The sequence below is a fragment of the Rhodococcus sp. NPDC019647 genome (assembly GCF_044389235.1).
Taxonomy (GTDB): Bacteria; Actinomycetota; Actinomycetes; order Mycobacteriales; family Mycobacteriaceae; genus Rhodococcus_F; species Rhodococcus_F oxybenzonivorans.
In genome coordinates this window covers 115343-172514 of record NZ_JBIRXS010000004.1, presented here as the reverse complement: position 1 = coordinate 172514, position 57172 = coordinate 115343, and the positions used below count along the sequence as shown (strand labels likewise).

General features: G+C 65.8%; 55 protein-coding genes and 1 pseudogene (2 of these 56 cut by a window edge). 28 read left to right on the top strand and 28 right to left on the bottom strand.

Features of this window, described 5'->3' with window-relative positions:
* The 5 genes from dnaB to rpsF all read right to left on the bottom strand — a co-directional run.
* Positions 1-392, bottom strand: the 5' end (the start) of a protein-coding gene (gene dnaB, locus ACH49N_RS10840) for a replicative DNA helicase (RefSeq protein WP_358272504.1). Its footprint begins 1813 nt before the window's first position; the window shows 392 of its 2205 coding nt (coding positions 1-392); it begins with the start codon at positions 390-392; its stop codon lies off the left edge, out of view.
* Positions 393-947: 555 nt separating this feature from the next.
* Positions 948-1403 (bottom strand): 50S ribosomal protein L9, encoded by a 456-nt coding sequence (gene rplI / locus ACH49N_RS10835; RefSeq protein ID WP_109334605.1) that lies wholly within the window; start codon positions 1401-1403, stop codon positions 948-950.
* 17 nt (positions 1404-1420) lie between these two features.
* Positions 1421-1663, bottom strand: coding sequence for a 30S ribosomal protein S18 (gene rpsR, locus ACH49N_RS10830; protein ID WP_109334606.1), 243 nt, complete (start codon positions 1661-1663; stop codon positions 1421-1423).
* 38 nt (positions 1664-1701) lie between these two features.
* On the bottom strand, positions 1702-2223 hold the full coding sequence (locus ACH49N_RS10825; protein ID WP_109334607.1) for a single-stranded DNA-binding protein: 522 nt from the start codon (positions 2221-2223) through the stop codon (positions 1702-1704).
* 65 nt (positions 2224-2288) lie between these two features.
* Entirely contained in the window at positions 2289-2576 is a 288-nt protein-coding gene (rpsF, locus tag ACH49N_RS10820; RefSeq protein WP_005249677.1) for a 30S ribosomal protein S6, read from the bottom strand.
* A gap of 181 nt (positions 2577-2757) precedes the next feature.
* On the opposite strand from rpsF, the gene ACH49N_RS10815 reads away from it, so the two are divergent.
* Genes ACH49N_RS10815 through ACH49N_RS10800 form a run of 4 tightly spaced genes read left to right on the top strand, consistent with a single transcriptional unit; the run spans position 2758 to position 5299 of the window.
* On the top strand, positions 2758-2979 hold the full coding sequence (locus ACH49N_RS10815) for a DUF2945 domain-containing protein (RefSeq protein WP_109334608.1): 222 nt from the start codon (positions 2758-2760) through the stop codon (positions 2977-2979).
* A gap of 2 nt (positions 2980-2981) precedes the next feature.
* Positions 2982-3311 carry a DUF3140 domain-containing protein gene (locus tag ACH49N_RS10810; RefSeq protein ID WP_317768018.1) on the top strand — a complete coding sequence of 110 codons (330 nt, stop codon included), beginning with the start codon at positions 2982-2984 and terminating at the stop codon, positions 3309-3311.
* Positions 3312-3359: 48 nt separating this feature from the next.
* A complete protein-coding gene (locus tag ACH49N_RS10805; RefSeq protein ID WP_358272507.1) occupies positions 3360-4718 on the top strand; it encodes a hypothetical protein in 1359 nt (452 codons plus the stop codon).
* On the top strand, positions 4715-5299 hold the full coding sequence (locus ACH49N_RS10800) for a GNAT family protein (RefSeq protein WP_358272508.1): 585 nt from the start codon (positions 4715-4717) through the stop codon (positions 5297-5299). The genes ACH49N_RS10805 and ACH49N_RS10800 overlap by 4 nt, the downstream gene beginning before the upstream one ends.
* A gap of 11 nt (positions 5300-5310) precedes the next feature.
* On the opposite strand, the gene ACH49N_RS10795 is transcribed toward ACH49N_RS10800, so the two are convergent.
* Positions 5311-6255, bottom strand: coding sequence for an alpha/beta hydrolase (locus ACH49N_RS10795; protein WP_358272509.1), 945 nt, complete (start codon positions 6253-6255; stop codon positions 5311-5313).
* A 48-nt stretch (positions 6256-6303) separates the two neighbouring features.
* Positions 6304-7944, bottom strand: a complete 1641-nt coding sequence (locus ACH49N_RS10790; protein ID WP_358272510.1) for an NAD(P)/FAD-dependent oxidoreductase — start codon at positions 7942-7944, stop codon at positions 6304-6306.
* A 223-nt stretch (positions 7945-8167) separates the two neighbouring features.
* On the opposite strand from ACH49N_RS10790, the gene ACH49N_RS10785 reads away from it, so the two are divergent.
* Together ACH49N_RS10785 and ACH49N_RS10780 are read left to right on the top strand one after the other, a co-directional pair.
* Positions 8168-10462, top strand: coding sequence for a LuxR C-terminal-related transcriptional regulator (locus ACH49N_RS10785; RefSeq protein ID WP_358272511.1), 2295 nt, complete (start codon positions 8168-8170; stop codon positions 10460-10462).
* A gap of 111 nt (positions 10463-10573) precedes the next feature.
* Entirely contained in the window at positions 10574-10861 is a 288-nt protein-coding gene (locus ACH49N_RS10780) for a CD225/dispanin family protein (RefSeq protein WP_358272512.1), read from the top strand.
* Here the strand turns inward: ACH49N_RS10780 and ACH49N_RS10775 are convergent.
* From ACH49N_RS10775 to ACH49N_RS10765, 3 genes are all read right to left on the bottom strand, one after another.
* Positions 10858-12474, bottom strand: a complete 1617-nt coding sequence (locus tag ACH49N_RS10775; RefSeq protein WP_358272513.1) for a glycosyltransferase 87 family protein — start codon at positions 12472-12474, stop codon at positions 10858-10860. The genes ACH49N_RS10780 and ACH49N_RS10775 overlap by 4 nt on opposite strands.
* A 22-nt stretch (positions 12475-12496) precedes the next feature.
* Entirely contained in the window at positions 12497-14917 is a 2421-nt protein-coding gene (locus tag ACH49N_RS10770) for a transglycosylase domain-containing protein (RefSeq protein ID WP_397504502.1), read from the bottom strand.
* A 224-nt stretch (positions 14918-15141) separates the two neighbouring features.
* Positions 15142-15573, bottom strand: a complete 432-nt coding sequence (locus ACH49N_RS10765) for a DUF5318 domain-containing protein (RefSeq protein ID WP_109334618.1) — start codon at positions 15571-15573, stop codon at positions 15142-15144.
* Positions 15574-15661: 88 nt separating this feature from the next.
* Between ACH49N_RS10765 and ACH49N_RS10760 the strand changes: the two genes are divergently transcribed.
* From ACH49N_RS10760 to ACH49N_RS10735, 6 genes are all read left to right on the top strand, one after another.
* On the top strand, positions 15662-16522 hold the full coding sequence (locus ACH49N_RS10760; RefSeq protein ID WP_358272516.1) for a DUF1707 domain-containing protein: 861 nt from the start codon (positions 15662-15664) through the stop codon (positions 16520-16522).
* Between the two features lie 24 nt (positions 16523-16546).
* Positions 16547-17371 carry a DUF1707 domain-containing protein gene (locus tag ACH49N_RS10755; protein ID WP_358272518.1) on the top strand — a complete coding sequence of 275 codons (825 nt, stop codon included), beginning with the start codon at positions 16547-16549 and terminating at the stop codon, positions 17369-17371.
* A 6-nt stretch (positions 17372-17377) separates the two neighbouring features.
* Positions 17378-18166: a DUF1707 domain-containing protein gene (locus tag ACH49N_RS10750; protein ID WP_358272520.1), complete on the top strand. Its 789-nt coding sequence runs from the start codon at positions 17378-17380 to the stop codon at positions 18164-18166.
* A 185-nt stretch (positions 18167-18351) separates the two neighbouring features.
* Positions 18352-18909 (top strand): PadR family transcriptional regulator, encoded by a 558-nt coding sequence (locus ACH49N_RS10745; protein WP_109334622.1) that lies wholly within the window; start codon positions 18352-18354, stop codon positions 18907-18909.
* Positions 18902-19984, top strand: coding sequence for an inositol-3-phosphate synthase (locus ACH49N_RS10740; protein WP_159922837.1), 1083 nt, complete (start codon positions 18902-18904; stop codon positions 19982-19984). The genes ACH49N_RS10745 and ACH49N_RS10740 overlap by 8 nt, the downstream gene beginning before the upstream one ends.
* 129 nt (positions 19985-20113) lie before the next feature.
* Positions 20114-21364, top strand: a complete 1251-nt coding sequence (locus ACH49N_RS10735; protein ID WP_358272522.1) for a T3SS (YopN, CesT) and YbjN peptide-binding chaperone 1 — start codon at positions 20114-20116, stop codon at positions 21362-21364.
* Positions 21365-21378: 14 nt separating this feature from the next.
* Here ACH49N_RS10735 and ACH49N_RS10730 read toward each other — a convergent pair whose 3' ends face one another.
* The 6 genes from ACH49N_RS10730 to ACH49N_RS10705 form a co-directional block, all read right to left on the bottom strand.
* Positions 21379-23592, bottom strand: coding sequence for a transglycosylase domain-containing protein (locus ACH49N_RS10730; protein WP_358272524.1), 2214 nt, complete (start codon positions 23590-23592; stop codon positions 21379-21381).
* Positions 23593-23724: 132 nt separating this feature from the next.
* Positions 23725-23916: a hypothetical protein gene (locus ACH49N_RS10725; RefSeq protein ID WP_109334625.1), complete on the bottom strand. Its 192-nt coding sequence runs from the start codon at positions 23914-23916 to the stop codon at positions 23725-23727.
* A 32-nt stretch (positions 23917-23948) separates the two neighbouring features.
* Complete coding sequence (locus ACH49N_RS10720) at positions 23949-24842, bottom strand: carbohydrate ABC transporter permease (RefSeq protein ID WP_358272526.1); 894 nt, start codon at positions 24840-24842, stop codon at positions 23949-23951.
* Positions 24839-25888 carry a sugar ABC transporter permease gene (locus ACH49N_RS10715; RefSeq protein WP_358272528.1) on the bottom strand — a complete coding sequence of 350 codons (1050 nt, stop codon included), beginning with the start codon at positions 25886-25888 and terminating at the stop codon, positions 24839-24841. The genes ACH49N_RS10720 and ACH49N_RS10715 overlap by 4 nt, the downstream gene beginning before the upstream one ends.
* A gap of 31 nt (positions 25889-25919) precedes the next feature.
* On the bottom strand, positions 25920-27194 hold the full coding sequence (locus ACH49N_RS10710) for an ABC transporter substrate-binding protein (RefSeq protein ID WP_159922825.1): 1275 nt from the start codon (positions 27192-27194) through the stop codon (positions 25920-25922).
* 180 nt (positions 27195-27374) lie between these two features.
* On the bottom strand, positions 27375-28448 hold the full coding sequence (locus ACH49N_RS10705; protein ID WP_358272530.1) for a sn-glycerol-3-phosphate ABC transporter ATP-binding protein UgpC: 1074 nt from the start codon (positions 28446-28448) through the stop codon (positions 27375-27377).
* A gap of 145 nt (positions 28449-28593) precedes the next feature.
* On the opposite strand from ACH49N_RS10705, the gene ACH49N_RS10700 reads away from it, so the two are divergent.
* Together ACH49N_RS10700 and ACH49N_RS10695 are read left to right on the top strand one after the other, a co-directional pair.
* Positions 28594-29412, top strand: coding sequence for a DUF2786 domain-containing protein (locus ACH49N_RS10700; RefSeq protein WP_358272532.1), 819 nt, complete (start codon positions 28594-28596; stop codon positions 29410-29412).
* Entirely contained in the window at positions 29409-29933 is a 525-nt protein-coding gene (locus ACH49N_RS10695; RefSeq protein WP_358272534.1) for a TIGR04338 family metallohydrolase, read from the top strand. Before ACH49N_RS10700 ends, ACH49N_RS10695 begins: the two co-directional genes overlap by 4 nt.
* A gap of 43 nt (positions 29934-29976) precedes the next feature.
* Here the strand turns inward: ACH49N_RS10695 and surE are convergent, their stop codons facing one another.
* Both surE and ACH49N_RS10685 read right to left on the bottom strand, forming a co-directional pair.
* The gene (gene surE / locus ACH49N_RS10690; RefSeq protein ID WP_358272536.1) at positions 29977-30744 is read right to left on the bottom strand and encodes a 5'/3'-nucleotidase SurE; all 768 of its coding nucleotides are present in this window, start codon (positions 30742-30744) and stop codon (positions 29977-29979) included.
* On the bottom strand, positions 30741-31688 hold the full coding sequence (locus ACH49N_RS10685) for a 1-phosphofructokinase family hexose kinase (RefSeq protein ID WP_236603168.1): 948 nt from the start codon (positions 31686-31688) through the stop codon (positions 30741-30743). Before ACH49N_RS10685 ends, surE begins: the two co-directional genes overlap by 4 nt.
* Before the next feature lie 178 nt (positions 31689-31866).
* Here ACH49N_RS10685 and ACH49N_RS10680 point away from each other — a divergent pair, with 178 nt between their 5' ends.
* Positions 31867-32661, top strand: coding sequence for an LLM class F420-dependent oxidoreductase (locus tag ACH49N_RS10680; protein ID WP_159922815.1), 795 nt, complete (start codon positions 31867-31869; stop codon positions 32659-32661).
* A 68-nt stretch (positions 32662-32729) separates the two neighbouring features.
* On the opposite strand, the gene ACH49N_RS10675 is transcribed toward ACH49N_RS10680, so the two are convergent.
* A complete protein-coding gene (locus tag ACH49N_RS10675) occupies positions 32730-33944 on the bottom strand; it encodes an acetyl-CoA C-acetyltransferase (protein ID WP_358272538.1) in 1215 nt (404 codons plus the stop codon).
* Between the two features lie 252 nt (positions 33945-34196).
* On the opposite strand from ACH49N_RS10675, the gene ACH49N_RS10670 reads away from it, so the two are divergent.
* Positions 34197-36011: an ABC transporter substrate-binding protein/permease gene (locus ACH49N_RS10670; RefSeq protein WP_317767994.1), complete on the top strand. Its 1815-nt coding sequence runs from the start codon at positions 34197-34199 to the stop codon at positions 36009-36011.
* Positions 36012-36015: 4 nt separating this feature from the next.
* On the top strand, positions 36016-36741 hold the full coding sequence (locus ACH49N_RS10665) for an amino acid ABC transporter ATP-binding protein (protein WP_109334636.1): 726 nt from the start codon (positions 36016-36018) through the stop codon (positions 36739-36741).
* Between the two features lie 70 nt (positions 36742-36811).
* On the opposite strand, the gene ACH49N_RS10660 is transcribed toward ACH49N_RS10665, so the two are convergent.
* Entirely contained in the window at positions 36812-37495 is a 684-nt protein-coding gene (locus ACH49N_RS10660; protein ID WP_358272540.1) for a FadR/GntR family transcriptional regulator, read from the bottom strand.
* Positions 37496-37571: 76 nt separating this feature from the next.
* On the opposite strand from ACH49N_RS10660, the gene ACH49N_RS10655 reads away from it, so the two are divergent.
* The 3 genes from ACH49N_RS10655 to ACH49N_RS10645 are packed head-to-tail and all read left to right on the top strand — an operon-like array spanning position 37572 to position 40413.
* Positions 37572-38324 (top strand): (Fe-S)-binding protein, encoded by a 753-nt coding sequence (locus tag ACH49N_RS10655; RefSeq protein ID WP_358272542.1) that lies wholly within the window; start codon positions 37572-37574, stop codon positions 38322-38324.
* Entirely contained in the window at positions 38321-39799 is a 1479-nt protein-coding gene (locus ACH49N_RS10650; RefSeq protein WP_358272544.1) for a LutB/LldF family L-lactate oxidation iron-sulfur protein, read from the top strand. The genes ACH49N_RS10655 and ACH49N_RS10650 overlap by 4 nt, the downstream gene beginning before the upstream one ends.
* On the top strand, positions 39799-40413 hold the full coding sequence (locus ACH49N_RS10645) for a lactate utilization protein C (protein WP_358272546.1): 615 nt from the start codon (positions 39799-39801) through the stop codon (positions 40411-40413). The genes ACH49N_RS10650 and ACH49N_RS10645 overlap by 1 nt, the downstream gene beginning before the upstream one ends.
* A gap of 41 nt (positions 40414-40454) precedes the next feature.
* Here ACH49N_RS10645 and ACH49N_RS10640 read toward each other — a convergent pair whose 3' ends face one another.
* Both ACH49N_RS10640 and ACH49N_RS10635 read right to left on the bottom strand, forming a co-directional pair.
* Positions 40455-41222, bottom strand: coding sequence for an alpha/beta hydrolase (locus tag ACH49N_RS10640; protein ID WP_397504539.1), 768 nt, complete (start codon positions 41220-41222; stop codon positions 40455-40457).
* A 50-nt stretch (positions 41223-41272) separates the two neighbouring features.
* Positions 41273-42289 carry a PHP domain-containing protein gene (locus ACH49N_RS10635; RefSeq protein ID WP_358272548.1) on the bottom strand — a complete coding sequence of 339 codons (1017 nt, stop codon included), beginning with the start codon at positions 42287-42289 and terminating at the stop codon, positions 41273-41275.
* A 154-nt stretch (positions 42290-42443) separates the two neighbouring features.
* On the opposite strand from ACH49N_RS10635, the gene ACH49N_RS10630 reads away from it, so the two are divergent.
* A complete protein-coding gene (locus ACH49N_RS10630; protein WP_358272549.1) occupies positions 42444-44513 on the top strand; it encodes a PhoX family phosphatase in 2070 nt (689 codons plus the stop codon).
* Positions 44514-44572: 59 nt separating this feature from the next.
* Here ACH49N_RS10630 and ACH49N_RS10625 read toward each other — a convergent pair whose 3' ends face one another.
* The 3 genes from ACH49N_RS10625 to ACH49N_RS10615 form a co-directional block, all read right to left on the bottom strand.
* Entirely contained in the window at positions 44573-45319 is a 747-nt protein-coding gene (locus ACH49N_RS10625) for a glycoside hydrolase family 25 protein (RefSeq protein ID WP_358272551.1), read from the bottom strand.
* 73 nt (positions 45320-45392) lie between these two features.
* Positions 45393-46730 carry an amylo-alpha-1,6-glucosidase gene (locus tag ACH49N_RS10620; RefSeq protein ID WP_250777069.1) on the bottom strand — a complete coding sequence of 446 codons (1338 nt, stop codon included), beginning with the start codon at positions 46728-46730 and terminating at the stop codon, positions 45393-45395.
* Between the two features lie 44 nt (positions 46731-46774).
* Positions 46775-48205, bottom strand: a complete 1431-nt coding sequence (locus tag ACH49N_RS10615) for an amino acid permease (RefSeq protein ID WP_358272552.1) — start codon at positions 48203-48205, stop codon at positions 46775-46777.
* 174 nt (positions 48206-48379) lie between these two features.
* Between ACH49N_RS10615 and ACH49N_RS10610 the strand changes: the two genes are divergently transcribed.
* The 7 genes and pseudogenes from ACH49N_RS10610 to ACH49N_RS10580 all read left to right on the top strand — a co-directional run.
* Positions 48380-48586 (top strand): heavy-metal-associated domain-containing protein, encoded by a 207-nt coding sequence (locus ACH49N_RS10610; protein WP_208959951.1) that lies wholly within the window; start codon positions 48380-48382, stop codon positions 48584-48586.
* Positions 48587-48619: 33 nt separating this feature from the next.
* Entirely contained in the window at positions 48620-49540 is a 921-nt protein-coding gene (locus ACH49N_RS10605; RefSeq protein ID WP_358272554.1) for a hypothetical protein, read from the top strand.
* Positions 49540-51801, top strand: a complete 2262-nt coding sequence (locus ACH49N_RS10600; RefSeq protein ID WP_358272556.1) for a heavy metal translocating P-type ATPase — start codon at positions 49540-49542, stop codon at positions 51799-51801. Before ACH49N_RS10605 ends, ACH49N_RS10600 begins: the two co-directional genes overlap by 1 nt.
* Positions 51802-51803: 2 nt before the next feature.
* Entirely contained in the window at positions 51804-52121 is a 318-nt protein-coding gene (locus tag ACH49N_RS10595) for a metal-sensitive transcriptional regulator (protein ID WP_358272557.1), read from the top strand.
* A gap of 35 nt (positions 52122-52156) precedes the next feature.
* Positions 52157-54220: a heavy metal translocating P-type ATPase gene (locus ACH49N_RS10590; protein WP_358272559.1), complete on the top strand. Its 2064-nt coding sequence runs from the start codon at positions 52157-52159 to the stop codon at positions 54218-54220.
* Between the two features lie 190 nt (positions 54221-54410).
* A complete protein-coding gene (locus ACH49N_RS10585; protein ID WP_397504537.1) occupies positions 54411-55022 on the top strand; it encodes an NAD(P)-dependent alcohol dehydrogenase in 612 nt (203 codons plus the stop codon).
* 18 nt (positions 55023-55040) lie between these two features.
* Positions 55041-55442 (top strand): annotated as a pseudogene (locus tag ACH49N_RS10580) (zinc-binding dehydrogenase); the annotation flags it as partial.
* A gap of 138 nt (positions 55443-55580) precedes the next feature.
* Here the strand turns inward: ACH49N_RS10580 and ACH49N_RS10575 are convergent.
* The 3 genes from ACH49N_RS10575 to ACH49N_RS10565 form a co-directional block, all read right to left on the bottom strand.
* Positions 55581-56042 (bottom strand): MaoC family dehydratase, encoded by a 462-nt coding sequence (locus ACH49N_RS10575; RefSeq protein ID WP_358272561.1) that lies wholly within the window; start codon positions 56040-56042, stop codon positions 55581-55583.
* 37 nt (positions 56043-56079) lie between these two features.
* Positions 56080-56976, bottom strand: a complete 897-nt coding sequence (locus tag ACH49N_RS10570) for an SDR family oxidoreductase (RefSeq protein WP_358272562.1) — start codon at positions 56974-56976, stop codon at positions 56080-56082.
* A gap of 113 nt (positions 56977-57089) precedes the next feature.
* Positions 57090-57172: the final stretch of an AMP-binding protein gene (locus ACH49N_RS10565; protein WP_397504536.1), read on the bottom strand. 1516 nt of this gene lie beyond the right edge of the window; the window shows 83 of its 1599 coding nt (coding positions 1517-1599); its start codon lies beyond the right edge, outside the window; its stop codon occupies positions 57090-57092.

Genomic DNA, 57172 nt, shown 5'->3' with positions numbered 1-57172 from the left:
GCTTTCTCGGCGACGATCTCGGCGTAGTAACCGGCGTTAGCAGCCGTGGGCACGGTCTGGGTCAATGTCACCAGGTAGGAAGCACCACCCACCCGGCGGAGCTCACCACGACGGTCCAGTTCCGCCGACACCGTCACGGGGTCGGCGGGCTCACCGCGGCTGTAGAGATCGAGGATCGCGTCGTACACCGACTGATGGGCGGGACGGTAGAAGTCGCCGGGACGAAGCACCTCGAGCACGTCGGCGATGGCGTCCTTGCTGAGTAGCATGCCGCCGAGGACCGACTGTTCCGCCGCCATGTCCTGGGGTGGCTGGCGACCGAACTCTTCACCGGGTTCCGCGTCGGGCGGCCCCGGGTATTCGGAACGGCCCCGATCGTCTACTACAGCCACTCGACCGACCTTCCCCATCACTGTTGCGCCGCTCGGAAACTGCAGTCCCCGTGGTGCACGAACCCTTTTGTACTCGGCCCTACCGACAACCTTCGCAGGCTCTTCGCGAGAGCCGGCTCCGGAATCGTGAGACACGCCGGGACGACGTTAGGGATTAGCCAAGCCGTGTACAAACCAGCCTGTGTACACAGCTGGGGACAAAATGTGGAAACCGCTGGGTACGTTTGTTAACCCCATGGGGATAACCTGAGGATAAGTACACATCACATTCCCATACCCGCAGATCAGCGCCGTTTTTAACGCTTTCCCCACTGTGGATGAAAACCCGTTCGGCGTGTCTCTCGCGCCGACGAGTCGGGCGTGTTGAGTTCGCCTCCACCGCGCACGCGTATGATCCAGGTCACTCGACGCAGAATGCGCGGCTAACTTCCAGACACACCGTGGAATGCATGGTCCCGCGCAGTTCCCGACCCGAAATGTCCGAGAAATCCGCATGGACAGACTCGGGCCCCCACACGCCGAAGCGCGTGGGGGCCCGTGCAGCGAACGAGTCGACTAGGCGGCGACGACGTTCAGGTGGAACTTGGCAACCACGTCGGGGTGCAGGTTCACGACGATGGCATGCTTGCCGGTCGCCTTGATGTGAGCCTTCGGCAGCTCGAGGCTGCGCTTGTCGACGACGGGTCCGCCTGCGGCCTTGATGGCACCGGCGACATCAGCCGCGGTGACCGAGCCGAACAGCTTGCCCGAGTCACCGGCGGTCTTGACCGTCAGCGACACGTTCTCGAGACCTTCGATGGCAGCCTTGAGCTCCTTGGCATGGTCGAGACCACGCACAGCGCGAGCTTCCTGAGCACGACGGATGCCCTCGACCTGCTTCTCGGCGCCACGGCTGGCAACGATCGCCAGGCCGCGGGGCAGCAGGTAGTTACGGCCGTAGCCGTCCTTGACCTCGACGGTGTCGCCAGGCGCACCGAGGTTGTCCACGTCAGCGGTGAGGATGAGCTTCATGTCTTCCCTCCCTTTCCTTAGCGAGCCACGGTGGCGTAAGGCAGCAACGCCACCTCACGTGAGTTCTTGACGGCAATGGCAACGTCGCGCTGGTGCTGGACGCAGTTGCCGGTGACACGGCGCGCACGGATCTTGCCGCGGTCGCTGACGTACTTACGCAGAAGCGTCGTGTCCTTGTAGTTGATCTGCGTGTTCTTTTCTTTGCAGAAAGCGCAGACCTTCTTCTTCATTACCTTGTCGCGCAAGGGCGGCTTCGGCATTTGTTCGCTCTTTTCTGGATGTTCCGATCAGGTACGGATCAGAACGGGGGCTCGTCGCTCCCACCACCAGAGCCTCCGAAGGAGCCGGACGCCTGCGGCGCACTACCCCACGGATCGTCTCCGCCAGTGTTGGATTGCGGACGTCCGCCGCCTGAACCGCCGGAGGAACCGAAGCCACCACCGCCGCCGCCACCACGGTTGGCCTTGTTGACCTTGGCCGTGGCGTACTTCAGCGAGGGGCCGATCTCGTCGACCTCGAGCTCGACGACAGTGCGCTTTTCACCTTCACGAGTTTCGTAGGAGCGCTGCTTGAGCCGGCCACTCACGATTACTCGCGAGCCGCGGGTCAAGCTCTCCGCCACGTTCTCGGCTGCTTCGCGCCAGATGTTGCAACGCAGAAACAGCGCTTCGCCGTCTTTCCATTCATTGGTCTGACGGTCGAAGGTGCGGGGCGTGGACGCAACGGTGAAGTTCGCGACCGCGGCACCCGCGGGGGTGAATCGAAGCTCCGGATCAGCCGTCAAGTTTCCGATGACGGTGATGACGGTGTCGCCTGCCATATGGTTCCTCCTGCAGAATGTGGAGTTCGGTTGGTCACGAGCCTAGGGCTGGTGACCGACAGAAATCACTTGTTGTGGCGCAGAACCTTCGTACGCAGCACCGACTCGTTCAGACCCAGCTGACGGTCGAGCTCCGCAACGGTGGCGGGAGTAGCGCTGATATCGATCACCGCGTAGATGCCTTCGCTGTGCTTCAGGATCTCGTAGGCGAGACGACGCTTACCCCAGACATCGACCTTGTCGATTTTGCCGCCGTCCTGGCGAACAACATTGAGGAACGTATCCAGCGAAGGAGCGACAGTGCGCTCGTCCAGGCTGGGGTCAAGGATGACCATCAATTCGTAATGACGCATAAGACCTCATCACCTCCTATGGACTAGTGAAACGGCCACGGGCTGTCCGTGGCAGGAGGGTCGTTGCGTCAGCAACCTTTGCAGGCTACATGACGAGCCCCTGACCAGCGAAATCAGAGCGCAGGTGTGGCAGCGGTCGCGACGGGGTATCAGGCGGGAACGTCGACAACGGGAGGCACGCATGACATCGGACAAGAAGTTCGACAAGGGCGACGAGGTCGAGTGGAAAACGCACGGCACCACCACGTCCGGCAAGGTCGAGGAGAAGATCACGGAGGATACCGAAGCCGCCGGACGGACGGTGCGCGCCTCCGAGGACGACCCGCAGTACCGGGTGCGCAGCGACAAGAGCGGGAAGGACGCCGTCCACAAGCCGGATGCACTCGACCGGAAGGACGACTGACGATGGCGGACGACGAGGAAACGTGGAAGGAATTCCGCGATGCCGTCAACATGACCCCGGGTGAACTCGAGAAGTGGCTCGAGACGGAGGAGTCGAAATCCGTCGGCCAGAAATCGGGCGGCGGCGAGTCGACCGGGCACGCCAGCGGCCGGCGGATCGTCGAGGTGACCCGGACGAAGAGGGCCGACCTCGAGCAGCCCGACTACGAGCACATGCGCAAGGTCGTCGGATACGTGCACCGGCACCTCGCGCAGAGACCGTCCGGTGACGTCCGGGACACCCACTGGCGCTACTCGCTGATGAACTGGGGCCACGATCCGCTGAAGGAGTGACCCGGTTTGTCGTCGCACAGGGGGCCCGGCGCGCCCTACTGTGGATTCATGCACATCGGAGCTCGGCAGCGAACGTCGATCACGGCGGTCGTCGTCGGGTTGTGTGGCCTGTCCATGCTCGCCGGATACCTGAACAAAGCCCGGTGCACGGGGGCGCCGTTCGACGCCGCGGGCCGCAGCCTGATCTTCGACCGCATCAAGGACACCCAGGTCTGCTACTCCGACATCCAGTTCCTGTGGGTCGGGCGCGACATCAACCTGCACGTCTTCCCGTATGTCAGCGGGGGAATCAATGCCGACGGCATGCTGACCGGCGGCACGGTGGAGTATCCGGTTCTCAGTGGGATCCTCATGTGGCTGGGCGGAATCGGTTCGCACACCGACGCCGATTTCCTTCTGCATTCGGCCCTGATCCTCGCACCGTTCGGTCTGCTCACCGCCTGGATGCTGGGTCGTCTCGGTGGTTGGTGGGCACTGCTGTGGTCGGCCACCCCGCCGCTCACGCTCTACGCATTCCACAACTGGGAACTTCCGGTTGTGGCCACGTCGGTGGCCGCCATCTTCGTGATGAGCATCGAGCGTTTCCCCCTCCGCTCCCGCGCGGTGGTCGCCGCGGTCCTCCTTGCCGTGGGGTTCTGCCTGAAGCTGTACCCCGGCGCGTTCGTCCTTCCCCTCATTGCGTATGTCCTCACCCAGAACCGCACGGCGGACCGCCGGTACGACGTCCGGGGCGCCTTCACGGTCGCGGCCGCCGCGATCGGCACGGTGGTCGCCGTCAATCTGCCGTTCGCCCTCATCTCCTACAGCGGCTGGCGGGCGTCGTTCACCTTCCAGGAGAACCGTCAGGCCGACATGACCACCAACTCCATCTGGTATTGGGGTCTGCGGCCACATTTCGGCACGATCGGCCTCGACACCCCGGTGCCTGCCTACGACCAGACGGTCGGTCTCCTGTCGCCGCTTCTCGTCTGCGCTGCCTTCGCGCTCGCCCTGCGTCTGGGCTGGCTGCGGTTCCTGCGGAACGGCGCCTTCCCGTGGATCGCGGTCAGCGCCGCCATGCTGTGTGGATTCCTGTTGCTGCACAAGGTGCATTCCCCGCAGTACACACTGTGGCTCATCCCGTTCTTCGTGCTGCTGCGGGTGCCGTGGGGACTGGTGGCGGCCTATCTGGTGGCCGACGTGGCGATGGGTATCGGCGTCTTCAAGTACTTCGGTGCGCTCGCCGCCGGCGAGGACCCGCACACCTTCGAGTGGCTGGTGCAATTCGGCGTGTGGGGACGGGCCGGACTACTGGTGGTGCTGTTCTTCGTGTTCCTCCGGGCACCCCTCCGACGGACCTCGCCGGCCACTCGCCCGGACGACGACGCCGAACGTCCCCTCACCAAGTCACCGGAGCCCGCCAGATGAGCGAGTCCTGGTTTGCCCGGCCCACCCTGACCGGAACCCACGTCCGCCTCGAGCCGCTGTGCGACGACCACATCGACGCGCTGCTCGCGGCCGTCGACGACCCGCGAATCTTTCACTGGACCTCGGTGGACATCTCCGACCGGAAGGATGCAGCGACATTCGTCCGAACCGCGAACGAAGACCCGACGCGACTCGCCTACGCACAGATCGACCTGGCCACCGACATCCTCGTCGGGTCCACCTCCTACTACCTGATCGATCCGCGGAACCGTTGTCTCGCGATCGGGCATACCTGGCTGTCGCGATCCGCGCAGGGAACGCTGATCAATGCGGACTCGAAGCTGCTCTTGCTTCGCCGCGCCTTCGAGGACCTCGGCGCGGTGCGCGTGGAATGGCACACCGACGAGCGCAACGCCCACTCCCGCGGTGCCATAGCGAAGTTGGGCGCCGAGTTCGAAGGCATACTGCGTAAACATCGAAGACGGCGTGACGGTTCCTGGCGCAACACGGCACTGTTCTCCATGACCGACGACGACTGGCCACGCGTGTGCCCCCGACTCCAGGCGAGAGTAGAGGGCTGACGCTGCGGTGATCACACCACGGGCGCGGCGGACGAGATCTTCTTGACGAATTCGATTACTGCCGACCGCATTTCGCTACTGCGCGGAACAGCACCGGACATCCAGAAGGCTCCGTGGACAAGTCCGTCGAACCGGATGACCTCGGTGTCGACGCCCGCGTTCCGCAGGAGACCGGCGTATTCTTCGGCCTCGTCACGGGCCACCTCGTTCTCAGTGGTGAGCACGAGCGCCGGTGGCAGCCCCGACAGACTCGCGGCACGACTGGGCACGGCGTACGGATTGCCGGCGTCGTCGGGCGACGACAGGTAGTGACTCCAGAACCAGTCGAGGTCACCGGCGGAAATGACGTAGCCCTCGGCAAACTCCTCACGTGAGGGCAGTGTCGCGTGCGGATCGATCACGGGGTACACCAGAACCTGGCCTCGCACACGGGGGCCGTCTTCGTCACGGGCCCGCAGCGCGGTGACTGCGGCCAGGTTCCCGCCCGCGCTGTCGCCCATCACGATGACGTTGCCGGGGTCACCGCCGTAGCCTTCCACATTGTCGGACACCCAGCGCAGTGCCGCAGATGCGTCGTCGGCAGCCGCGGGGAAGCGATGCTCCGGTGCGCGGCGGTAGGTGGCGGCTACCACGATCGCGCCGGTGCCGTTCGCGACGGCGCGCGCCGGTTCGTCGATAACATCGAGGTCACCGGCGACGAACCCACCGCCGTGGAAGTAGAGAACGACGGGGTGTGGCGACGGCCCGGCGGGGACGTAAACCCGCAGCGGCAGTGTCGTACCGGCGTTGTCGTAGTGCGCGTCTTCGACGCGGTCGACCGGTTCGGGTGGCGCCTGCAGTCCCGTGAAAGTCGACACGACTGCGCGGGCCTCCTCCACGGACATCTCCGCAAATGGCTTCATACCTTGTGCTCGTAGTCCGGCGATCAGTTCTGCTGCGTTGGCGTCGAGTGCCATGCGACTCTCCTCGGTGTGATGGTGTTCGGGATCGGTCGGTGGTTCGGTTCAGGGCACGGGGACGGGTGAATCGGTGCGGGTGAGAGTGAAACCCGCATAGCCGTCGGCGACGACCTCCGCGCAGGTGGCGCGATAAGCAGGAGCTCCGCCGAGGTAGACCATGCACGCCCTCGGCTTACCGGGAATATTCGCACCCATGTACCACGAGTTCGTCTCCGGCAGCAGGGTCTGATTGGCGATGTCATTGGTCAGTGCGCCCCAGGACTTTTCGGCTTCTCCGGTGGGCTCGATGACATCGAGCCCACGCTGGTTCAGGTAATCGATCGCATCGGTAGCGAAGTCGACGTGGTCCTCGATGGCGAGCGGCATGTTGTAGAGCACCGACGGCGACTGCGGGCCGGTGATGAGGAACAGGTTCGGGAACTCATGGACCATGATGCCGAGATAGGTCGTGGGGCCGTGCTCCCACTTCTGGGCCAACGGCAGGCCACCCCGACCGCGGATGTCCATGGCCATGAGGGGACCGGTCATCGCGTCGAATCCGGTCGCCAGAACGATCGTGTCCACCTCGTAGACGCGGTCACCCACCCGCACACCGGTAGCGGTGATCTCGTCGATCGGCGTGGTCTTCACGTCGACGATGTTCACGGTGTCGCGGTTGTACGCCTCGTAGTAGTTGGTCTCCAGGGGAGGGCGTTTGGTGCCGTACGAGTATCCGGTCGGTGCCAGCTTGGCGGCCTTATCGGGGTCCTGGACGCGCTCGCGGATCCGGTCGCGAATGTAATCGGCGATCGTGTCGTTGGCCTTCTTGTCGAACAGGATGTCCTGATAGGAGTCGATGAACAGCCGGAAACCGCCGGCGTTCCAGCGAGCGTCGAATGTGCGGCGCCGTTCTTCCGCGTCGACGGCGAGCGCCGACGGCTGGACCTGATCGAAGGGCACGCCGAGGAAGTGGTTGCGGGCCGCGTTCCGCACCTTGCCGTAGTTGCGTTTGATCTCGGCGACTTCGTCCGAGTCGCTCGGGCCGTTGCCGAGAGGTGTCGCGAAGTTGGGTGTGCGCTGGAAGACCGTCAGTTCGGCTGCCTCCTGGGCAATGAACGGGATCGCCTGGATGCCACTGGCTCCGGTACCGATCACCGCGACCCGCTTGCCGGTGAAGTCGGCGCCCTCGTGCGGCCAGTTTCCGGTCATCAGCACCTCCCCGCGGAAGCTGTCGATGCCGCCGAACTCCGGTGTCTTCGGCACGGACAGGTTGCCGGCCCCGGAAATGAAGTAGCGGCTCCGCACTATCTCGCCGGTGTCGGTGTGCACGGTCCACAGCGAGTTCTCGTCGTCCCAGTGGACGCCGACCACCCGCGTGCCGAAAGCGATGTCCTTGCGTAGATCGAAGCGGTCCGCGACATGCTCGAGGTAGCGGAGAATCTCCGGCTGGCCGGCGAACTTCTCACTCCACTGCCACTCCTGCTGGAGATCCTCGTCGAACGAGTAGGAGTAGTGGATGCTCTCGATGTCGCAGCGCGCACCCGGGTACCGATTCCAGAACCAGGTGCCGCCGACGTCGGAGCCGGCCTCGAAGACGCGGGTCGACAGCTGCATCGTGTCGCGCAGCTTGTGGAGCGCGTAGAGGCCGGCGAACCCGGCACCCACGACAACGACGTCGACATCGGGAGAAGAAATGGGCTGTGACATGGTGATGGGCTCCTCGTAGACGTGCGGTCCCGGCGGGACTCGAGCGGGTAACCGGGGTATGCAACGACAATGGCCCACGTCACATCACCCCCACACGGGGTAAAACACCCCCTTCGTTACCTGTGTTGGCCGTCACATCACCGCGGGGGTAGGTTCGTCCCACACCTGGTCACTCCGGGATGGGAGGCACCCACTGACTCGCAGCAGAGAACTGAAGAGATCGATGACCAGCTTCATCGGTCGACGACGCGAGATCGAGGAAGCCCGCGCACGCCTACAGCAATCTCGGCTCGTATCGCTCCTGGGTGTCGGCGGCGTCGGTAAGACACGGTTGGCCGAGGAGCTTGCCGTGCGGTCCGCCCGCGCCTTCCGCGACTCCGTCCGGTGGATCGATCTCGCTTCCGTGCGGCAGCCCGAGGCCGTGCCGTCCGCCGCGGCCGTCGCCCTCGGAGTGACCGACCAGTCGAGCCGAGCGGTCATGGACAAGGTGATCGATCACGTGCAGTCGCGACACATGCTGATCGTTCTCGACAACTGCGAACACCTCCTGTCCGCGGCAGCCGAATTGGTGAGCACAGTCCTCGCGGCGGCACCGGAGGTACGAATCGTCACGACGAGCCGCGAACCACTGTCCATCGCCGGTGAGTACGTCTATATGCTTCCGCCCCTGAGCACCCCAGGGGAGATCGAAGACTGCCGGGCCACCGACATCGCGCACTTCGAGTCGGTGTCGCTGCTCGTGGAACGCGCGCAAAGCGTGGTCGCCGACTTCCAACTCACCGACACCAATGCCCGTGCCGTTGCCCAGCTGTGCAACCGGCTCGACGGCATCCCGCTCGCGATCGAACTCGCCGCGGCGCGATTGCGGTCGCTGTCGCCGTCCCAGCTCGTCGAGCGCCTCGACAAAAGGTTCGCACTCCTCACCGGCGGCGACCGGGGGGCGATGCCCCGGCAGCAAACGCTGCGCGCCCTCATCGACTGGAGTTTCGAACTCTGTTCCGACACCGAGCGGTTGCTGTGGGCGCGGCTCTCCGTCTTCTCGGGTAGTTTCGATCTCGATGCCGCGGAGGCAATCTGCGGATTCGGAGATCTGTCGGACACCCCGGTCATCGACGTCCTCGACCGGCTCATCGGCAAATGCCTTGTCGCCGTCGACCGTACGACCGAGCAGCTGCGCTACTCGCAGTTGATGACCGTGCGTGAATACGGTCATGAACTTCTCGAAAAGAGTGGCGACAGCGAGGAATTATGTCACCGCCATCTCGAGCACTACTCGACGCGAGCCGACCGCTCGTCGATCCACTGGTGTGGGCCAGGACAATCCGAGATACTCGCCGGACTCCGCATCGATCACCCCAATTTCGTCGCGGCACTCGACTGGTCGCTTCGGGACGCTTCGCTGCGGGCCGCCGCGGCGCGGCTGGCCGTCGCGCTGCGCTACCACTGGATCGCGGGCGGCTACCTGTCGGACGGCCGGATCCGACTCGAACGGATCCTCCAGCACCTCACCGCGCCCACCCGCGAGCGGGGGGATGTGCTCTGGGTGACCGCCTGGACCGCCCTCATCCAGGGTGATCATGACGCTGCCCTCGCACACCTCGACGAGTGCACCGATCTCGCGACCGCACTAGGCGACGATCGGCTGCGGGCACACGCCGACCACTGGCGCGGCATTCACGCCGTGTTCTCCGGCAAACCCGCAGATGCCGTCCGCCTGTTCCATGACGCCATCGCCGTTCACCGCTCGGTGGGCGATCTCGCGTCGGTGCTGACCGCATCGTTCGAACTGGGCATGGCTCAAACCTACGACGGTCAGCTCGACAGTGCCCTCCGGACGTGCGGTGAGGTGATCGCGGTAGCGGACGCACACGGTGAGAAGTGGAACAAGGCCTACGCCCTGTGGGTGTCGAGCATCGCGTACTTCCACCTCGGCCGCCACGATGACGCCGTCGAGGCGGCCGAGCAGGCATTGCGCATTCAGCACGACTTCAAGGACAAAATCTGCACGGCCCTGTCCATCGAGCTGCTGTCGTGGGTGGCGGCGTCCAGCGGGGATGCCGGCGGAGCAGCCACACTCAGCGGTGCGGCAAAGGGGGTGTGGCGCCGGCTCGGCACGTCCGTCGTGGCGTTCGGTCCGCACATCACCGAGGACTCACTGACGTCGGAGCGCAAGGCCGCTCGCACAATCGGGGCGGACGAGTTCGCCCGGCTCGCAGCACCCGCGGTCGGGCTGACCATCGATCAGGCCGTCGACCTGGCCCTCGGTACCAGGCCGGACGCAGCGCCAACGCCACCCGCGGAAGCCTCACCGCTGACCCGTCGGGAGCAGCAGATCGCCGAACTCCTCGCCGAGGGACTCAGCAATCGTCAGATAGCCGACGCACTGGTGATCTCACGGCGTACCGTCGACGGCCACGTCGAACACATCCTCGACAAGCTCGCCGTCAGCTCGCGCACCCAGGTCGCGGCCTGGGTCGCGGCCCGTGCACACCCACGCATCGGGCAGGCCGGCGGATAGCCGGAACGTAACCACCATCTGCACGAAAGGTGGTGTACTTCCAGACATCTGGGCGGGTCTATACTCCACGACGGCGCCCACGGTCGTGGGCTGAACCACGGGGAGGCATGCATGACGGCGCAGCATCAGGACACCTCGGCAGACTTCGACGGCCCGCTGGCGCCGCCGCCCGCAAGCAGTCTGCCACTTGCAATCCTGGCGGTAGTCGCCTTCGTTCCGTTCGGCATCCTCGCTCTTCTCCGCGCGCTCTCCGTCCACCGACTGTGGGAGCAGGGGGAGTACGACCGTTCGGTGCGGGCCGCCGCCGACGCCCGCCAGTGGTCGATCAGAGCCATTTCACTCGGCGTCTCTATCGCCGTGTTCCTCGTCGGCGCCGCGTACGTGCTCGCGAACCCCTAGCCGCTCGTCGTCCAGGTTTCCTGGGCTGGTGCATCTTTCGGCGCTCGAGGCCGCAACCAGACCGGCAACCAGCGCGGCTGTGCGTCCGGTGCCTGATCGAGTACCCCACCCGAGGGGTCGTCGATGAACCCGTACCGCACGAGGTCCTCGTCGGGCCGGTAGATCTGACGGATGATCAGAACGCACAGTGCAACCACCGCGACATCACGAACCACCACCGCGGAGGTGAACCATTGCTCGGGAAGACCTTTGTTGGAGACGCCGAGGTAGTACATCATGCGGGGCACCCACACCAGGGCGTCGACGGTCATCCACGCGAGAAGAATTCGACGGTGCGGCAGGGCGAGCACAGCCAACGGGACGAGCCACAGCGAATACTGCGGACTCCACACCTTGTTGGTGAGAAGGAAACCGGCGACCAGCAGAAAGCACAGCTGGGTCAGCCGGGGACGCTGCGGGGCGGTGAGCGCGACATAACCCACGCCCACACAGACCAGAGCGAACAGCACGAACGACACCGCGTTGAGGATGGTGGGTGCCTGCCCTACCGGGAGAACGCCGTCGAAACCGGTCCACCCAGTGAACGAAGTGACGACGTTGTACAGCGAGTCGGGGTCGGCGCCACGTTCGGAATTGAGTCTGAAGAATTCGGCCCACCCGCGCGGGAAGAGCAGAGCTATAGGCAGATTGACGGCGAGCCACGTGCTTATCGCGGTCAACGCGGTCACCGACCAGTACCGCGTCTTGCCGGTGCGCACGCACAACACCAGCAGTGGTCCGAGGAGCAGTAGCGGATACAGTTTGGCCGCGCCGCCGAGGCCGAGCAGGACACCGGCGAGCACGGGACGTTTCCGCGACCACGCAAGCAGGCCACCGGTAGCGAAAGCTGTTGCCAGCGGGTCGAAATTGGTGAACGCATGAACGATCACGAGCGGTGAACCGGCCACCAGCGCGGCGTCCCAGACACGGCGACCGGCCAGAAGCGCACTGGCCCAGACGGTGACGAGCCACGCCGCGGCCAGCCCGAGCGCCACCACATTGAAATAGATGGCGACCTGCAGGGCGCCCGGTAGCCAGTGGACGGCATCCCACGCCTTGGCCACCACCATGGCGCCGTACTGATACAGACCCGACACCACCGGGTACTCCATGTAGCGGCGCTGCATCTGGCCGTTGCCGGCGTCTTCCTCCCACCACTTCTTGTAGGGGAAGGCGCCCTCGTTCAGCCGTTCGGCCCCGTACAGCGGCACGGTGTCGGAGTAACACATCGCGACATATTGCCGGCTACCGCTCCAGTCGAGACCCAGCGCACCGTTCGCGCCCACCGGAGCCTGCTGGATACAGGGCGCCTTGGCGAACCAGCCGAGCGCGAGAAAGACGACCGCCAACAACAGGATCGCCCGCATCGGCGTGAAGAACCGATTGCGCCCCACCACCGCGTGCCGACCCACCGGGCCACCGATCACCCCGGACAGCTCCGACACCAGCGGGTCGGTGCGGCCGGGAACATCCCGCCAGTCCGCCGAACGCTGATCCTCCGCCACTGGTGCGGGCGAGACGAATTCCGCCTCGCCCGCGTCTCGGACGACGTGCGCGTTCGGGTTTTCGGCCACTAGGCGAGGCTACCGGTCGCCGCTAACCCGTCGGAATCTGCCGCTGACCGTTGCCCGCGTTCGGTGGTGTGGTGATCTCCGGTTCGGCCGGCACCACCGGTGCCGGTGTGGTCGGTCTCGGCGCCAGACCCGGAACCGGAATGGTGATGCCGGGCAGGATTTCGACCGGAGACGGCGTCACCACCACAGGCGGCACGAGCTGCGTCGGCAGCTGGAAGGTACTCGTCGGCGGCGCAGACGTCTTGGGAGGCGCCGGGGCGGAGTACGCCGGCAGACCCGACTGGCCGCCGATGGGACCCGGCTTCGGGAACTTCTCGACGGGGGTGCCTTCGAGGGCTCCATCCATCGTGTCCTTCCAGATGTCGGACGGCAGGCCGGAGCCGTAGATCATGGCACCGTTGCTGTTTTCGAGAGCCTGACCATCGGTGGTGCCCACCCAGACCGCTGTGGACAGCGACGGGGTGTACCCCACCATCCAGGCGTCCTTGTTCTGCCCGGTGTCCCCGAGCTGCGCGGTACCCGTCTTGGCCGCGGACGGCCGTCCACCGGCCAGGTTGTGGCCGCGCGAATAACCGGCGATCGGCTCCATCGCGGCCGTCACGTTGTCGGCGACATCCTTGTCTATGCGCTCCTCGCCCGGATCGACACCGCGGTCGAGCAACACGGTGCCGTCCGCGCTGACCACCTTCTGCACGAAGTGCGGGGCGCGATAGACACCCGACGCCGCCAACGTGGCATAGGAGGAGGCCATGTCGAGCACGCGCGACTGGTACTGACCCAGCACGATGCCGTTGTTGGGACCGCTGCCGTCGGGCTCGGTCAGCGTCGGCCCGACACCGGGGATCTCCTCCGGGATACCCGCCCGGTGGGCCATCTCGGCGATCGCCTGCGGCCCGCCGTCGATTTCGAGTTGCTGACGGTAGAAGCTGGTGTTCAGTGACCGCTTGAGGGCCTCCGCGATGGTGCAGGTGCCGCAACCCTCGCCCTCGACGTTGCTGATCGTGATGCCGTTGACCGTGAGCTCCGAGCTGTCGTACATCTGCGACAGCGGGATGCCCTGGTCGAGGGCCGCGGCGAGACCGAACACCTTGAACGACGAACCGGTCTGCAGACCGGCGTTGGCGAAGTCGTAACCGCCGCCGTCCTCGCCGCCGTAGTAGGCCCGTACCGCGCCGGACTTCGGGTCCACGGACACCACACCGGTCCGCAGGTTCTCCGGTTCACCCTCCAGGTTGGAACGCACCGAGTCCACCGCGGCCGCCTGCGCGACCGGGTCGATCGTCGTCGTGATCTGCAGTCCCTCGGTGTTGAGCAGTTGCTCGCTGATTCCGGCGTCACCCAGCTCCCGCAGGACCTGGTTCTTGATCAGGCCTTCCGGACCGGTGTCCTGGTTACCGTTGTCGACCTGGGCGAGGGGCACATAGGGCGGATACTGCATGCCTGCGCGAGCCGACTGCTCGAGCGTGCCTGCGGTGACCATGCCGTCGAGGACGTAGTTCCACCGCGACTGCGCACCCTCGGGATTCGTCTCCGGATCGAGCAGCGACGGCAACTGGATCGACGACGCCAGAACCGCGCTCTCCTCGACGGTGAGCTGGTCGACGGGCTTGTTGAAGTACGCCTTCGACGCCGCCGCGATGCCGTAGGCACCACGGCCGAAGTAGATGGTGTTCAGGTAAGCGGCCAGGATGTCGTCCTTGGACCATTCGCGGGCCATCTTCGACGAGATGACCAGTTCCTTCATCTTTCGCGTCAGCGACCGTTCGGAACCCACCATCGTCTTCTTCACGTACTGCTGGGTGATGGTCGAGCCACCACCCGCGCTGTCCTTACCCAGCACGTTGTCGCGGGCGGCGCGGGCGAAACCGCCGACCGAGAAGCCGGGGTTCGAGTAGAAGTCGCGGTCCTCGGCTGCCAGCACCGCGTCCCGGGTGTGCTTCGGGATCTGGTCGAGACTGACCTCGGTGCGGTTACCCTCCGGCGGCACGACCTTGCTCAGCACCGACGTGCCGTCCGCGGCGTAGATGGTGGCCACCTGGTTGGTCTTCAAGTCGCCGGGACGCGGAACTTCCTGCACAACGTAGGCGGCCATGAACAGCAGGATCGGAATGATCAGGCCTAGCGCGACACATGTGTAGGCGGCGCGGCGCACAATCCTCCACCTCGACTTGTTCTTCGCCGGCGGCTTCCGCGGCGGTCCTCCAGCGTTGCCTCCCGGCCGGCGACCGCCCGTCGGCGGCGGACCCGGAGGACGCCCACCAGGGGGCGGTGCACTGCGAGGACCGGCAACCGGACGGCCCGGCGGGGGACCGGGACGGCCCGGCGGGGGACCGGGACGACGCGGCGGCGGCCCCGGAGGACGGCCCCCACCCTGCGGCGGAGGAGGCATACGACGCGGCGGCGGTCCGGGAGGACGGCCGCCGCCCTGCGGCGGGGGAGGCATACGGCGCGGTGGCGGCCCACCTGCAGGCTGTCCGCCGCGGGGTGGTGGACCTCCGGGGCGCCCCTGTGGCGGGGGGCCACTCGGTCGTCTCGGTCCGTTCGGTCGATCACCCGGGGCGTTGCTGCGGGGGGAACTCACGTACAAATCTCCAGTGGTTGTGGACCTGTTTCAGTCCGGCGTCACGTCAGTGGGCAGTCCTCGGCCCTCGTCCGTGTTCGGGCGTTCTATTCGCTCGCGGTCCGCCGACTCGGCGGCCGAGGCCTCGGCGACGATCGCCTCGGCCTCTTCGGTGCGGGCACATTACCGAGAACATAAGACTGAACCAGATGGTTCCAGCTACAGGTTCTGCACACCTCGACCACGTGAACCGAAAACTCCTCCTGAGTGGCTGCGAGACGCACCAGCTCCTCGGCCGTCCGAGCCGAACCCGACACCGGGCCCAGCTTGTCGCCGAAGACCCAGGAAACCAGGGTCAACTGCTCTTTCCGGCAGATCGGGCACACGACGTCACTGCCCTTGCCGTGGAATTTCGCGGCTCGAAGCAGGTATGGGCTGGCATCACAGACCTCCGTGACGCCTGTCCTGCCCGAGTAGACCTCGGCCAGCAGAGACTTGCGCTGAAGCGCGTAGTCCACCACCTGCCGCTGTATCCGCACGGAGACCAGAGTACGTGCGTGGCGTCAGGAGGAAAGGGGTCGGTCGAGTGACGCTGGTCAAACGCCGTTCCCCCACTACGATGCCGATGTGGCCTCCGGACCGTCCTCGCGCACCCGCGCACGCGACCTCGACCGCGTCAATGCGTGCAGCCAGCTCGACGCCGCTTACGCCGACGGACAGCTCGGTGCCGGCGAGTACCACGACCGCACCTCGCAGGCCATGTCGTCGAAGACGCTGGCAGAACTGAACCTCCTGATCAGCGACCTGCAATTGCCCGCCAGCCTCACCGATGAAGTACCCGTTCGCTCTGCCCGACCCCCCAGAACAGTTCTGCGGATCGCCGTGGGTATTGCGGTGGCGGTGGCAGCAGGGATCGTCGCAGTATCACTGACGCAGCACGACGGCCCCCAGCCGGTCGGCGGTTCTGTCCCCGTCCAGGTCGAGCGGCCCGTCGGTTTTCCCGTCCAGGAGCCGCCGGTGGCGGTCGCCGACTCGCCGATCACCGGGGTGGTTGAGCCGCTGACACCGGACGGCATCGCTGCGGTGTTCGACGCCTATCAGCGCACGTTCGGCGACCTCACGGCTCATCAGATGGCGCTGTACCCGGGCTATGCCCTCGCAAAGAGAACGGTGGCGGAGGCACCCGGTCAGGCCGACACCTACTCCTTCCGTGGCGGCTTCACCCCGTGGGGACCGCGCAGCGGGCGGTTGCCTGGCACGGCCGACGTCGATCTGCGGCAGGTCGACGTCGCTGCGCTTGGGGCGCTGCTCGGCGATGCTCCTCGGCTCGTCGGCGCCCCCGAAGGCAGCATCGGCCACGTCCTCATTGCCGACGGTGGCAAGGGCCCGACCATGAACATCTACGTCAACGGCGCCGACAACCTCGGGGGCGGGTACGTCAAGGCCGGCCTCGGCGGCGAAGTTCTGCAGATCCTCCCAGCGCAATAGCGGTCCGCACACTAAGATCTCTGCGTGGCCAGCCGATACCCAGCGAACACGCGCGCGCGTGACGTCGACCGCGCCAACACCGCGGCGATACTCGACGGCGCCTTCGGGGACGGACAGCTCAGTCAGGACGAGCACCGGGCCATGTCGGAACTCGCCGCCGGAGCGCGCACACTCGACGAACTCGAAGCCCTCGTCGGCGACCTGCAGCGTCCCGCGGATGCACCGCCCGACGCCAGGCCTCCCCGCGAAACCCGCCGCCACCTGTTCACCGCAGCAGTCGCGGCCGCCGCCGTCATTGCCGCTGTCGGGGCCTTCGCCCTCACCGACAGCGACGACGTGCAGGCCCCCGCACCCGCCGCGCAACCGGCCTCGATTGATCTCGGTGCAGTGGCGCCGGTGGTGATACCGACGCCGGACCTCACCACGCGGGAAGGGATGACCCTCTTCATCGATCAGTACCGCGCCAAGTTCGGTGACACGGTCGTCGACGAGTTGAACCTGTATCCACAACACGCCAACTTCGAGCGCGCACAACCGCTGGAGCCGAATCGGCTGGTCTCGTACGACTACCGAGGCGGGTTCTCGCCGTCACGTCCGGCGACCACTCGGAAGGTCGACACCCCGATCATCGACCTCGCGGGCCTGAATGTGGATGCCCTGGCGGACGTCGTGGCGGCGGCGCCCACGGCTATCAATGTTCCGGACGCGAAGGTCGACTACCTCGGAATCGACACCGACGGCGGCACGCCCATCGTGCGGATCTACGCGAGCAACGACTTCGACGAGAGCGGCATGATCGTGGTCACGCCGGCGGGTTCGGTCCTCCGCGTCTCGCCGTTCAGTGGATAGGACACGATGAACAAGACAAGTCTCGCCGGGCTACGGGCCCGCGACTCCGATCGGGCCGACGCATGCGGAGTCCTCGACGCGGCTCAGACCGACGGTCAGATCTCGGCTGAGGAACACAGTTACCGCACAGCCCGGGCGATGAGCGCGAAGACCTTCGACGAACTCGACCGGCTCGTCGGTGACCTGCAAATTCCCAGCCGACTGGCCAATGCTCCCGTCGTCCGCCCGAAACAGCGCAGGTCCCGGCGACGGTGGATCGCCGCCGGTGCGATCGTCGCGAGCGCTGCGGTAGTCGGCGCAATCGCGGGGTCGATCGGGGATGACGCCGGACCGTCGAAGTCGCTTCCCACCCTGACCACCGGCAGCGGGGTTCACTACTTCATCGACGAGTACCGCGCAGAGTTCGGTGACACCATCGCAGATGAAGTCGATCTCTTCCCCGAACATGCCGTTCTCGACCGGCAGGCAACCGGAAACCCGTCCCAGGCCGACCCCTACCACTACGACGGAGAATTCGACAGCTGGGGAAGCGTCTCGACCCGGGACGCCGACGAGCGGTCGTTCGACCTCGCCGCCGTGGACCTTCCGGCTCTCGCGGGCCTGCTGAAAGGCGCACCGGAAAGCGTCCGAGTGCCCAACGGAACCGTGGATCACCTGTCCTTCGGCTTCGAGCCCGGCGAAGAACAAGGGCCGCCGATCATCTCCGTGTACGCGAACAACGAAGCCGGTAACACCGGATACTTCAACGTCACCTTCGACGGTGAGATCATCGCCGTCTACCCGTTCGGTGACTAGGCGTAGTTCCTACAGAGGTTGGAAACGGCGCGGCTGACCCGCGAACCGGCCGGCAGAAGCCACCCACAAAACAATCTGTGACGACTTGTCCCATGTATCGCCCACGCGTATCGTCGTATATATCGGTGCGATATAGTTCGGCATCGCATCACACGGTTAGGTCTGGCGACTCAGGGGGTGGACAAGTGCTCGAATTGGCAATTCTCGGGCTGCTCCACGAGTCACCCATGCACGGATACGAGCTGCGGAAGCGGTTGACGGGACTGTTGGGTGCGTTTCGCGCGTTCTCCTACGGTTCCCTCTATCCCACTCTGCGACGCATGCAGGCGGACGGTCTGATCGCCGAGGACGCAGGTGCCCCGGGCACCGTCAAGCGTCGTGCCCGCCGCGTCTATCAGCTCACGCCGGTCGGCAGGGAGCGGTTCAAGGAACTGGTCGCCGACACGGGTCCGCAGAACTACACCGATGACGGTTTCGGTGTTCATCTCGCCTTCTTCAGCCGCACACCCGCAGAGGCGCGGATGCGCATTCTCGAAGGCAGACGACGCCAGGTCGAGGAGCGCCGGGAGGGGCTCCGCGAAGCCGTGGGACGGGCCAGCGGGTCGATAGACCGCTACACCCGTCAGCTTCACCAGCTCGGTCTCGAATCCAGTGAGCGCGAAGTGCGCTGGCTCAACGAGCTGATCGCCGCCGAGCAATCGACAGCAACACCTAATAAAGAAGGAGAACCCGACCATGGGTGAGAACAGCACCGCGGTGCGCGTGGCCATTGTGGGCGTGGGGAACTGTGCCTCGTCCTTGGTTCAGGGCGTGCAGTACTACAAGGACGCCGACGAGACGGCGACCGTTCCCGGCCTCATGCACGTCAAGTTCGGCAAGTACCACGTTCGCGACGTCCAGTTCGTCGCCGCTTTCGATGTCGACGCCAAGAAGGTCGGATTCGACCTCTCCGAGGCCATCTTCGCCAGCGAGAACAACACCATCAAGATCGCGGACGTTCCGCCGGCCGACGTGCCGGTGCTGCGCGGCCCCACCCTCGACGGCATCGGCAAGTACTACGCCGAGACCATCGAGATCTCCGAGGCCGAGCCCGTCGACGTCGTCAAGGCGTTGAAGGACGCCGAGGTGGACGTGCTGGTGTCGTACCTGCCCGTGGGTTCCGAGGATGCCGACAAGTTCTACGCCCAGTGCGCCATCGACGCGGGTGTCGCGTTCGTCAACGCCCTGCCCGTGTTCATCGCCTCCGACCCCGAGTGGGCGGCGAAGTTCAAGGACGCCGGCGTCCCGATCGTCGGTGACGACATCAAGTCGCAGGTCGGTGCCACCATCACCCACCGCGTCATGGCGAAGCTGTTCGAGGACCGCGGCGTGCAGCTCGACCGCACCATGCAGCTCAACGTCGGCGGCAACATGGACTTCAAGAACATGCTCGAGCGGGAGCGCCTCGAATCCAAGAAGATCTCCAAGACGCAGGCTGTGACGTCGAACCTGACCCGCGACCTCGGTCCCGGCAACGTGCACATCGGCCCGTCGGACCACGTCGGCTGGCTCGACGACCGCAAGTGGGCGTACGTGCGCCTCGAGGGTCGTGCGTTCGGCGACGTGCCCCTGAACCTGGAGTACAAGCTCGAGGTCTGGGACTCCCCCAACTCGGCCGGCATCATCATCGACGCCGTCCGCGCCGCCAAGATCGCCAAGGACCGCGGCATCGGTGGACCCGTCTACCCGGCTTCCGCGTACCTGATGAAGTCCCCGCCGGTTCAGATGGCGGACGACAAGGCTCGCACCGAGCTCGAGGCGTTCATCATCGACGCGTAGGACCGTTCCCGAGGCGAATGCCCCTTTCGACGCTTTTCATCGCGCCGTAAGGGGCATTCGCCTTTGTGTTCGAATACTTGTCGTACCCGCCCTCTACGGTGACACCCAGGATTCATCGAGGGAGGCGTGATGTCCGAGAACATTTTCGATCGGGAGATCGACGACGCATGGACGCAGTTCCAGGACCGTCTGACCCGGTATGTGCGCGCGATGCAGGACGACGACGAGTTGGTGCTGGTGTCGCGTTACGACAGCACCGACGACGGCCTCACCGAGACGGCCGCGTGCGTGCGATTCTTCGCCTGGGCCGGTGACACGGTGCGGTGTGAAGTGCCGTCCAACCTTTTCCTGCATCCGGCGCGTCAACTTTCCGAGGAAGATCACGATCGGCTGATCGAACTCGGGTGGAACCGCCCGGACGCGGTTGCGGACGTCGACGAGGGTAACGGCTCCGCTTCGTTCTATCTCGACGCCGACCGCACCGAGGCCACTCGGCTGGCGACGATGACCATCGCCGTGTTCCGGGAGATCTGGGACCTTATGCATCCGTCGTTCCTGCAGGCGATGACCCGGGGTCGACAAGATGTCCCGCCGCTCGACGTTCCCGACGAGACACCGGCTCGGCAGCGCAACGGATCAGGTCTACGGGAACTCGTCGACACGGCCGTCGAATCGATGCTCGGGCAGGCACCGGAGAAGGACGGGGACGGAGACATTCTCGTCTGGGTCGGTGACATGCCCACCTACGTCAGGGTGCTCGACGACGACGCCCGGGTCGAGGTGTTTGCCCGCGTGGTCCATTCGATCAGTGACCGGACACGCGCCGCGGAAGCGCTGGCCGATCTCAACCGTCAGTGGTCCGACATCAAATTCCTGCTGATAGTCGACAACGTGGTCGCCGTCATGCGAATCGACGGTTCGCCTTTCGCGGCCGAACATCTGCTGTCGGTGTTCCGCACTTTCGAGCACCTCGTCGATACCGCCGACGAGGCATTCGCCGAACGACTGGGCGGCACCCTCAACACCACCGCCACGAGTCCGACCGGCACCGACGAGCACGGCAGCCACGAATTGCCCGCGGCGCTGATGACGCTGATTCATCTGGACTCCGACAGCGGGCTGGACGCCGACGATGTCGCCGAAATCTGCGGTCGCGATCGAGACACCATCCTCGAATTCCTGCGCCTCTGCTCCGACCAGGAAGTCGAGTGGCGCCACAACGCGGAACTCGCCCGCGAGAACGACTCCGAAGAAGCGGACATGTGTGAGAGCGAAGCCCAGTCCTGGGCCAAGACGTCCGACAGCCTACGAGCAGCGCTGCGGGTCGTGGTGCTCCCGCATCGTGCACCACCGGGCGGCGGGTACCGCAGCCTGGGCTGAAAGTTCGCCCGACCCTAGCCCGGCAGCGGAATGATCACGCCCGGCAGAATTTCGATCTGCGTGGGCGCCGGTAGTTGGAGCTGCGGCGGGGGCTGGATCGGCGGTAGCGGTGCCGGCGGCGGCGCCTCTACGGGAGCCGGCGCCGGCGGCGGGTTGGCGGTTTGGCCGTTGCCGCTTCCGGACCCGCTGCCGCTACTCGAAACGCCGCTCCACGAGGGAACACCCGCCTGCCCGCCGATGGGGTCCGGCCAGGGGAATTCTTCCCAGTCGGTGTCCTCGAGGGCACCGTCCATCGTTCCCTTCCAGATGTCGGACGGCAGGCTGGACCCGTAGATCAGCCCACCCCAGCTGTTGTTGATCGCGGTGGCGTCGGCCTTACCGATCCACACCGCCGTCGACAACGACGGCGTGTAACCGACCATCCAGGCGTCCTTGTTCTCACCGGTATCGCCCAGCTGCGCGGTGCCCGTCTTCGCCGCCGAGGGACGTCCTCCCGCGAGTGCGTGACCGCGGGAATAGGCAGCCACCGGCATTAAGGCCTGGCTGATGTTGTCGGCGACCGCGGCCTCGAGTCGACGCTCCCCGGGGCTCGGCGCCCGATCGAACAAAACAACCCCATCGGCGGTCACCACGCGCTGGACGAAGTACGGCGGGTGGTAGATGCCCGAGGCGGCGAGCGTCGCATACGCCGACGCCATATCAATCGGACGAGACAAGTACTGACCGAGAACGATGCCGCCCTCGGGTTCGCCGCCATTCTCACTCAACGTTTTGCCCTGCACCCCGGGGATGAACTCGGGAATCCCCGCCTTGTGCGCGGCGTCGGCAATGGCCTGCGGACCGTTGTCCAACGACATCATGAGCCGGTAAAAGCTGGTGTTCAGTGATCTTTTGGTGGCCTCGGCGATGGTGCACGTGCCGCAGGATTCACCCTCGACGTTTCCGATCTGCACATTGCCGACGGTCAGCGGTGCGCTGCTGAAGCGGGCAGAGAGCGGAATGCCCTGCTCGAGCGCGGCGGCCAAGCCGAACACCTTGAACGACGAGCCCGTCTGCAGCGGAGCCTGCGCGTAATCGAATCCGGCACCGTCCTCACCGCCGTAGTAGGCACGGACACCGCCGGTGCGCGGATCGATGGACACCACCGCGGTGCGCAGACCGGGATCCTCCCCTTCAAGGGTTTCGTGCACGGAGTCGATCGCGGCTTGCTGCGCTTTCGGGTCGATCGTCGTGGTGATCTGTAGACCCTCGGTGTTCAAAGTCTGCTCGGAGATCCCGGCGTCCGACAGTTCCCGGAGCACCTGGTTCCGGATCAGACCCTCCGGGCCGGGCGCGGAGTTGGCGTCGGTGGGCCGATTGGCCGGCGCCGCGGCCGGGAACTCGATCTCGCTGCGGTCCTGGGAGGTGAGGACACCCATCTCGACCATGCCGTCGAGCACGTAGTTCCACCGGGCCTGCAACTGGTCGACGTTCGCTTCGGGGTCGAGGTACGACGGGCTCTGGATCACCGAGGCCAGCACGGCGCCTTCGGCCACCGACAACTCACCGACCGGCTTGTCGAAGTACGCCCGCGACGCCGCCTCGATGCCATAGGCACCACGGCCGAAGTAGATGGTGTTGAGGTACGCCGCGAGGATCTCGTCCTTCGACCATTCGCGGGCCATCTTGGTGGAGATGACGAGTTCGCGCATCTTCCGATACACGTTTCGGTCGGCGCCGACCAGCACGTTCTTGACGTACTGCTGGGTGATCGTCGACCCGCCGCCTGCGCTTTCCTTGCCGAGGACGTTGTCGCGGGCGGCTCGCACGAATCCCGCGATCGAGAAGCCGGGATTGGAATAGAAATTCCGGTCCTCCGCCGACAGGACAGCGTCCCGGACATGCTGCGGTATTTCACCGAGCGCGATTTCGGTGCGGTTTCCCTCCGGCGGAATCACCTTGGCCAATTCGGTGGCACCGTCCGCGGCGAACACCGTGGCCACCTGATTGGTCTTCATGTCCGACGGGCGCGGGACCTCGGCCTGGACGTAACTCACCAGGAACATCACGAGGGGAATCACCAGCATGAGCGCCATCACGCCCAGACCGACGCGGCGGACCGTGCGCCAGCGGCGGGACTTCTTCTTCCCCGCTCGCGGCGTGCTTGTCGCTGCTGCGCCGTCGTCACCGACAGGCGTGCCACCGGACTCGGCGGTGCCATCGCCCGTCGCGTCGTTGCCAGAACTCACTTACACACTCCCGGTCAGGTATCCGGTCACGGAGGATCATCGCACCCACCCCGTACGTATGTTATGTGATTGCCCCGAGTGTGACGCGCACCGCGCTACCGATCAGCAAATAATCCGACCACTTGTCCTGTTTCAGCGGACGCGGGCGCGCGCCGCAACTGCCAGCCCCGACAACAGCAGACAACCCAGCAACACCAGCGCCGGTGTGACACCGGGATCACCGTTCACCACCTCCACGACCGCGGCGATGAACGCCATCACCGTGAAGAACCCGAGGATTCCGATGAGAACCTCGAGTCGCTGCCGCTTCGCCACTGGATGCATGCCCGACAGATTCCCCTCGCTCCGCTCGACCGCTAGCTCTTCACGCCGCCGGCCGTCAGCCCCGACACGATGCGGCGCTGGAACAGCAACACCATGATCACCAGCGGAATGGTGACGATGGTGCCCGCTGCCATGATCGCCGCGTACGGCACGACATGCGGGTCGTTGCCGGAGAACCGGGCGATCGCGACGGTGACCGGTTCGGTGGCGTCACTCGACAGCTGGCTGGCGAGGAGATACTCGTTGACGGTGGCGATGAACGCCAGGATGGCGGTGGTGAACAGCGCGGGCGCGGCCAGCGGCAACATCACCAGCCGGAACGCCTGGCCCCGGTTGGCGCCGTCGATCCGGGCCGCCTCCTCGAGCTCCCACGGGAGTTCCTTGAAGAACGACGTCAGCGTGTAGATGGTGAGCGGGAGGACGAACGAGATGTTGGGGATGATCATCGCCTGGTAGGTGCCGATCCAGCCGATGTTCGTGAAGAACTGGAACAGGGGAGTGACCAATGCGACGACGGGGAACATCGACGCGCCGAGCACGATGCCGACCACCACGTACTTGAATCGGAATTCGATACGAGCCAGGGCGTAGGCGGTGAAGATGCCGACGGCCAGAGCCACCGCGGTGGTGACGCCGCCGACGATCATGCTGTTGATCAGGGCACGCGTGAAGTTGTTGCCGCTGCTCGTCGACAACGCGTTCTGGAAGTTCTCGAGGGTCAGGTGCGTCGGCCACGGTGTGGTGTCGAAGGTGTAGTCGGGGTCGCGGAATGCCGTCACCATCATCCAGTAGAACGGGGCGAGACCCCAGACGAGGATGATCGCGACGCCGACGTAGATGCGGGTGTTCTTGAAAGCGAATCGGTGGGGACGCTTGCGTCGCGCCGAGGTGTCGGGGACGTCGGGTTCCGGTGCGCGATGCGTCACGGCTTCGGCCCCTTTCGCTGTGCTTCCTGAGTTTCTACGGCATTGGCACCGAGAAACTTCACGAGGACAAATGCGACCGCGAAGATCATCAGGAATGTGATGGTCGAGAGCGCCGAAGCGCTGTTGAACCCTTGCCGCACCTGGTCGACCACGAGTATCGACACGGTGGTGGTGGCAGGGTTGCCGCCCGTCAGGATGGCGGGCAGGTCGTACATGCGCAGGGCGTCCATGGTGCGGAAGAGGATCGCCACCATCAGAGCGGGCTTGACCAGAGGGAGTGTGATTCGGCGGAACCGCTGCCACGCCGAGGCGCCGTCGACGCGGGCTGCCTCGTACACGTCCTGAGGAATCATCTGCAGACCGGCGAGGATCAGCAGTGCCATGAACGGTGTGGTTTTCCAGACGTCGGAGATGATCACGGCGAAGCGGGCCGGCCATTCGTCCGACGTCCACAGGATCTGGGTGCCGAGTAACCGGTTGGCGATGCCGTCGTAGGCGAAGATGAAGTACCACAACTTGGCGGTGACCGCGGTCGGGATGGCCCACGGGATCAGGACGGCCGCGCGCAGCAGTGCGCGCCCCTTGAATGTCTTACCCATGATGATCGCCATCCACAGGCCGATCGCGACCTCGATGCCGACAGTGACGACAGTGAAGAAGGCGGTGTTACCGACCGCCGACCAGAACTGGGACCCGAGTGTGCCCGGGGGGCACGCCACGACCGCACCCCCCGGAGAAGTGCATTGCTGCAGGATCCAGTGCGTGTAGTTGGTGAACCCTGCCCAACCGCCCTCGACGAACATGCCCGTCGACGGGTCGAGGCCCGCATCCTTCTGGAACGACATCACCAGGGCCCGGATCACCGGGTACCCGATGACGACGGCCAGGACGGCCAGCGTCGGGAGGACGAACAGCCACGCGCGGCGACCGCTCATCCCGAAGCGTCGCCCGTTCTCACTCTCCGCACGCGTACCGCGGCCGGGATCGGAATCCCCGGCCGCGGTACGGGCCGGCGCCCCACTGGTGGTCCCAGCCGGAACGGCCATCTTCACTCCTGTGTTCTACGAGCCGGTGTTGCTACGAGCCCGCAGACTGGATACCGGACTGCATGTCCGTGATCGCCTGGTCGACGGACTTCTCACCCTTGATGGCGGCATAGGCGTTGTCCTGCACGGCCTTCGACACAGCCGGGTAGAACGGGGTGACCGGGCGGGGAACAGCGTTTTCGATCGACACCTTCAACGTGGGCATGAAGGGGTACTTCGCCACGATCTCCGGGTCGTCGTACAGCGCGGCACGGACCGGGGGAAGCGAGTCCATCGCCATGATGCGTTGCGCCTGCTCGCCCTGCAGGAAGGTCAGGAAGTCGCGAGCGGTTGCCTTGTTCTCCGAGAACGCGCTGATGGCGGCGTTGTAGCCACCGAGCGTCGAGGTGCCGATGCCGTCTTTGCCGGGCAGCGGGGCGACCGCGAACTTGCCCTTCACCGCGGACGAGTCCTTCTCGGCGTTGGCGTACACGTACGGCCAGTTGCGCAGGAACAGCGCCTTGCCGTCCTCGAAGGCCTTCTGGCTTTCGGGCTCCTTGAACGTGGTGTCCTGGGCCGGGATGTCACCGTTCTTGAAGTTGTCCACGAGAACCTGCAGACCCGCGCGGGACTCCGGGCTGTCGACGGTGGGGGTCTTGCCGTCCTCACCGACGAACGAACCACCGAACGCGTTGATGACCTCGGCGGTGTTCACCGTCAGGCCCTCGTAGGGCGCGAACTGACCGGCGTAGCAGTCGATGTTGTTGGTCTTGGCCACCTCGCACGCCGCGGCGAGTTCCGTCCACGTCTTCGGGGCGGCGGGGAGCAGGTCGCTGCGGTAGTACAGCAGACCACCGTTGGTGTTCTTGGGTGCCGCGTACTGGGTGCCGTTGTAGGTGGCACTTTCCACGGTGGCGGGGAGGATTCCGGTGTTGTCGACCGCAAACTCACCGGTCAGCGGCTGCAGCCAGCCCTTGGCCGCGAACTCCGCAGTCCAGGGCACGTCGAGTGCCACGACGTCGTAGTCGGACTGCTTGGCCTGCAGGTGCTGGACGAGGTCGTCGTGCGCCTGATCGGCGTCGTTCGACTGCTCCTTGAACGTCACCTGCTCGTCCGGGTGCTCGGCGTTCCACGCGTCGATGATCTGGCGGACGACCCCGGTCTCGGTGGTGTCCTTGCCCTCGACGTACGTGATGGGTCCGCGGCCGTCGAGGTTCTCCGACGTGGAGTCGCTGCCGCTGTCGCTCGAGCACGCGGTGAGCGTGACCAGCGACGCAGCAGTGGCAAGCACCGCGGCGCGCCGGACCGCTCTCGAAATCTGAACCATGGAGTCTCCCCGTAGGTAGATGTGGATGAACCCGCCACCGGCACCGGGATTCCGGCACATTGCGCACGAAATCCGGCGGCACCGGTGCGGTGTCGGAACATACTGTGGCACGGAACACGGCCGAAGTGCCGCATTACCCCCGACCTGAATCGTTCAGGAACGGCGGCGCGGACTCCGCGGCTAGCTCAGCCGGTATCCCTCGGACGCCGAGAACAGGTGTACCGCGGCGGGATCGACGTGCAGTTTCACCAGGTCGCCCTTGCGCGGGGGGTCCCGCCAATCGGCGCGTGCCACCAGCTGGTGTGTCTCGCCGTTGACGGTGCTGCGACCGTAGATGTAGGCGTCGGATCCGAGCTCCTCGACCACCGCGACCTCCATCGGGATGCCCGTGGTGGACAGCTCGAGGTGTTCGGGACGAATGCCCACCACCACCTGGGTTTCGGACGATTCCGAGCGCAGTTGGCGGGGCAGGGGAATCGTCGCGTCGCCGAGCACGACACCGTCCGGAGTGATCGGCAAGGTGAACAGATTCATCGACGGCGAACCCATGAAGCCGGCGACGAACACGTTGGCCGGCTTGCTGTAGAGGTCGCGCGGGGAGGCGCACTGCTGCAGCACCCCATCCTTGAGCACGGCGACCCGATCGCCCATCGTCATCGCCTCGACCTGGTCATGGGTCACGTACACCATCGTGGTCTCGAGGCGGCGCTGCAGCTGCGCGATCTGCGTTCGCGTCTGCACGCGGAGCTTGGCGTCGAGGTTCGACAGCGGCTCGTCCATCAAGAACACCTGAGGTTGCCGGACGATCGCACGGCCCATCGCGACCCGCTGACGCTGACCACCGGACAGCGCCTTGGGCTTGCGGTCGAGATACGGCTCGAGGTCGAGCAGCTTGGCCGTCTCCTCGACGCGCTGCCGGATGTCGGCCTTCGGTTTTCCGGCGAGCTTCAACGCGAAGCCCATGTTCTCGGCCACCGACATGTGCGGATAGAGGGCGTAGTTCTGGAACACCATCGCAATATCCCGCTGCTTCGGCTCCTGGCCGGTGACGTCCCGGTCGCCGATGAGGATTCGCCCACTGTGCACGTCTTCGAGTCCCGCGAGCATGCGCAGTGATGTGGACTTGCCGCAGCCGGAGGGTCCGACCAGCACGAGGAACTCACCGTCCTCGATCTTCAGATCGAGCTGATCGACGGCCGGCTTGTCCGAGCCGGGGAACATACAGGTGGCACCGTCATAGGTCACTGTGGCCATGAACGTCGAAGTCCCTTCTACCCGGCGCAGCGCGCGCACGTGCGTGCGTGCGAATGTACCTTTCCGGGTCCCGAGGCGCTCCGCGCCCGTGCGCCTTTTTGGTAGCCAGAGTTACCAAAAAGGCGCACGGGCGTAGCCTGCCCTGGTGAGTTCCGACAAGATGCTGACCCGCATCGGTGGGCTGCTCCGGCAGGCGGAATCGACCGACAACCCGCACGAGGGTGAAGCGTTCATGGCCGCGGCGCAGCGGCTCGCGACCGCCGCCTCCATCGACCTGGCCGTGGCCCGGTCACACGCTGCGGGCAAGGAGAAGCGGGCTACCCCTACTCAACGCCTGATCACCATCGGGGAACCGGGCAAGAAGGGACTGCGCACCTACGCGCAGCTGTTTCTGGTGATCGCCGCCGCCAACGACGTCCAATGCGACATCGCACAGACGTCGGCCGTGATCTACGCCTACGGATTCGCCGGCGACATCGACGTGTGCGAGGCCCTATACACGAGCCTGCTGGTCCAGATGGTGAGGGCGTCCGACGCCTACATCAAATCGGGCGAGTACCGGAACGAGACGACGATGCGCACCCAGGTCGAGCAGCGCGGACGGCGTCGGGTCCGGACCACGGTTCGGCGACCGGTTGCGGGTGTGACCGCCCGGCTCAACTTCCAACTCGCCTATGCAGCACGCATCGGGCAGCGCCTCGCCGACGCGAAGAAGGATGCCGAGCACGAGGCGACGTCTGTTCCGGAGTCGTCGGCCGAGACGGCGCTGGTACTCCGCGACAAGCAGCTCGAGTTGAAGGATTACTACTCCGAGAACTCCCAGGCACGCGGGACGTGGCGTGGAGCGCGCCCGTCGGCGGGCCATGCCTCGGGTGCTCGCCGGGCCGGGGACCGGGCCGCACGGACGGCGCGGTTGAGTAATTCACCCGAGCTGTCGACCGCACGAAAACAGATTCCGTCGTGAGGCGCACCCGCGACACCCAGCGTGCCGCCGTCTACGAGGCGGAAGCGTTGGTGCGCACGATGTTCGATCGGGCCGACGAGCGTGGGCTGCGCGTCGTCGACGTTCTGGGGTCGCAGGTGACGCTGCCAGTGGAACGGAAATTCGCGTCCATCGAGTCGGTACAGGACTACGTGAACCGGGTGCTCGCTCTCAACTGGGTGCGGGATACGTGGGCGCGAGCCGCCACGCCGATCCGAGTGCGTGCGAGGGCGGGCAACAACGCCGCGCACTACGAAAGCGACTGCGCCACCATGGCAGTCCCCGAGTACCGCAGCGGAAAAGCCTGGGCATTCCGGGAACTGGTGGTACTGCACGAGATCGCACATCACCTGGACCCATCCGACCCCGACGATCCGAGCACCGCGGCACACGGACCGGAGTACGTCGACCGCTACCTCGCCTTGGTGGGTGAAATCATCGGCCCGGAAGCAGCGTTCGTCCTGAGGGCCATGCTGCTGGCGGGTGGTGTGCGGCTGAGTTGATGACGCCCGTGACGACAAGCGACCAGCACAGCCGAACGCCCGGTCAGCGTGTCCAGTTCAACGTGCTGATATCGACGTCGACTGCCTCGAAGGGTGCCCTGAGCGCGGTGGCGCTCGCCCAACCACGAACGAGGACACCGGCATCGGTCTCCTCGGAATTCTCGTTGTCGTCGGCGTGAATTTCGGCGAACGTGACGGTCACGAACCCGTCGTCCGCTTCACCGACGTTCGCCTGGACGGCGCCGAATGCCGCGAGCGGGGCCGGGCGCAGCCCCTTCAATTCGTCGAGCGGAATGTCCGGTGCGTTCACATTCAGCACCGTGCCCGGGGTGCCGTTCTCGACGATCCAGTCCAACGCCTGCCGGCACACGACTTCGGCGGTGTCCCAATGCCTGGGGTTCGACGTGGCCAGCGACACCGCCAACGCCAGCGTGCCATGCGTGGCGCCCGTCAGCGCCGCCCCGACCGTGCCCGAATGCAGAATCGCGTGACCCGTGTTGGGGCCGTGATTGATTCCCGACAGCACGATGTCCGGCGGTGGCCCGAACGCACCGCTCGTCGCCACGAAACTGATCAGCGCGGGGGACGCTTCCACCGCGTGGACCGCCACCCCGGGAAGGTCCGGGAATTCCCGCCTCGACATCCGGAGCCGGCCGTTGCTCTCCAACGCGGTCAGCGACGCGCTCGCACCACTGCGCTCCTCGTGCGGGGCCGCGACCACCACGTCGAGTCCGGCGGCGAACGCCAACCGGGCGAGCAGGTTGATACCGTGACTGTCCACGCCGTCGTCATTGGTGACCAGAGCCCTCACTGCTTCTGCCCCTCCGGCTCGGTCATCCGCCGCACCCGAATATTCTCGACCATCTTCGCGATCAGGTCCGGTTGTCCCGTTGCGAGACCACGGCGCGTCACGTTCACAGCGCCGGCTGCGGCGCCGAACTGCAATGCGTCGTTCATCGATTTGCCGCGGGCCAGGGCTGCGGCGATACCGGCGGTCATCGAGTCTCCGGCGCCCCGGTGGTCGACGATATTCATGGGCGGAATCAGCACTTCCCAGATGTCGCCGTCGACGAGGGCCATCGCCGGATCTCCTGCCCGTGAGACGACGACGTGGTCGGCTCCTTCCGCCGCAAGGGCACGCATCGCTTCGGCGAGATCTTCCGGCTTCTCCGACTGTGCGCGCCCGTCCTCGATGAGATCTTCATGGCTCACTTTCAGTACGGTCAGGCCACCCTCGAGGGCCGCCGTCATGGTGGGGCCGGACAGGTCGGCGACCACCGGAACCTTCAACGCCCGAAGATCTCCCACCAACCGGGTGTAAATCTCAGGCGGCACCACATTGTTCTCGTGTGGGCCGCCGAGCACCGCGACATCCGCTGTGATTCCCTCGGCCAGCGACCCGCCGAACAAGTCGTCGACCTCGTGCCGAGACAGGACTCGTGGGCGAACCTCTGCCAGCGGCTTCCGGTCACCCCCACGGCGGTCGTGCACATAGGACCCGTTCTCACCGGCCGTGGAAATCGCGCGGACCTTTATACCTTCACGCTCGATGAGAGACTGGAGGATGCCCCCCGTCTCGCCGCCGAATACCCCACACAACGTGACGTCCAGGCCGAGCGTCGCCGCCATCCTGGCAATCCATACCCCCTGCCCACCGGCGTGCACGTGCAGTTCGGTGCTCTCGTCCGGGGCGGCTTCGATCGTCACCGTCAGCAAGGGCGACGGTGCGAATACGAAGGCGGACACAGCGCTCATCGGGTCGAACCTCATCTCGGTCGTCAACGGTCTGGCCTGCCGTCAAGTACCCGGGAGGTGACCGGTTCACACGGACTCGGTGGCCGTACCCCGTCGAGGCGAGCAAGATGGATTCGTAAACGACCTGCACGCACGGGCCCTCGACACAGGGCCGCCGCACTCATTCGAGGAGCCACGTATGACCCGTTCAGTTCGAATCGGTGTCCAGATTCAGCCGCAACACGCGCCCGACTACGGACTGATTCGCGACGCCGTTCTGCGGGCCGAAGACGCCGGCGTCGACATCGTCTTCAACTGGGACCACTTCTACCCGCTGTACGGCGACCCGGCAGGTGCCCACTTCGAATGCTGGACGATGCTCGGCGCATTCGCCGAACAGACGGAACGAGTGGAAATCGGCGCCCTCGTCACCTGCGCCGGCTACCGCAACCCGGACCTGCTCGCCGACATGGCCCGCACCGTCGACCACATCAGCGGGGGACGGCTGATCCTCGGGATCGGTTCCGGATGGTTCGAGCGCGACTACGACGAATACGGGTACGACTTCGGCACCAAGGGGTCGCGGCTGGACCTGCTGGCCGAGTACTTGCCACGAATCACCGCCCGGTTCGACAAGCTCGAACCCGCACCCACGCGGCACATCCCCATCCTCATCGGGGGCGGCGGCGAGAAGAAGACACTGCCCCTCGTCGCACAGTACGGCGACATCTGGCACAGCTTCAGCGACATCGAAACCCACGCGCGGAAGTCGGGCATCCTCGCCGACCGCTGCGCCGACCACGGTCGCAACCCCGACACCATTGCGCACTCCACGTCCTGGCCGGGCTCGGACGAAGCCGCCGCCTACGTCGACGCCGGGGTCACACTGTTCACCGTCGGCACCAGCGGACCCGACTTCGACCTCACCGAGCTGAAGGAAGCCATCGCGTGGCGGGACGAGAACACCCCGCCGCCGCTGTCTGGCCTCGCATAGGCGCTCCGCGCTTGTGCGCCTTTCTGGTAGCTGGAGCGACCAAAAAGGCGCACGGGCGCCGCAGCCGCCTACAGCCGTTCGAGGACCATGGCCATGCCCTGGCCACCGCCGACGCACATGGTTTCGACGCCGAACTGCTTGTCGCTGGACTGCAGGTTGTTCAGCAGGGTCGCGGTGATCCGGGCACCGGTCATGCCGAACGGGTGACCGAGAGCGATGGCACCGCCGGAGACGTTCAGCTTGTCCTCGTCGATGCCGAGTTCGCGCGCCGACCCGAGCACCTGCACCGCGAACGCCTCGTTGATCTCGAACAGGTCGATGTCGGAGATACCCATCCCGGCGATGGCCAGGGCCCGCTTGGTGGCCTCGATCGGGCCCAACCCCATGATCTCCGGCGAAAGCCCGGACACCCCGGTGGACACGATCCGGGCCAGCGGGGTCAGCCCCAGTTCCTTGGCCTTGGTATCGGACATGATCACCAGGGCGGCGGCGCCGTCGTTGAGCGGGCACGCGTTACCGGCGGTCACGGTGCCGTCCGGCCGGAACACCGGCTTCAGCTGCGACACGGCCTCGTAGGTGGTGCCGGCGCGGGGGCCGTCGTCCTTCGACACGACGGTGCCGTCGGGCAGCGTCACCGGGGTGATCTCCCGCTCGAAGAAACCACTGTTGATGGCCTCCTCCGCCCGGTTCTGCGAGCGCACCGCCCACCGGTCCTGCTCCTCGCGGGTGATGCCGGTGATCTGCGCGACGTTCTCGGCGGTCTGGCCCATCGCGATGTAGGTGTCCGGGACCAGGCCCTCCTCGCGGGGGTCGATCCACTGCTGCCCGCCCTGGGCGAGCTTCTCGGTGCGGGACTGGGCGTCGGCGTAGAGCGGGTTCTGGGTGTCGGGCAGCGAGTCGGAGTTTCCCTTGACGAACCGGGACACCGTCTCGACGCCGGCGGAAATGAATACGTCACCCTCGCCGGCCTTGATCGCGTGCAGCGCCATGCGGGTGGTCTGCAAAGACGAGGAACAGTAACGGGTGATGGTGGTGCCGGGAATGAAGTCGTAGCCCAACTGCACGGCAACGTTGCGGCCCATGTTGAAGCCCTGCTCACCGCCGGGCAGCCCGCAACCCAAAATCAGGTCGTTGATGTCGGTGGGATCGAGGGCGGGCACCTTGTCCAGTGCCGCCTGCACCATCTGCGCGGCCAGGTCGTCCGGGCGCATGCCCTTGAGCGATCCCTTCATGGCGCGACCGATCGGGGAACGGGCGATGGAAACGATGACAGCCTCGGGCATGCGGAACTCCTACCGATTCGATTCTAAGCGTATGCTTATTTTCTAAGCGTTTGCATATATTGACTGTCGGGCTCATATCCTGTCAAGGCCTGCGGCCCGTGCGCCTTTCTGGTTGTCCCAGCTACCACAAAGGCGCACGGGCGGCGAAGCCGCTTCCTCTTGTATGTATGACAAAACAAGAGGAGTGACGGGCGTCGCTCACGCGTCTTCCGACCCCGCTCATCAGCCACCGCCGGGGTTACGCTGCTCACCATGTTTTCTTCCGTGGGAGCGAAGATCCGTGTGGTGGTGGCATTGTTGCTGACCGCCCTGATAGCGCTGACCCTGTCGTCGTGTTCGAGCGACAGCAGTTCTTCGGGGGCGGCGCCACAGGATCTGTGTGCACCACCGGGTGTCGGCGCCGCGACGGCTGCGCCCACCAACCTCGACGCATCGGCGGGCGCCGGCGCGGAAGACCGCTACACCACGGCCGATGTCACCCCGCTGAACCAGATCGATACGTCGAAGCTGAACCTCATTACCCCCGGCGTTCTGACCGTGGGCACGCTGTCGGACGCACCCCCGAGCATCTGTGTGAACGCCGAGAACCAGTTCACTGGATACGACAACGAACTACTGAAGGCCGTCGCCGCGAAGCTCGGTCTGCGCGTCGACTTCGTCGGCACCGAATTCGCCGGACTCCTCGCGCAGGTGTCGGGGCGACGATTCGACGTCGGATCGTCCTCGATCACGACGACGGACGAGCGGCGTAATACCGTCGGCTTCACCAACGGCTACGACTTCGGGTATTTCTCCCTTGTCGTCCCCAACGGTGGACCCATCAAGGGCTTCGACGACCTGAACTCGTCCACCCGCATCGGTGTCGTGCAGGGCACCGTGCAGGACGACTACGTCGTCAACACACTGAAGCTCGACCCGGTGAAGTTTCCCGACTACGCCACGGCGTATGCGAACCTGAAGTCGGGGCAGATCGACGCATGGGTGGCGCCGTCGCAGCAGGCGGAAGGCGCCATCGCGCCGGGGGATCCGACGTCGATCGCGCAGAACACGTTCAGTGTCAACAATTTCGTCGGGTGGGCTGTCGCGAAGGAGAACCAGCCTCTGATCGACGCGCTGAATTCCGGTCTCGACGCGACCATCGAGGACGGGACGTGGGCGGAACTGTATTCGGACTGGGTGCCTCGCGAACTGCCCGAAGGATGGAAGCCCGGCAGCAAGGCGGCGCCGATGCCGGACCTGCCCGACTTCGCCGCGCTCGCCGCCGAGAACATCGAAACCGACGCCGAGACCCCGGTGAACGAACCGAAGTCGACACTGGCACAGCTGAAGGACACGTTCTTCGACTGGGACCTGTACGCGCGGGCATTCCCCGATCTACTGAAAACCGGCCTGCCGAATACCCTGATTCTCGCGTTGGCGTCCGGCATCGTCGGCACCGTGCTGGGCATGCTGCTCGCGATGGCCGGAATCTCCCGCACGCGGTGGCTGCGGTGGCCGGCGCGGGTCTACACCGACGTGTTCCGTGGGCTTCCCGCCGTGGTGATCATTCTCATCGTCGGGCTCGGTGTGGGACCGGTGGTGAGAGGCCTCACCGGAAACAACCCGTACTGGCTGGGGGCCGCCGCACTGTCGCTGCTGGCGTCCGCCTACATCGGTGAGATTTTCCGGTCCGGAATCCAGAGCGTCGAACCGGGGCAGCTGGAGGCCGCCAGGGCCCTGGGTTTCAGTTACCGCAAGTCGATGACCCTGGTGGTGATCCCCCAAGGTGTGCGACGGGTGCTGCCCGCACTGATGAACCAGTTCATCTCCCTCATCAAGGACTCGTCGCTCATCTACTTCCTCGGCCTGCTCGTCACGCAGCGCGAATTGTTCGCCGTGGGACGCGATCTCAACGCGCAAACCGGAAACCTGTCGCCCCTCGTCGCAGCCGGCCTGTTCTATCTCGCTATGACGATTCCGCTGACGCACCTCGTCAACTACATCGACCACCGTCTGCGCACCGGCCGCGCCGACACGTCCGGCACGCTCGATCCGGTGGAGCAGTCCATCGTCGTGGAAAGGGGATAAGGCGATGGCCGTCTCTCTCACTGGCACCAACCTGCACCTCGCGTTCGGCACCAACAAGGTGCTCCGCGGCGTCGACATCCACGTCGACGCCGGGGACACCGTCACCGTGATCGGCCCGTCCGGTTCCGGAAAGTCCACCCTGCTCCGAGTGCTCAACCGCCTACACGAACCCGATCAGGGCGATATTTTGATCGACGGCAAGTCGGTGCTGAAAGACAATCCGGACACGTTGCGGCAGCAGATCGGCATGGTGTTCCAGCAGTTCAACCTGTTCCCGCACAAGACCGTCGTCGACAACATCGCACTCGGCCCGCGCAAGCTCAAAGGCTTGTCCAAGGAGGAGGCGCGGACGCTGGCGCTCGAACAGCTCGAGCTCGTGGGGCTGGCGCACAAGGCCGATTCGCGGCCGGGCAACCTGTCGGGCGGTCAGCAACAGCGGGTCGCGATCGCCCGGGCGCTGGCCATGAAACCCGAGGTGATGTTCTTCGACGAGGCCACCTCCGCGCTCGACCCCGAACTGGTGAAGGGGGTTCTCGCGTTGATGGCCGACCTCGCCAAGGGCGGCATGACCATGGTCGTGGTCACCCACGAGATGGGCTTCGCCCGTGAGGTGTCGGACACGGTGCTGTTCATGGATCACGGTGCTGTGGTCGAAACTGGTACGCCGGAGCAGCTTTTCGACAAACCGCAGACCGAGAGACTGCAGCAGTTCCTGTCCCAGGTGCTGTAGGCCGCTGCGCGGCTCGTGCGCCTTTCTGGTAGCTGGGACAACCAGAAAGGCGCACGGGCGGCGGAGCCGCCTATCGAATCAGCCCGTAGAACCCCTCGATGTGTTCGCGGACGAGGGTGGACGCCTTGGTACCGTGCCCGCGGCGTAGGGCGGTGACGATGGCGCGGTGCTCGCAGCGCAGGTTCTGCGCGACGTCGTTCCAGTCGTCGACCTGCGGGACGGCCTGCAAGACGTAGCCGGAAATCGATTCGCGGAGCGAAACCATCATGGCCTCGACGAGGACGTTGCCTGCGAGCGCGGCCATCGCGACGTGCAGATCGGCGTCGAGCCGGTGGAAGGCCTCCGGCGTCAGGGTTTCGTCGTCCATGGCGTCGAGTAGTGCATCGAGCCCCTGCAGGTCGAGTTCGCCTGCCCGTTCGGCAGCCTCCTGCACCGCCCACGACTCCAGCAGGATGCGTGTCTGGACGACGTCGCGGATCGGCAGAGTGTGCGTGGCCATGTGCAGTCGCAGGGCCACTCCGATGGACGCGGCGGGATCTGCCGCCACGATTGCCCCCGAGTCCGGACCCGAACCCACCGCCGTCCGGACGATGCCCATCGCCTCGAGCACTCGGATGGCCTCCCGGACGGAGGAGCGGCCGACGCCGAGCTCTTCGGCGAGCGCACGTTCGGCAGGCAATCGGCCGCCGACCACGAGTTTTCCGTCCGACAGATCCCGCTCGATCCGCTGCAGGACCACCTCGTGTGTACGCACAGTCGGAGTTTACCTGGTGTGGTCTGACCACAGTGCGCTACTGTGGTCAGACCACAGCCACCCGGTTGGAGGACCGATGAAGATCGCCTTGTTCGCTACGTGCCTGGCGGATGCCCTGTTTCCCGACTGCGCCACCGCCACCGTCCGGCTGCTCGAACGCCTCGGCCACCAGGTGGTGTTTCCGCCGAAGCAGACGTGCTGCGGGCAGATGCACATCAACACCGGTTACCAGGCCGAGGCGCTTCCGCTGGTCCGCCATCACGTCGAGGCGTTCGAGAGCGAACCCTGGGATGTGGCGGTCGCGCCGTCCGGTTCGTGTGTCGGGTCCGTCCGCCATCAGCATGCAATGGTTGCCCGCCGGTACGGGGACGAGTCCCTCGCCTCGCGTGCCGAGGATCTCGCTGCCCGGACATACGAGCTGTCGGAGCTGCTGGTCGACGTCCTGGGTGTCACCGACGTCGGCGCCTACTACCCGCATCGCGTCACCTACCACCCCACCTGCCACTCGCTCCGGATGTTGCGGGTGGGCGACAAACCCCTGCAACTGCTCCGCGCGGTTCGCGGAATGACGCTGATCGAACTTCCCGCCGCCGATTCCTGTTGCGGTTTCGGCGGAACCTTCGCCCTGAAGAATTCCGACACCTCGACGGCCATGCTCGCCGACAAGATGGGCAACGTGCTCCGCACCGGCGCCGAGGTGTGCAGCGCCGGCGACTCGTCCTGCCTGATGCACATCGGCGGCGGACTGTCCCGGCTACGCAGTGGAGTGCGCACCGTCCACCTCGCCGAGATCCTGGCGAGCACCGAGAAGATCGAGAGCAACGCATGACCACGTTCCTCGGCTCACCCACCTTCCATGCCGGCACCGGAAACATCCGGGGCACAGAATCATTCCCCGACGCAGCGCGGAAGTCACTCGCCGATACCCAACTGCGCGCCAACCTGGGGGCGGCAACCACCACCATCCGAAACAAGCGCATCGCCGCGGTCGCCGAGGTCGACGACTGGGAGGAGCTGCGCCGAGCGGGCAGTGCACTGAAGGCGCAGGTAATGTCCCGGCTGCCGGAACTGTTGGTGCAATTCGAGGAAAACGTCACCGCCCGTGGCGGAACCGTCCACTGGGCGCGCGACTCGGAAGAGGCCAATCGGATCATCACCGACCTCGTCCGCGCCACCGGATCCGACGAGGTCGTGAAGGTCAAGTCGATGGCCACCCAGGAGACGGGCCTGAACGAGTACCTCGAGGAGAACGGGATCGCGGCGATCGAGACGGACCTCGCCGAGCTGATCGTGCAACTCGGACACGACAAGCCGAGTCACATCCTGGTCCCCGCCATCCACCGCAATCGCGCCGAAATCCGCGAGATCTTCTTGAAGTCGATGCCGGACATCGATGCCGGCATCACCGACGATCCGCGGGCGCTGGCAATGGCCGCCCGGGCACACCTTCGGCGAAAGTTCCTCTCCGCCAAGGTCGCGATCAGTGGCGCGAACTTCGGTGTCGCCGAGACCGGAACCCTCGCGGTGGTGGAATCGGAGGGCAACGGACGGATGTGCCTCACCCTCCCCGACACCCTGATCACGCTGATGGGCATCGAGAAGCTGGTCCCGACGTTCACCGACCTCGAAGTCTTCATGCAACTGCTTCCCCGCTCGTCGACGGCCGAACGCATGAATCCCTACACCTCCATGTGGACCGGCGTTCATCCCGGTGACGGACCGCAGAACTTCCACGTCGTCCTGCTCGACAACGGCCGCACCAACGTTCTCGCCGACGACGTGGGACGCTCAGCCCTGCACTGCATTCGGTGCAGCGCCTGCCTGAACGTGTGCCCCGTCTACGAGCGAGCGGGCGGCCACGCCTACGGCTCCGTCCATCCCGGGCCGATCGGCGCGATCCTCAGCCCGCAACTCACCGGCACCACCGGCCACGACGACCCCAATGCCTCACTGCCCTATGCGTCGACACTGTGCGGTGCGTGCTTCGACGCTTGCCCCGTACGCATCGACATCCCGAGCATCCTGGTACATCTGCGGGCCGAGCAAGTCGATGCGGAACGGCACGGCCTCCCCGGCGGGCAGGACCTCGCGATGAAGGCCGCCGGGTTCGTGATGGGATCGGAGAAGCGGTTCGCCGCCGCCGAGACGGCGTCCAAGATCGGCCGAATGCTCGGCGGGAAGAAGGGACGCATCACGTCGCTGCCGTACCCGGGATCGAAGTGGACATCGAGCCGAGACCTGCCCGCCCCACCGAAGGAAACCTTCCGGCAGTGGTGGGCCCGCACCCACGAGGACACCGAATAATGCAAGCCCGCAACGCTATACTGGCCAGGATCCGCTCGGCGATCGCTGACGCACCCACTCCCGAACCTGTTCCCCGCTACTATAACCGGAAGCCGATGTCCGGTCCCGGAGACGTCGAGAAGTTCGCCCACACCGTCGACGACTACCGCGCACAGGTCCACCGCGCCGACGAGAGCACGGTCGCCGAGATCGTCACCGGGCTGATCGCAGAAGGAGCGCGCGCCGTCGTCCCAGCGGATCTGCCGGAGTCATGGCGACCACGACGTGGCGTCGTCGTCGACGACGGTGCACCCGCAGAATTGTCGACGCTCGAACTCGACGCGATCGACGTCGTCGTCACCGGGTGCACTCTGGGCATCGCGGCCACCGGGACAATAGTTCTCGACGGCGGCGTCGGTCAGGGCAGACGGGCACTGACCCTGGTCCCCGATCACCACATCTGCGTCATCCGTGCCGACCAGATCGTCGACACCGTGCCGCAGGCCTTCCACGCCCTCGACCCGACCAGGCCACTCACGTTCATCAGCGGCCCCAGCGCCACCAGCGACATCGAGCTCAACCGCGTCGAAGGCGTCCACGGCCCCCGCACCCTGGACGTCGTGATCGTGCGCTAACGCCTGTGCGCCTTTCTGGTTGCCGGGGCTACCAAAAAGGCTCACGGGGCGCGGAGCGCCCTCTCGGCGAGGGCCACGGTGGCGTCGACGATGGTGGCACCGCCGAACATCACGGCATCGTTGTGCCCCACCCCCGGCAGTGCCACCCGCTCGACCGGTCCGCGGGCAGCGTCGGCGACGCGTTTGCTGTGGTCGGGAGGCACGATGGTATCGGCCGTCCCGTAGACCACGGTGGTGGGCACGTCGACTCGGGCCACCGACTCCGCGACCGGGAATCGGTCGCGCAGCAGCAACCGGACCGGCAGGAATGGGTAGTGCCGGGCCCCGAGCGAGGCCAGGTCGACGAACGGTGATCGCAGCAGCATCCCCGCCGGCGGATGTTCGGTGGCGAGTTCGGTGACCACACCGGTGCCGAGGCTTTCACCGAAGTACAGCAACCGTTCGCGGGGCACCCGGCGCTCCTCGACCAGGTGCCGGTAGGCCGCACGGACGTCGAGTGCCAGTCCTTTCTCGCTGGGCTCACCCGGGTTGCCGCCGTACCCGCGGTAGTCGAAGAGCAGGGTGGCGAAACCGGCGTCCGCCAGGTCGGACGCCAGCAACGCCCGATCCGCCCTGTTACCCGCATTCCCGTTGGCGACGAGCACGGTCACCTCCCGGCTCGCACCGACCGGAGGCACGTACCAGGCGCCCAGCTCGAGGCCGTCCGACGTCGTCAGGGTGACGTCCTCGGCGCGGGTGAACAGCTGTAGGGCCGAGGGCACCGGGGCGGCGTCGGGGAAGTAGATCAGCTTTCGCTGCAACGCCCACATGGCAGCGATCAGCAACGCGGCGACCGTGAGCGCAATGAGCAGGCCACGAGTCAGTGCCGGTGGGATGAGCCGGTCCACGCCAGCAGCTCGGTCACGGGCAGAGTGTTGATCACGTTCGCCGGCTCGACGCCGCGTTCGGCGGCGCGTTCACAGGCGTAGCCCTGCCACGCGAGCTGACCGGTGCAGTGGGCGTCGGTGTCGACGGAGAACAGGCAGCCGCTCGCGAGCGCGAGATCGATCAGGCGGCCGGGCGGATCCCGCCGCTCGGGCCGGGCGTTGATCTCCACCGCTGTGCCGTGCTCGCGGCACGCGTCGAATACCCTCTCGGCATCGAACTTCGATTCGGGCCGTGTGCCCCTGTTTCCCGCGACGAGTCGTCCGGTGCAATGCCCCAGAACATCGACGTGTGGGGACTTGACCGCCTGCACCATCCGCTTCGTCATCGTGGCGCGGTCGCTGTCGAGGTGGGAGTGCACACTGGCGACGACGACATCGAGGTCCGCGAGCAGATCGTCGTCCTGGTCGAGGGACCCGTCGTCGAGGATGTCGACCTCGATGCCGGTGAGGACGCGGAACGGAGCGAGTTCCGCATTCAGTTCGGCGATCACGCTCAACTGGGCGAGCAGCCGCTCGGACGTCAGTCCGTTGGCGGCCGTCAGTCGCGCCGAGTGATCGGTCAGCGCGCAGTACTCGTGCCCCAGGGTGGCCGCCCGGCGCATCATTTCCTTGATCGGGCACCGGCCGTCCGACCAGTCCGAATGCGTGTGCAGGTCGCCGCGGAGGGCGTCGAGTAGTTCCATGCCGCCGAGTCCGATCGGCTCGGCGGAACTCCGCAGGTAGGTGAGATAGGGCGGCACCGACTCCGCGCACTCCCGGATGATCGCGGCGGCTTCGGCCCCGACGTCGGGTAGCGACTTCCAGTTGTCGCTCTGCTGGGCGGCTCGCTCCCGGGCCGACAGATTCGCGACCACGTCCGCGGCCCGCCGGAAAGCGGCAATCCGGTAGGTCTCGGCACGTGAGCGCTCGAGCCAGAACGCTATTTCCCGCAGCGCCTCCACCGGGTCCATCTCTCCATGGTGCACGGCCGACAGGCCGTCCGCCAGACGTAGAAGCAACGACTTAGGGTCGCCTCGTTCGTCGCCCGTTCACGCAGGCGTTCCCTTTCCCTTGCTTACGACTTCTACGGTGCCGAAGTTATTCCACTTCTAATCGGGAGCCACGGTGAGCTTGAAACCCCTCGCACTGTTCGTCACCCACGACGGAGTGTCGTCGCGCGCCGCCGTCACCTGCCAGTACAAGTGCGGAAACGCCTGCTCCCACGACGTGCCCAACGATTCACAGGGTGAGTACTTCCGCGACATCGCCCGCGCGGCACTCTCCCGGCGGGGCGTCCTGCGCGGTGCCGGGATGGCGGTGCTCGCCGTGGGTGCGGGCAGTGCGCTCGCAGCATGTTCGACCGACTCGGACAGCGGCGGTAGTTCGAGCACAGGGGGCTCGGGCAATGCCGCGCCGAACGGCACGAACTTCACGGCCGTGGCCCCGAACACCGAGGACGCCGTCGTCGTTCCCGACGGATACGAGCAGGCAGTCGTGATCGGCTGGGGTGACCCGGTCCTCGCCGGCGCACCCGCATTCGACTTCGACAATCAGACCGCGGCCGCGCAGGCGCAACAGTTCGGATACAACAACGACTTCGCCGGACTCCTCCCCGTCGACGGCCAGCCCGACACGTTCCTGTTGGTGGTCAATCACGAGTACAGCAGCGAACCGTTCATGTTCAAGGGGTACGACGCCGACAATCCGTCTCCCGAACAATTCCAGATCGCACTCGCCGCCCACGGACTGTCCGTGCTGCAGGTGAAGGGTGAGAGCGGCTCCGGCAAGCTCACGCCCGGATTCGGGCCCTACAACCGGCGCATCACCGCGACCACCGAGTTCGTCGTCACGGGGCCCGCGGCCGGCAGCGACTTCCTGAAGACGTCTGCCGATCCGACCGGCACCAAGGTCCTCGGCACCCTCAACAACTGCTCCGGCGGCCTCACGCCATGGGGCACGGTGCTGTCGGGTGAGGAGAACTTCAACCAGTACTTCGCGAACGCCGAACTGGTCACCGACCCGGTCGTCGCCGCACGCTTGAAGCGTTACGGACTGGAAGGTGCTGCCTCCGAACGTAAGTGGGAGCGTTTCGACCGCCGTTTCGACCTGACGCAGGACCCGAACGAGGTGAACCGCTTCGGGTACGTCGTCGAGGTGAACCCGTGGGATGCCGCGTCCGCGCCGGTCAAGCACACCGCACTCGGCCGGTTCAAGCACGAGGCCGCGACCATCCACGTCACCGACGACGGCACCGTGGTCGCCTACAGCGGGGACGACGAGCGTTTCGACTACATGTACAAGTTCGTTTCCAGCCGAAAGATGATGGACGGCAACAGCCAGGCGGCCGTGCGCCACAACATGACATTGCTCGACGCCGGCACACTGTACGTCGCCAAGTTCACCGGCAACTCCCCGGACGAGGTCGACGGCTCCGGCACGCTGCCGTCGAGCGGTTCCTTCGACGGCACCGGCGAGTGGATTCCGTTGCTCCGCACCGGTGAAGACGGCAGGGGCGAGTCCCTCGTCGACGGAATGAGCGCCGAGGAGGTCGCGGTTTTCACGCGCGAGGCGGGCGACAAGGTCGGTGCCACCAAGATGGACCGCCCCGAGGACTTCGAGCCGAACCCGAAGACGGGCAAAGTGTATGTGGCGCTGACCAACAACACCAAGCGAGGCGTCGACGGCGCTGCCGCCGCCGACGAGGCGAATCCCCGCAACAACAACAAGAACGGCCAGGTTCTCGAGCTCACCGACGACCACGCCGGCACGTCGTTCACCTGGAATCTGCTGCTCGTCTGCGGTGACCCGAAAGAAGCCGACACCTACTTCGGCGGGTTCGACAAGGAGAAGGTCAGCCCCATCTCGTGCCCCGACAACCTGGCGTTCGACGCGCACGGCAATCTGTGGATCTCCACCGACGGCAACGCGCTGAAATCGAACGACGGACTGTTCAGCGTCACCCTCGACGGCGCGAACCGCGGCGAAACCAAACAGTTCCTGTCGGTACCGAAGGGCGCCGAGACATGCGGGCCGATCGTCGACGAGGATCGGGTGGTCGTGTGCGTGCAGCACCCGGGTGAATCCGACGACGCCAGCGCCGACAACCCCGCCTCACACTGGCCCGACGGCGGGAGTTCGCAGCCGCGTCCCGCTGTCGTCGCCGTGTGGAAGTCGGGCGGCAGGTTCGGCGCCTGACCCCGGAGGTTGGCCCCGGGCGGCTCGACGAGGCGCCCGGGGTCAACCGACAGGTGTGCCTAACTGCCGAACGGCGACACACTGTTGGAGTACCGGGCGAAATCGCCCTGCGCTCCGCTGTAGACGTTGAGGTCGACGTTGCCGTTGACACCAGGGATGCGGCCGGTGCTGGTGTACTGCCAGAAGCTCCACGTGTTCCAGCCACCCGGAAGCGGTCCGGGGGCGTTCTGCCCGTTGTAATCGGCGATCCACAGGGGATACCCGGCGAATTCGTGGGTGTCGGCCATCGCCGTGCGCCAGAAGTTGGGATAGGTGTAGATGATCGGCTGACGTCCGGTGAGCGCCCGCACGGTGTTCAGGTAGCGGTGCGTCCAATCGATCAATGCGGCGGGCGGTAACCCACCGGAATGCTCGATGTCCAGTACCGGTGGCATGTCGCCGGGGCCGTTGATGCCCAGCACCACCGTCGAATAGAAGGCGGCCTGCGCTTCCGGTGACTGAGTGGGGTCGGCGTAGTGATAAGCGCCGCGGGACACCCCTGCCACCCGCATGGCCAGACAGTCCTGCACGAAGAACGGATTGACGTAATTCAAGCTCTCGGTGGCCTTCACCATTGCGAAGTCGTGGCCGGCGTTGCGGACGGCAAACCAGTCGATCGGCGAACCGCCCGGATGTTGCCAGGAAGCGACGTCGGGCCCCCTGACGGGTTCGGCGGCGGCAATCCCCGGCACCGCTGCTGCAACAGCCCCCGCGACGAGAAGTGGTGCGATTTTGGACAGCTTTCGGACGTTCTCCCCGATATCCATGCGCCCGAGGTTAGCGCTTCGCGCCTGTGAGTACTTGTTAACCGCGGAGTGTTAATAAGTACTCACGGCTGGGTCAGCCCAACCAGTCCAGCACCGCGGCGGCGGTCCACGACTGCTGCATGCTGCCCAGGGGTTCGCCCGTGAACGGTTCGTAGTACTCGGCGAAGCTGCCGTCGCTGGCCTGTCGCAAGCCTTCGGACCGAAGCATGTGCGAACGTTCCGCCCACCCGCGCCGTGCGAAAGCCCAAGAGAACAGCCAGGTCATCACCGGCCACACCGGACCGCGCCAGTATTCACGGGACCGGAAGTCGCGCGACACCGGGGATGTCGACGGCGGCACCGCATACCGGAGATCGGGGTGTCCGCAGAATTTCGGACCCTCGAAGGTGCGCAACAGGGCTCGCTCGGCGTCCCGGCTCAAACCTCCGCACAGCAGCGGCGAGAACATGGCGAGGGTTTCGGTGGAAATCCACTTTCCGCTCCGCAGGTCGAAGTCCCGTGCGGCGCCGGACCGTTCATCGGTGGTGGTGAGCACGCCCTGGCGGAAGCGTCCGGCCCAGCCGTGCAGCTCCCGCACGTCGGAATTCGGCATCGAGTGCTCCTCACCGATGGTGGCGAGGACTTCGCATGCCATCGAGAAGACCGCGCTGACGAACACGTCCTCGACGGCGAAACTCATGGCGGTGGCCAGTTCTTCGTCGTCGTAGCGGACGCTCTTCATTTCCTCGAGCAGCCACAGGTAGCGGTCGTACTCGCCGTTGGACGGACGCTGCGACGTGTCCGCGACGACGGTCAGATCCTCCCGCAAGTACTTCGGCATCGTCCCGGTCACCACGTTGGCGTACGAGCGGTCCCAGCGCGGCGAGTTGTCCATGCCCGACTCCCAGCCGTGGAACAGGGCGATCCGGCCGTTGCCGTCGAGGTCGCGCGCGTGGGCCAGCCAGCGGTGCCAGCGGACGAGGTCGGGCCAGCGACGGTCGAGGAATTCCTCGGCCACGGCGCGGGTGGTGCGCCCGTGCCGGCGTGAATGGTCGAGGATGCGCTGGACGGCGATGGCATGGACCGGTGGTTGCGTGATGCCGGACGTCTGCGGCCCGTTCGGGGCGTGCGCCGCGAGCGTCGCGGTCTCCCACCTGGCCGGCCCGGGAAAGTAACCGTCCACCCCGTTCGCGAACACGATGTGCGGAATCATCCCGTTCTTCCATTGCGCCGACAGCAGGGTGTCGAGTTCGACGACGGCTCGTTCGACGCTCAGCGGCGCCAGTCCGACAGCAACGAACGCTGCGTCCCAGCTCCACATGTGTGGGTACAGGCGTGGCGCCGCGCTGGTCATCGTGCCCAGGTCGTTGCCGCGAAGCAGATACGCAGCACGCGCTGCGAGCTGTGTCGGGGTAAATCCGGGGTCCGCCATCGCACCATTGTGCTGCGGGTTCCGTCGGATTGCGCGTCGTCGGGCTATGAAGCCGGTGACACCGGTTCGCTGGACTCGAGTTTCGAGTGCGTCCGGGAGTAGAAGAAGTACACGAGGAGGCCCAGAAGCAGCCAGATTCCGAATCGCAGCCAGGTCTCCCAGGGGAGGGAGAGGATGAGCCACCCGGAGAAGACCACACCGATGATGGGCACCACCGGCATGAACGGCAACCGGAAGGAGCGGGGCACCTCTGGGCGGGTATGCCGTAGGACGGCCACGGCGATGCAGACGACGATGAAGGCCGACAGGATGCCGATGTTGGTCAGCTCAGCCACCGTGTTGATGGGCAGGAAGCCGGCCATCAGTGCGGAGCCGATGCCCACGATCCAGGTGACCCGAGTGGGCACCTTCCGCACCGGATGGGTCTTGGCGAACCATTCGGGCAGCAGGCCGTCCCGGCTCATCGCGAACCACACCCGGGTCACGCCGAGCATGAAGGTGAGCACCACGGTGATGATGCCGACGATGGCGCCGACAGCGATGATGTTCGCGACTCCGGGCATCCCGACGGATTCGAATGCGGTGGAGAATCCGCTGTCAGGGCTGATCTCGGTGTACTTCTGCATTCCGGTGAGCACCAGGGTCGCGAGCACGTACAGGACCATCGCGATGCCGAGCGAGTACAGGATCGCCTTGGGCAGGTGCTTCTTCGCTTCCTTCGACTCCTCGGCGGCGGTGCTCATCGCGTCGTAGCCGAAGACGGCGAAGAACACGGTCGCCGCTCCGGTCATCACCGCGGCGGTGCCGAACGGGAAGTAGGGGGTGTAGTTTGCGCTGTCGATGTGGAACACGCCGAGCACGATGATCAGCACGACGAGCACCACCTTAATCGTGACCGCGACCGTCTCGAATCGCCCGACACTCTTGATGCCACGGGAGAGCACCCAGGCCGTGCCGAGGCAGAACAACGCGGCGAAGACGTCGAAGACGTGACCCTCACCGGTGCCGAGTGCACCCATCATCCAGTCGGGCAGGGAAATGCCGATCTGCTCGAGTAGGAATCGGAAGTACCCGGACACGCCGATCGCGACAACCGCGGCGACCGCCACGTACTCGAGGAGCAGATCCCAGCCGATGAACCAGCCGACTATTTCACCGAGGGCGACGTACCCGTAGGTGTAGGCGGAACCCGCCTTGGGGATCATGCCCGCGAATTCGGCGTAACAGAGCGCGGCGGCGGCGCTGGCGATTCCCGCGATCAGGAAGGAGATCAACACGGCCGGCCCGGTCACCGAGTGCGCGACGGATCCGGCGAGGGAGAACACCCCGGCACCGATGATGCCGCCTACCCCGATCGCGGTGAGCTGCCACAACCCGAGCGATTTGGCCAGTCGCTCGTCGACAGGCGTGTCCTCCTCGATCTCCTCGAGCGGTTTGCGGCGCAGCAGTTGGGTTCGCAACGTGACGAGTGACATCGCCGGCTTCCTTTCCCGGTGGCGCGAGACTCAGGTGAGAACAACTCAATACCTTCTGCGACCGACGTGTGACGGAAAACGCCGAACCCGGCGACACGGGACCTTGCGCAAATACGGTAGGGGGGTATGGTAGCTAGCAGTCCGACATCGAGAGTCCAGAGAGAAAGGCAACCCGTGAGCACTTCGACCGTGATCGTCACCGGAATGACCTGCAACCATTGCGTCGCCTCAGTGAGCGAAGAAATCGGCGCCATTCCCGGAGTCACCTCCGTAGACGTCGACCTCGCCACCGGCAAGGTCGTCATCGACAGCACCACCGACCTCGATCCGCGCGCCGTCACCGACGCCGTAGAAGAGGCCGGATATTCCGTGGCCGGCTGAGTCGCCGCCCACCTCTCCGCAGGAGCAACCATCATGAACGCCACCGGTAAGTTCGCCGGTTTCACTCTCGGTCTCGTCGCCGTCTTCGCTGCCGCGACGGGAGTGGGAGCGGTGGTCGGACCGGACATCGACGAACCCGCAGCGCACGCCGCCGACGACCCCGGACACGGTTCGGCCGCCGACGACGCCGGAGGCCACGACACCGAAGGCCACCCGGAAGCCGCGGACGCGACACCGAAGGGACTGCACTCCACGCAGGACGGCTACACCCTGGAACTGGCGTCGCCGATCGCCACCACCGGCACCGACGTCCCCGTGCAGTTCCGCGTCCTCGACCACACGGGGACTCCCGTGACGCGATACGCCGACCAGCATGAGAAGCAGCTGCACCTCATTGCCGTGCGCCGCGATCTGACCGGTTACCAGCACGTTCACCCGACCCTCGACCAGTCGGGCACGTGGAGCGTCTCACTCGATCTGGCCCGGGCGGGTGACTACCGGGTGTTCGCCGACTTCATGCCTGCGGGCGGGGACGCGCTGACCCTCGGTACCGACCTGCGGGTCGCCGGCAGCTACGACCCGCAGTCCCTGCCTCCGACGGAGACGACGACCACCGTCGACGGCTACACCGTCACCCTCGACGGCACCCTCGAACCCGGACAGACCTCGACCGTGACCCTCGCGGTCAGTCGTGACGGATCGCCGGTCACCGACCTGCAGCCCTACCTCGGCGCCTATGGCCACCTGGTCGCGCTTCGCACCGCTGACCTCGGCTATCTACACGTGCACCCAGAGGGACATCCCGGGGATGGCGTGACGCCCGCGGGGCCCGGAATCGACTTCGCGGTCACCGCACCCAGCGCCGGCGAGTACCGCTTGTTCCTCGACTTCCAGCATGCCGGGGCGGTCCACACCGCCGAGTTCACGGTCTCCGCACATTCCGAGGAGGAGTGATGACCCGCACCACCGACGTTCCCGCGCTTGCGGGCTCCCAGGTCGAGTTGTCGATCGGCGGAATGACGTGTGCGTCGTGCGCCAACCGCATCGAGCGCAAGCTCAACAAGCTCGACGGGGTGACCGCCACCGTCAACTACGCCACCGAGAAGGCACGGGTGCACTACTCGGCCGACGTGTCCCCCGACGACCTGGTGAGCACGGTGGAACAGGCCGGGTACACGGCTCACCTGCCCGAGGCCGGGCGACCCGTCGTGGAGGAGGACGACCCCGCCGCGAGCCTGCGACAGCGGCTCCTGGTTTCGGCCGCGTTGACCGTTCCGGTCATTGCGATGGCGATGGTCCCGGTCCTGCAGTTCACCAACTGGCAGTGGCTCTCCCTCACGCTCGCCGCACCGGTCGTGGTCTGGGGTGCGTGGCCCTTCCACCAAGCCGCCTGGACCAATCTCCGGCACGGCACCGCGACCATGGACACCCTGGTGTCGATGGGCACGCTCGCCGCGTTCGGCTGGTCGCTGTACGCATTGTTCTGGGGAACGGCCGGAATGCCGGGCATGACACACCCCTTCGAGCTGACGATCGCGCGCATCGACGGTAGCGGCAACATCTATCTCGAAGCCGCCGCCGGTGTCACCACCTTCATCCTCGCCGGCCGCTACTTCGAGGCCCGCGCCAAACGCCGGGCAGGCGCAGCGCTGCGGGCACTGCTGGAGATGGGCGCCAAGGAAGTATCGGTGCTGCGCAACGGAGTCGAACAATTGATCAGCGTCGACAAGCTGGCCGTGGGCGACCGCTTCGTGGTTCGTCCCGGTGAGAAGATCGCCACCGACGGCGTCGTCATCGAGGGATCTTCCGCCGTCGACGCGTCGATGCTGACCGGGGAGTCGGTGCCCGCGGAAGTGGAGCCCGATTCCGAGGTCGCGGGGGCCACCGTGAACGTCGGGGGCCGAATCGTGGTCGAGGCCAGCCGGATCGGCTCCGACACCCAACTGGCCCAGATGGCGGAAATGGTCGAGGACGCCCAGACCGGCAAAGCGCAGGTGCAGCGGCTGGCAGACCGGATCTCCGGAATCTTCGTGCCGATCGTGATCGCGCTGTCAGTGGCGACGCTGGGATTCTGGATCGGTACCGGCGGCTCCGTCGCTGCAGCCTTCACGGCCGCGGTCGCCGTCCTGATCATCGCGTGCCCGTGCGCCCTCGGCCTTGCGACTCCGACCGCCCTGATGGTGGGCACCGGACGCGGCGCACAGCTGGGAATACTCATCAAGGGCCCGGAGGTGCTGGAATCCACCCGCCGCGTCGACACCGTCGTGCTCGACAAGACCGGCACCGTCACCACCGGCACGATGTCGCTGCACGACGTAGTGACCGACGGAAGCACGGATGAGAACACGGTCCTGCGGTACGCGGGAGCCTTGGAAGATGCCTCGGAGCATCCCATCGCCCGTGCCGTCGCACGCGCCGCGCGGGACCGACTCGGCACGTTGCCGGAGGTCGAGCAGTTCGCCAACATCGAGGGACTCGGCGTTCAGGGTGTCATTGACGGACATGCGGTGGTCATCGGACGACCGACGTTGCTCCGTGATTGGTCACTGCACCTTCCCGCCGCGCTCCGCGAGGTGGTGGACGCGGCGGAAGCGAAGGGCCGCACCGCGGTCGGGATCGGCTGGGACGGTGAGGCCCGCGGTGTGCTGGTAGTCGCCGACTCCGTGAAACCGACCTCCCGCGAGGCAGTGTCACAGTTCCGCCGACTTGATCTGACCCCGATCATGCTGACCGGCGACAACGAATCGGCAGCACGGGCCATCGCCGCCCAGGTCGGCATCGACGAGGTGATCGCGGAAGTCCTTCCCCAGGACAAGCTCGATGTGGTGAAACGACTGCAGGCCGAAGGGAAAGTGGTCGCGATGGTCGGCGACGGTGTCAACGACGCCGCCGCCCTCACCCAGGCCGACCTGGGGCTGGCCATGGGCACCGGAACCGATGTCGCGATCGAGGCCAGCGACCTCACCCTCGTACGCGGGGATCTACGGGCCGCCGCCGACGCGATTCGCCTGTCCCGCAGAACATTGAGCACCATCAAGGGCAATCTCTTCTGGGCCTTCGCCTACAACGTGGCCGCACTGCCCTTGGCCGCTGCCGGCCTGCTCAACCCGATGCTGGCCGGCGCCGCGATGGCGTTCTCCTCGGTGTTCGTCGTCAGCAACAGCTTACGACTGCGCCGATTCCAACCACTCACCTCCGACCCGAAAGAGCGATGACCATGGCTCCCGTAGATACCCCGCACGACGAGCATGCCGGACACGGCTACATCAGCGGAAAGGACGAGTACCTCAAGCGGTTACGCCGGATCGAGGGCCAGGCCCGCGGTCTTCAGCGGATGGTCGAGGACGAGAAATACTGCATCGACATCCTCACCCAGGTTTCCGCGATGACCAAGGCGCTGCAAGCCGTGGCGCTCGGTCTGCTCGACGACCACATCAGCCACTGCGTCGTCGACGCCGCCGTCGCAGGCGGGCCGGAGGCCGAAGCGAAGATCAAGGAAGCCACCGACGCCATCGCACGCCTGGTGCGTTCCTGACAACCGAAAAGAGCACAGCTTCCAAGGGAGCCGCCATGTCTCACCAACATCAACAAGAAGCGCACGTCGGGCACGACACTCACCAGGAACACGGTGACCGGCACGCCGGACACGGGGCGCACGGCGAGATGTTCCGGGAGAAGTTCTGGGTCAGCCTTCTGCTGTCGGTGCCGGTGGTGGCGTTCAGCCACATGTTCGCCGACCTCCTCGGCTACACGGTTCCCGACTTCCCGGGAGCGTCTTGGATTCCCCCCGTCCTCGGCACCGCAATCTTCGTCTACGGCGGCGCCCCATTTCTCACCGGCGGCTGGGCCGAGCTGAAGTCGCGCCGGCCCGGCATGATGCTGTTGATCAGCATGGCCATCACGGTGGCGTTTCTGGCGTCCTGGGTGACGACACTGGGACTGGGTGGGTTCAACCTCGACTTCTGGTGGGAACTGGCGCTTCTCATCGTCATCATGCTGCTCGGCCATTGGCTGGAGATGCGGGCCCTCGGCTCGGCGTCCGGCGCGCTCGACGCGCTCGCGGCGCTCCTTCCGGACACCGCCGACAAGGTGACCGATGACGGAATCACCGAAGTGCCCGTCTCCGAATTGTCGGCGGGTGACCTGGTTCTGGTGCGCGCAGGCGCCCGCGTCCCCGCCGACGGCACCGTGGCGGACGGGCAGGCAGAGGTCGACGAGTCGATGATCACCGGCGAATCCGCCCCTGTCCTCCGCACCACCGGCGACAGGGTCGTGGCCGGAACCGTCGCCACGGACAGCGCCCTCCGTGTCCACGTCGACGCCGTGGGGGCAGACACCGCACTCGCCGGAATTCAGCGTCTCGTCGCCGACGCCCAGGCCTCGTCGTCCCGCGCCCAGGCCCTCGCGGATCGTGCCGCGGCGTTTCTCTTCTACTTCGCCTCGCTCGCCGGCGTTTTCACCTTTCTGGTGTGGTCGCTTCTCGGGAACGTGGACGAAGCGGTCGTGCGCACGGTAACCGTTCTGGTGATCGCCTGCCCGCATGCCCTCGGTCTGGCCATCCCCCTCGTCATCGCGATCTCCACTGAACGCGCCGCGAAGGCCGGTGTGCTGGTGAAAGACCGCCTCGCGCTCGAGCGCATGCGGAATGTGGACGTCGTGCTGTTCGACAAGACCGGCACGCTGACGCAGGCCAGGCATGCGGTCACCGGAGTCGTCGCCGTCGCCGGCACCACGGAGAACGAACTGCTCGCTCTGGCAGCAGCGGTCGAGGCAGACAGCGAGCATCCCGTGGCCCGCGCCATCGTCACCGAAGCAGCCGCCCGGGTACCCGCGAACATGCATACCGCCGCGTCACAATTCCGTTCGGACCCCGGCCGGGGAGTGCGCGCGGTCGTCGACGACCATCGGGTCGCGGTGGGTGGACCGGCCATGCTCGCAGGACTCGATATCGTTGCCCCGGAATCGATTACACGCACTACCACGGGATGGATCGATCGAGGCGCGGCCGTACTCCACGTGGTCCGCGACGGGGCGGTTCTGGGAGCGCTCGCGCTGGAGGACGCCGTCCGCCCGGAGTCGCGGCAGGCGGTCGACGCACTGCACGCCCGCGGTGTGAAGGTCGCGATGATCACCGGCGACGCCCGGCAGGTGGCGGACGCCGTGGCGGCCGACCTCGGCATCGACGAAACCCTCGCCGACGTATTGCCCGAGAACAAAGACGCCGAAGTCGCTGCACTGCAACAGCGGGGACATCGGGTGGCGATGGTCGGGGACGGTGTCAACGACGCACCGGCGCTCGCCCGGGCCGATGTGGGTGTCGCCATCGGCGCGGGAACGGATGTCGCTATCGAATCTGCCGGTGTCGTCCTGGCCGCCGACGACCCCCGAGCGGTGCTGTCGATCATCGACCTCTCCCGCGCCAGCTACCGCAAGATGTGGCAGAACCTGGTGTGGGCAACCGGATACAACATCATCGCCGTCCCACTGGCCGCGGGTGTGCTCGCCTTCGCCGGTGTCGCAATCTCACCGGCAGTGGCCGCGATCCTGATGTCCGTGTCCACCGTCGTCGTGGCGCTCAACGCCCAGCTACTGCGACGGCTCGACCTCGACCCACGACGACTGGGGCGGTCCTGATCCGAAACGCATGTCCGAGAGGGAGATCGGCTCGCTTGTGCCGGTCCGATCGTACCCTCTCGAGGCGGCTCCTTGACGTAGTCAGACCGCGACGAAGTGCTGTTCCCGGCGCGCGGTCGCGCTCCTATGGTGATTGAAAGAATCGTCCGCGGAGACTACCGCTGATTGCGTGGAAACCTCGCCACTCGGCATGTTTCCAGAAGGGAGTGCCGTGACCGTCACCGCGATGCAAGTTCGCCGAGGTGGAGGCCTCGACAACATCGCTCGAATCGAACTGCCGACACGGTCCCCGGGGCCCGGAGAAGTACGGGTTCGGGTGCATGCCAGTTCGCTCAACTTCCACGATTTTGCAGTCGTCAGTGGTATCAGCGGCCCCAGCGAGGATCGAATCCCCCTCTCCGATGGTGCCGGTGTCGTCCTCGAGGTCGGTCCTGGTGTCTCCGGCTTGGAGGCGGGAGACAACGTCGTAAGCACTTTCTTCCCAGGTTGGTCGGATGGACGACCGATGGTGAATGGCTTCGATACAGTTCCCGGTGATGGGATCGATGGGTTCGCCCGTGCAGAGGTCACGATGCCTGCAGCGGCCTTCACACGCGCGCCACACCGATACAGTCACGCCGAGGCCGCCACGCTTACTACCGCGGGCGTGACCGCATGGCGGGCCTTGTTCACCGAGGGCAACCTGCGCCCGGGTGAGACCGTACTCGTACAAGGAACCGGGGGCGTCTCCATATTTGCCCTACAATTCGCCAAACTCGTCGGCGCATCTGTCATTGCCACAACGTCTACCACCGACAAATAGGCCCGACTCACCCAGCTCGGCGCCGATCACGTCATCAACTACCGGTCGACACCGGAGTGGGGTGCGGAGGTCCGCAAGCTCACCGGTGGCCGCGGGGTCGACCACGTAATCGAGGTCGGAGGAGCCCGAACTCTCGAACAATCTATTATCGCCGTTGCCACGGGCGGAAAGGTTGCGCTGATCGGTGTCCTCAGCGGGGTGGAAGCCTCCATTCCGCTCGGGTTGGCACTCGCCCGGCAAGTACGAATCCGGGCTCTCCTCGTGGGAAGCCGGCGCGATCAACTCGATATGATCGGTGCACTCGACAAATCGAGTCTCACACCAATTGTGGACACGACCTTCGAACTCCCCGACCTGGCCGGTGCATTCGAGCACCAAGCGGCCGGCCGTCACTTCGGCAAGATTTGCATCACCATCTGACCTCCCGAAGCTGCACCAGACACTCCCGTCGTACCGAGGCAACGGTATAGACGTCACTGGTGAGACGCGGGATCACCGCGCCTCACCAGTGCACGCCGCGCAGACAACACGGCGTTGGAAGCGTCCAGCGACCGCGCCCTACGGGTACTGGCGAACCAAGATAGTGGCGATGCACGCGGGTTTGGTGCCGCCTTCGATTTCGAAGGTCATCGTCACCGTGAGTTGGATACCGCCCGCGACATCGGTGACCGAATCGAGGACGACTCCGGCGCGGACTTTGCTGCCGACGGGAACTGGTGCGGGGAAGCGGACCCGATCACACCCGTAGTTCACGCCCATGCTGAACCCTGACAGCTCGAGCACCTGCGGCAACAGGAGTGGAACCAGGGACAGCGTCAGGTATCCGTGCGCGATGGGACCACCGAACGGACCTTCCTTGGCGCGCTCGGGATCGACATGAAGCCATTGGTGATCCCCCGTGGCGTCGGCGAACTGATTGACACTTTCTTGGGTGATCTCCATCCAGTCGCTGTACCCGAGCAACTCACCGGTGGGGAGGGATTTCACCCCGTCGACACCGTTGACGGTCGTGGCACTCATAGTGGACTCTCTTTCGAATCGGGGAAGGGTGGCCGTGCTAGAAGTTCAACGGCTTCGGTGCATAGTCCTGCAGATTCGACACCAGCGCGGTGGAGAAGGCCTCCTCGACGGTGCGCGGGTTCCACCCCCCGGCGGAGAACTGTTCGTGCACCTCGGAGGGATGAGTCCACAACGCTATCCGGTCACCACCGACCGCGATGGCCTGCCCTGTGACATGTGCCGATGCCTTCGACGCCAGGTACACCACCAGCGGGGAGACATCGTCGGGTGTGCCGAGTCCAACGCGGCGTGCCTTCTCCGGAATCGGCTCGCCCGCTTCTGCCTTCTCCACAAGTTCGCCGAGACCCGGGATAGTGGCGACCATGCGAGTCAGGGCGGTGGGGATGATCGCGTTGACGGTCACGTCGAGCTTCTTGCATTCGGCAGCCCACGTACGCATCATCGCCACGATGGCCCCCTTGGAAGCCGAGTACGCGGTCTGGCCGAAGCTGGCCCGCTGGCCGGCAGGGGAACCGACGAGTATCAGCCGCCCACCCTCGCCCTGCTGCCGGAACTGATCAACGGCAGCCCGTCCACACGTGAAGGTGCCACGAAGGTGGCTGCCCACGACAAGATCGAAGTCCTCGTCAGTGGTATTGCGCAGCGTCTTGTCTCGGAGTGCCCCGGCGTTGGTGACCATGACGTCGAGTCGCCCGAATTCGGATACTGCCCGCTGAACCAGTGCGTCCGCCACATCGGAAGTGCCAACCGGGGCAACCTCCGCCACGGCGTGCCCGCCCTTCGACACAATGCTCTCGACGGTGTCCTTGGCGACGTCCCCATCGAGGTCGTTGACGACGACCGCAGCACCGGCCGCGGCGAGCCCGTGGGCATACGCCCGGCCGAGTCCGCGGCCGGAACCGGTGACAATTGCGACTGTTCCCTGCAAACTCATTTTCACTCCTTCGCAGCCGTCGGCTGCGGTTCTCGTATCATCGATCGGCTTGTTTGGCCGAAAGTGCTGATTTCCGTTGTCGTGCTGTGGATTCAGCGACAGAGGAATTATGGTTACTGCGCTGACATCATTGTTACTTGCTGCTTGGCCCAGGATATTTCGATCTTGCCGGTCGGTGTTCGCGGTAGGCGGTCGA

What these genes read in the sequence shown, in the direction of transcription:
- ACH49N_RS10770 (WP_397504502.1), bottom strand. Translation starts at nt 14,917, where the DNA reads ATGCCTCCCCCGCCGCAGGGCGGCGGCCGTCCTCCCGGACCGCCGCCG.
- ACH49N_RS10715 (WP_358272528.1), bottom strand. Translation starts at nt 25,888, where the DNA reads ATGGCCGTTCCGGCTGGGACCACCAGTGGGGCGCCGGCCCGTACCGCG.
- ACH49N_RS10605 (WP_358272554.1), top strand. Translation starts at nt 48,620, where the DNA reads ATGAACGCCACCGGTAAGTTCGCCGGTTTCACTCTCGGTCTCGTCGCC.
- ACH49N_RS10625 (WP_358272551.1), bottom strand. Translation starts at nt 45,319, where the DNA reads ATGGATATCGGGGAGAACGTCCGAAAGCTGTCCAAAATCGCACCACTT.
- ACH49N_RS10805 (WP_358272507.1), top strand. Translation starts at nt 3,360, where the DNA reads ATGCACATCGGAGCTCGGCAGCGAACGTCGATCACGGCGGTCGTCGTC.
- ACH49N_RS10620 (WP_250777069.1), bottom strand. Translation starts at nt 46,730, where the DNA reads ATGGCGGACCCCGGATTTACCCCGACACAGCTCGCAGCGCGTGCTGCG.
- ACH49N_RS10670 (WP_317767994.1), top strand. Translation starts at nt 34,197, where the DNA reads ATGTTTTCTTCCGTGGGAGCGAAGATCCGTGTGGTGGTGGCATTGTTG.
- ACH49N_RS10750 (WP_358272520.1), top strand. Translation starts at nt 17,378, where the DNA reads ATGAACAAGACAAGTCTCGCCGGGCTACGGGCCCGCGACTCCGATCGG.
- ACH49N_RS10815 (WP_109334608.1), top strand. Translation starts at nt 2,758, where the DNA reads ATGACATCGGACAAGAAGTTCGACAAGGGCGACGAGGTCGAGTGGAAA.
- ACH49N_RS10655 (WP_358272542.1), top strand. Translation starts at nt 37,572, where the DNA reads ATGAAGATCGCCTTGTTCGCTACGTGCCTGGCGGATGCCCTGTTTCCC.
- ACH49N_RS10710 (WP_159922825.1), bottom strand. Translation starts at nt 27,194, where the DNA reads ATGGTTCAGATTTCGAGAGCGGTCCGGCGCGCCGCGGTGCTTGCCACT.
- ACH49N_RS10800 (WP_358272508.1), top strand. Translation starts at nt 4,715, where the DNA reads ATGAGCGAGTCCTGGTTTGCCCGGCCCACCCTGACCGGAACCCACGTC.
- ACH49N_RS10575 (WP_358272561.1), bottom strand. Translation starts at nt 56,042, where the DNA reads ATGAGTGCCACGACCGTCAACGGTGTCGACGGGGTGAAATCCCTCCCC.
- ACH49N_RS10680 (WP_159922815.1), top strand. Translation starts at nt 31,867, where the DNA reads ATGACCCGTTCAGTTCGAATCGGTGTCCAGATTCAGCCGCAACACGCG.
- ACH49N_RS10585 (WP_397504537.1), top strand. Translation starts at nt 54,411, where the DNA reads ATGTTTCCAGAAGGGAGTGCCGTGACCGTCACCGCGATGCAAGTTCGC.
- ACH49N_RS10600 (WP_358272556.1), top strand. Translation starts at nt 49,540, where the DNA reads ATGACCCGCACCACCGACGTTCCCGCGCTTGCGGGCTCCCAGGTCGAG.
- ACH49N_RS10780 (WP_358272512.1), top strand. Translation starts at nt 10,574, where the DNA reads ATGACGGCGCAGCATCAGGACACCTCGGCAGACTTCGACGGCCCGCTG.
- ACH49N_RS10595 (WP_358272557.1), top strand. Translation starts at nt 51,804, where the DNA reads ATGGCTCCCGTAGATACCCCGCACGACGAGCATGCCGGACACGGCTAC.
- ACH49N_RS10570 (WP_358272562.1), bottom strand. Translation starts at nt 56,976, where the DNA reads ATGAGTTTGCAGGGAACAGTCGCAATTGTCACCGGTTCCGGCCGCGGA.
- rpsF (WP_005249677.1), bottom strand. Translation starts at nt 2,576, where the DNA reads ATGCGTCATTACGAATTGATGGTCATCCTTGACCCCAGCCTGGACGAG.
- ACH49N_RS10635 (WP_358272548.1), bottom strand. Translation starts at nt 42,289, where the DNA reads ATGGACCCGGTGGAGGCGCTGCGGGAAATAGCGTTCTGGCTCGAGCGC.
- rpsR (WP_109334606.1), bottom strand. Translation starts at nt 1,663, where the DNA reads ATGCCGAAGCCGCCCTTGCGCGACAAGGTAATGAAGAAGAAGGTCTGC.
- ACH49N_RS10675 (WP_358272538.1), bottom strand. Translation starts at nt 33,944, where the DNA reads ATGCCCGAGGCTGTCATCGTTTCCATCGCCCGTTCCCCGATCGGTCGC.
- ACH49N_RS10645 (WP_358272546.1), top strand. Translation starts at nt 39,799, where the DNA reads ATGCAAGCCCGCAACGCTATACTGGCCAGGATCCGCTCGGCGATCGCT.
- ACH49N_RS10825 (WP_109334607.1), bottom strand. Translation starts at nt 2,223, where the DNA reads ATGGCAGGCGACACCGTCATCACCGTCATCGGAAACTTGACGGCTGAT.
- ACH49N_RS10740 (WP_159922837.1), top strand. Translation starts at nt 18,902, where the DNA reads ATGGGTGAGAACAGCACCGCGGTGCGCGTGGCCATTGTGGGCGTGGGG.
- ACH49N_RS10640 (WP_397504539.1), bottom strand. Translation starts at nt 41,222, where the DNA reads ATGTGGGCGTTGCAGCGAAAGCTGATCTACTTCCCCGACGCCGCCCCG.
- ACH49N_RS10615 (WP_358272552.1), bottom strand. Translation starts at nt 48,205, where the DNA reads ATGTCACTCGTCACGTTGCGAACCCAACTGCTGCGCCGCAAACCGCTC.
- ACH49N_RS10790 (WP_358272510.1), bottom strand. Translation starts at nt 7,944, where the DNA reads ATGTCACAGCCCATTTCTTCTCCCGATGTCGACGTCGTTGTCGTGGGT.
- ACH49N_RS10735 (WP_358272522.1), top strand. Translation starts at nt 20,114, where the DNA reads ATGTCCGAGAACATTTTCGATCGGGAGATCGACGACGCATGGACGCAG.
- ACH49N_RS10590 (WP_358272559.1), top strand. Translation starts at nt 52,157, where the DNA reads ATGTCTCACCAACATCAACAAGAAGCGCACGTCGGGCACGACACTCAC.
- ACH49N_RS10685 (WP_236603168.1), bottom strand. Translation starts at nt 31,688, where the DNA reads ATGAGCGCTGTGTCCGCCTTCGTATTCGCACCGTCGCCCTTGCTGACG.
- ACH49N_RS10665 (WP_109334636.1), top strand. Translation starts at nt 36,016, where the DNA reads ATGGCCGTCTCTCTCACTGGCACCAACCTGCACCTCGCGTTCGGCACC.
- ACH49N_RS10705 (WP_358272530.1), bottom strand. Translation starts at nt 28,448, where the DNA reads ATGGCCACAGTGACCTATGACGGTGCCACCTGTATGTTCCCCGGCTCG.
- ACH49N_RS10650 (WP_358272544.1), top strand. Translation starts at nt 38,321, where the DNA reads ATGACCACGTTCCTCGGCTCACCCACCTTCCATGCCGGCACCGGAAAC.
- ACH49N_RS10725 (WP_109334625.1), bottom strand. Translation starts at nt 23,916, where the DNA reads ATGCATCCAGTGGCGAAGCGGCAGCGACTCGAGGTTCTCATCGGAATC.
- ACH49N_RS10785 (WP_358272511.1), top strand. Translation starts at nt 8,168, where the DNA reads ATGACCAGCTTCATCGGTCGACGACGCGAGATCGAGGAAGCCCGCGCA.
- ACH49N_RS10810 (WP_317768018.1), top strand. Translation starts at nt 2,982, where the DNA reads ATGGCGGACGACGAGGAAACGTGGAAGGAATTCCGCGATGCCGTCAAC.
- ACH49N_RS10795 (WP_358272509.1), bottom strand. Translation starts at nt 6,255, where the DNA reads ATGGCACTCGACGCCAACGCAGCAGAACTGATCGCCGGACTACGAGCA.
- rplI (WP_109334605.1), bottom strand. Translation starts at nt 1,403, where the DNA reads ATGAAGCTCATCCTCACCGCTGACGTGGACAACCTCGGTGCGCCTGGC.